General features: G+C 28.9%; 56 protein-coding genes (2 of these 56 running past the window's edge). 53 read left to right on the forward strand and 3 right to left on the reverse strand.

Annotated features, from left to right (window positions below):
• The 51 genes from OIU83_RS07165 to OIU83_RS07415 all read left to right on the forward strand — a co-directional run.
• Positions 1–435, forward strand: partial view of a polysaccharide biosynthesis protein gene (locus tag OIU83_RS07165; RefSeq protein ID WP_264205563.1) — the 3' end only. 801 nt of this gene lie to the left of the window's left edge; only the last 435 of its 1236 coding nucleotides appear in the window; its start codon lies off the left edge, out of view; its stop codon occupies positions 433–435.
• Positions 425–1336, forward strand: a complete 912-nt coding sequence (locus tag OIU83_RS07170) for a glycosyltransferase family 2 protein (RefSeq protein WP_264205564.1) — start codon at positions 425–427, stop codon at positions 1334–1336. The genes OIU83_RS07165 and OIU83_RS07170 overlap by 11 nt, the downstream gene beginning before the upstream one ends.
• Before the next feature lie 14 nt (positions 1337–1350).
• Complete coding sequence (locus OIU83_RS07175) at positions 1351–2460, forward strand: glycoside hydrolase family 99-like domain-containing protein (protein WP_264205565.1); 1110 nt, start codon at positions 1351–1353, stop codon at positions 2458–2460.
• Positions 2457–3182 (forward strand): NAD-dependent epimerase/dehydratase family protein, encoded by a 726-nt coding sequence (locus OIU83_RS07180; protein WP_264205566.1) that lies wholly within the window; start codon positions 2457–2459, stop codon positions 3180–3182. The genes OIU83_RS07175 and OIU83_RS07180 overlap by 4 nt, the downstream gene beginning before the upstream one ends.
• Positions 3179–4192, forward strand: a complete 1014-nt coding sequence (locus OIU83_RS07185; RefSeq protein WP_264205567.1) for a polysaccharide biosynthesis protein — start codon at positions 3179–3181, stop codon at positions 4190–4192. The genes OIU83_RS07180 and OIU83_RS07185 overlap by 4 nt, the downstream gene beginning before the upstream one ends.
• Positions 4193–4298: 106 nt before the next feature.
• A complete protein-coding gene (locus tag OIU83_RS07190; RefSeq protein WP_264205568.1) occupies positions 4299–5306 on the forward strand; it encodes a glycosyltransferase family protein in 1008 nt (335 codons plus the stop codon).
• Between the two features lie 106 nt (positions 5307–5412).
• The gene (locus OIU83_RS07195) at positions 5413–6516 is read left to right on the forward strand and encodes an EpsG family protein (RefSeq protein ID WP_264205569.1); all 1104 of its coding nucleotides are present in this window, start codon (positions 5413–5415) and stop codon (positions 6514–6516) included.
• A 55-nt stretch (positions 6517–6571) separates the two neighbouring features.
• The gene (locus OIU83_RS07200) at positions 6572–7693 is read left to right on the forward strand and encodes a glycosyltransferase family 4 protein (protein ID WP_264205570.1); all 1122 of its coding nucleotides are present in this window, start codon (positions 6572–6574) and stop codon (positions 7691–7693) included.
• Positions 7690–8469, forward strand: coding sequence for a glycosyltransferase family 2 protein (locus tag OIU83_RS07205; RefSeq protein WP_264205571.1), 780 nt, complete (start codon positions 7690–7692; stop codon positions 8467–8469). The genes OIU83_RS07200 and OIU83_RS07205 overlap by 4 nt, the downstream gene beginning before the upstream one ends.
• A gap of 98 nt (positions 8470–8567) precedes the next feature.
• Positions 8568–9668, forward strand: a complete 1101-nt coding sequence (locus tag OIU83_RS07210; RefSeq protein ID WP_264205572.1) for a glycosyltransferase family 4 protein — start codon at positions 8568–8570, stop codon at positions 9666–9668.
• On the forward strand, positions 9665–10558 hold the full coding sequence (locus OIU83_RS07215; RefSeq protein ID WP_264205573.1) for an NAD-dependent epimerase/dehydratase family protein: 894 nt from the start codon (positions 9665–9667) through the stop codon (positions 10556–10558). Before OIU83_RS07210 ends, OIU83_RS07215 begins: the two co-directional genes overlap by 4 nt.
• Before the next feature lie 42 nt (positions 10559–10600).
• Positions 10601–11566 carry an MraY family glycosyltransferase gene (locus OIU83_RS07220; RefSeq protein WP_264205574.1) on the forward strand — a complete coding sequence of 322 codons (966 nt, stop codon included), beginning with the start codon at positions 10601–10603 and terminating at the stop codon, positions 11564–11566.
• Between the two features lie 81 nt (positions 11567–11647).
• Positions 11648–12073 (forward strand): WxcM-like domain-containing protein, encoded by a 426-nt coding sequence (locus OIU83_RS07225; RefSeq protein WP_264205575.1) that lies wholly within the window; start codon positions 11648–11650, stop codon positions 12071–12073.
• Positions 12066–13205 carry a DegT/DnrJ/EryC1/StrS family aminotransferase gene (locus OIU83_RS07230; RefSeq protein ID WP_264205576.1) on the forward strand — a complete coding sequence of 380 codons (1140 nt, stop codon included), beginning with the start codon at positions 12066–12068 and terminating at the stop codon, positions 13203–13205. Before OIU83_RS07225 ends, OIU83_RS07230 begins: the two co-directional genes overlap by 8 nt.
• Positions 13206–13235: 30 nt before the next feature.
• Positions 13236–13784 (forward strand): dTDP-4-dehydrorhamnose 3,5-epimerase, encoded by a 549-nt coding sequence (rfbC, locus tag OIU83_RS07235; RefSeq protein WP_264205577.1) that lies wholly within the window; start codon positions 13236–13238, stop codon positions 13782–13784.
• Positions 13784–14629 carry a dTDP-4-dehydrorhamnose reductase gene (rfbD, locus tag OIU83_RS07240; RefSeq protein WP_264205578.1) on the forward strand — a complete coding sequence of 282 codons (846 nt, stop codon included), beginning with the start codon at positions 13784–13786 and terminating at the stop codon, positions 14627–14629. Before rfbC ends, rfbD begins: the two co-directional genes overlap by 1 nt.
• 84 nt (positions 14630–14713) lie before the next feature.
• Positions 14714–15598, forward strand: coding sequence for a glucose-1-phosphate thymidylyltransferase RfbA (rfbA, locus tag OIU83_RS07245; RefSeq protein ID WP_264205579.1), 885 nt, complete (start codon positions 14714–14716; stop codon positions 15596–15598).
• A gap of 128 nt (positions 15599–15726) precedes the next feature.
• The gene (locus tag OIU83_RS07250; protein WP_404827664.1) at positions 15727–17631 is read left to right on the forward strand and encodes a polysaccharide biosynthesis protein; all 1905 of its coding nucleotides are present in this window, start codon (positions 15727–15729) and stop codon (positions 17629–17631) included.
• Between the two features lie 222 nt (positions 17632–17853).
• Positions 17854–18723, forward strand: coding sequence for an ABC transporter permease (locus tag OIU83_RS07255; RefSeq protein WP_264205581.1), 870 nt, complete (start codon positions 17854–17856; stop codon positions 18721–18723).
• 41 nt (positions 18724–18764) lie between these two features.
• Entirely contained in the window at positions 18765–20045 is a 1281-nt protein-coding gene (locus OIU83_RS07260) for an ABC transporter ATP-binding protein (RefSeq protein ID WP_264205582.1), read from the forward strand.
• Positions 20045–20731, forward strand: coding sequence for a WbqC family protein (locus OIU83_RS07265; protein ID WP_264205583.1), 687 nt, complete (start codon positions 20045–20047; stop codon positions 20729–20731). Before OIU83_RS07260 ends, OIU83_RS07265 begins: the two co-directional genes overlap by 1 nt.
• 2 nt (positions 20732–20733) lie before the next feature.
• The gene (locus tag OIU83_RS07270) at positions 20734–21363 is read left to right on the forward strand and encodes an acetyltransferase (protein WP_264205584.1); all 630 of its coding nucleotides are present in this window, start codon (positions 20734–20736) and stop codon (positions 21361–21363) included.
• Positions 21363–22496 (forward strand): dTDP-4-amino-4,6-dideoxygalactose transaminase, encoded by a 1134-nt coding sequence (gene rffA, locus OIU83_RS07275; protein WP_264205585.1) that lies wholly within the window; start codon positions 21363–21365, stop codon positions 22494–22496. Before OIU83_RS07270 ends, rffA begins: the two co-directional genes overlap by 1 nt.
• Positions 22489–23649: a glycosyltransferase gene (locus OIU83_RS07280; RefSeq protein ID WP_264205586.1), complete on the forward strand. Its 1161-nt coding sequence runs from the start codon at positions 22489–22491 to the stop codon at positions 23647–23649. Before rffA ends, OIU83_RS07280 begins: the two co-directional genes overlap by 8 nt.
• A complete protein-coding gene (locus tag OIU83_RS07285) occupies positions 23649–24680 on the forward strand; it encodes a glycosyltransferase family 2 protein (RefSeq protein ID WP_264205587.1) in 1032 nt (343 codons plus the stop codon). The genes OIU83_RS07280 and OIU83_RS07285 overlap by 1 nt, the downstream gene beginning before the upstream one ends.
• Positions 24677–25666 carry a glycosyltransferase family 2 protein gene (locus OIU83_RS07290; RefSeq protein WP_264205588.1) on the forward strand — a complete coding sequence of 330 codons (990 nt, stop codon included), beginning with the start codon at positions 24677–24679 and terminating at the stop codon, positions 25664–25666. The genes OIU83_RS07285 and OIU83_RS07290 overlap by 4 nt, the downstream gene beginning before the upstream one ends.
• Positions 25667–26608 carry a glycosyltransferase family 2 protein gene (locus OIU83_RS07295; RefSeq protein WP_264205589.1) on the forward strand — a complete coding sequence of 314 codons (942 nt, stop codon included), beginning with the start codon at positions 25667–25669 and terminating at the stop codon, positions 26606–26608.
• A gap of 20 nt (positions 26609–26628) precedes the next feature.
• Positions 26629–27333: a class I SAM-dependent methyltransferase gene (locus OIU83_RS07300; RefSeq protein ID WP_264205590.1), complete on the forward strand. Its 705-nt coding sequence runs from the start codon at positions 26629–26631 to the stop codon at positions 27331–27333.
• A 1-nt stretch (position 27334) separates the two neighbouring features.
• Positions 27335–28492, forward strand: coding sequence for a glycosyltransferase (locus OIU83_RS07305; RefSeq protein WP_264205591.1), 1158 nt, complete (start codon positions 27335–27337; stop codon positions 28490–28492).
• The gene (locus tag OIU83_RS07310; protein WP_264205592.1) at positions 28467–29480 is read left to right on the forward strand and encodes a glycosyltransferase family A protein; all 1014 of its coding nucleotides are present in this window, start codon (positions 28467–28469) and stop codon (positions 29478–29480) included. Before OIU83_RS07305 ends, OIU83_RS07310 begins: the two co-directional genes overlap by 26 nt.
• Positions 29481–30368: a glycosyltransferase family 2 protein gene (locus OIU83_RS07315; RefSeq protein ID WP_264205593.1), complete on the forward strand. Its 888-nt coding sequence runs from the start codon at positions 29481–29483 to the stop codon at positions 30366–30368. It begins immediately after the preceding gene.
• A complete protein-coding gene (locus tag OIU83_RS07320; protein ID WP_264205594.1) occupies positions 30365–31033 on the forward strand; it encodes an acylneuraminate cytidylyltransferase family protein in 669 nt (222 codons plus the stop codon). The genes OIU83_RS07315 and OIU83_RS07320 overlap by 4 nt, the downstream gene beginning before the upstream one ends.
• A 16-nt stretch (positions 31034–31049) precedes the next feature.
• The gene (gene neuB / locus OIU83_RS07325) at positions 31050–32090 is read left to right on the forward strand and encodes an N-acetylneuraminate synthase (RefSeq protein WP_264205595.1); all 1041 of its coding nucleotides are present in this window, start codon (positions 31050–31052) and stop codon (positions 32088–32090) included.
• On the forward strand, positions 32083–32868 hold the full coding sequence (locus tag OIU83_RS07330) for a glycosyltransferase (RefSeq protein WP_264205596.1): 786 nt from the start codon (positions 32083–32085) through the stop codon (positions 32866–32868). Before neuB ends, OIU83_RS07330 begins: the two co-directional genes overlap by 8 nt.
• Before the next feature lie 7 nt (positions 32869–32875).
• Positions 32876–33997 (forward strand): UDP-N-acetylglucosamine 2-epimerase, encoded by a 1122-nt coding sequence (gene neuC / locus OIU83_RS07335; protein ID WP_264205597.1) that lies wholly within the window; start codon positions 32876–32878, stop codon positions 33995–33997.
• Between the two features lies 1 nt (position 33998).
• Positions 33999–34916, forward strand: a complete 918-nt coding sequence (locus tag OIU83_RS07340; RefSeq protein WP_264205598.1) for an alpha-1,2-fucosyltransferase — start codon at positions 33999–34001, stop codon at positions 34914–34916.
• Positions 34913–36304, forward strand: coding sequence for a hypothetical protein (locus OIU83_RS07345; RefSeq protein ID WP_264205599.1), 1392 nt, complete (start codon positions 34913–34915; stop codon positions 36302–36304). Before OIU83_RS07340 ends, OIU83_RS07345 begins: the two co-directional genes overlap by 4 nt.
• On the forward strand, positions 36295–37383 hold the full coding sequence (locus OIU83_RS07350; protein ID WP_264205600.1) for a glycosyltransferase family 4 protein: 1089 nt from the start codon (positions 36295–36297) through the stop codon (positions 37381–37383). The genes OIU83_RS07345 and OIU83_RS07350 overlap by 10 nt, the downstream gene beginning before the upstream one ends.
• 30 nt (positions 37384–37413) lie before the next feature.
• On the forward strand, positions 37414–38847 hold the full coding sequence (locus OIU83_RS07355; RefSeq protein ID WP_264205601.1) for an MBOAT family O-acyltransferase: 1434 nt from the start codon (positions 37414–37416) through the stop codon (positions 38845–38847).
• Entirely contained in the window at positions 38848–39729 is an 882-nt protein-coding gene (locus OIU83_RS07360; RefSeq protein ID WP_264205602.1) for a hypothetical protein, read from the forward strand. It abuts the gene before it with no gap.
• 37 nt (positions 39730–39766) lie between these two features.
• Positions 39767–41110, forward strand: a complete 1344-nt coding sequence (locus OIU83_RS07365; protein ID WP_264205603.1) for an alpha-1,2-fucosyltransferase — start codon at positions 39767–39769, stop codon at positions 41108–41110.
• Positions 41111–41117: 7 nt separating this feature from the next.
• Positions 41118–42287 (forward strand): glycosyltransferase family 4 protein, encoded by a 1170-nt coding sequence (locus OIU83_RS07370; RefSeq protein WP_264205604.1) that lies wholly within the window; start codon positions 41118–41120, stop codon positions 42285–42287.
• Positions 42262–43821: a glycosyltransferase family 2 protein gene (locus tag OIU83_RS07375; protein ID WP_264205605.1), complete on the forward strand. Its 1560-nt coding sequence runs from the start codon at positions 42262–42264 to the stop codon at positions 43819–43821. The genes OIU83_RS07370 and OIU83_RS07375 overlap by 26 nt, the downstream gene beginning before the upstream one ends.
• A 45-nt stretch (positions 43822–43866) precedes the next feature.
• Positions 43867–45483 (forward strand): hypothetical protein, encoded by a 1617-nt coding sequence (locus tag OIU83_RS07380; protein ID WP_264205606.1) that lies wholly within the window; start codon positions 43867–43869, stop codon positions 45481–45483.
• The gene (locus OIU83_RS07385) at positions 45483–46565 is read left to right on the forward strand and encodes a peptidoglycan bridge formation glycyltransferase FemA/FemB family protein (RefSeq protein ID WP_264205607.1); all 1083 of its coding nucleotides are present in this window, start codon (positions 45483–45485) and stop codon (positions 46563–46565) included. Before OIU83_RS07380 ends, OIU83_RS07385 begins: the two co-directional genes overlap by 1 nt.
• Positions 46562–47302 carry a class I SAM-dependent methyltransferase gene (locus OIU83_RS07390; RefSeq protein ID WP_264205608.1) on the forward strand — a complete coding sequence of 247 codons (741 nt, stop codon included), beginning with the start codon at positions 46562–46564 and terminating at the stop codon, positions 47300–47302. The genes OIU83_RS07385 and OIU83_RS07390 overlap by 4 nt, the downstream gene beginning before the upstream one ends.
• Before the next feature lie 6 nt (positions 47303–47308).
• Positions 47309–48307, forward strand: a complete 999-nt coding sequence (locus OIU83_RS07395; RefSeq protein ID WP_264205609.1) for a glycosyltransferase family 2 protein — start codon at positions 47309–47311, stop codon at positions 48305–48307.
• Positions 48308–49426: a glycosyltransferase gene (locus OIU83_RS07400; protein ID WP_264205610.1), complete on the forward strand. Its 1119-nt coding sequence runs from the start codon at positions 48308–48310 to the stop codon at positions 49424–49426.
• Positions 49423–50511 (forward strand): glycosyltransferase, encoded by a 1089-nt coding sequence (locus OIU83_RS07405; protein WP_264205611.1) that lies wholly within the window; start codon positions 49423–49425, stop codon positions 50509–50511. The genes OIU83_RS07400 and OIU83_RS07405 overlap by 4 nt, the downstream gene beginning before the upstream one ends.
• A 15-nt stretch (positions 50512–50526) precedes the next feature.
• Complete coding sequence (locus OIU83_RS07410; protein WP_264205612.1) at positions 50527–51885, forward strand: O-antigen ligase family protein; 1359 nt, start codon at positions 50527–50529, stop codon at positions 51883–51885.
• Positions 51886–51976: 91 nt separating this feature from the next.
• The gene (locus OIU83_RS07415) at positions 51977–53371 is read left to right on the forward strand and encodes an exopolysaccharide biosynthesis polyprenyl glycosylphosphotransferase (protein WP_264205613.1); all 1395 of its coding nucleotides are present in this window, start codon (positions 51977–51979) and stop codon (positions 53369–53371) included.
• A 2-nt stretch (positions 53372–53373) separates the two neighbouring features.
• On the opposite strand, the gene OIU83_RS07420 is transcribed toward OIU83_RS07415, so the two are convergent.
• The gene (locus tag OIU83_RS07420) at positions 53374–54513 is read right to left on the reverse strand and encodes a DUF4105 domain-containing protein (protein ID WP_264205614.1); all 1140 of its coding nucleotides are present in this window, start codon (positions 54511–54513) and stop codon (positions 53374–53376) included.
• A 45-nt stretch (positions 54514–54558) separates the two neighbouring features.
• The gene (locus tag OIU83_RS07425; protein WP_449757787.1) at positions 54559–55629 is read right to left on the reverse strand and encodes a putative type IX sorting system protein PorV2; all 1071 of its coding nucleotides are present in this window, start codon (positions 55627–55629) and stop codon (positions 54559–54561) included.
• Positions 55630–55818: 189 nt separating this feature from the next.
• Here OIU83_RS07425 and OIU83_RS07430 point away from each other — a divergent pair, with 189 nt between their 5' ends.
• Together OIU83_RS07430 and OIU83_RS07435 are read left to right on the forward strand one after the other, a co-directional pair.
• Entirely contained in the window at positions 55819–56523 is a 705-nt protein-coding gene (locus OIU83_RS07430) for a CDP-alcohol phosphatidyltransferase family protein (RefSeq protein ID WP_264205615.1), read from the forward strand.
• Between the two features lie 11 nt (positions 56524–56534).
• Complete coding sequence (locus OIU83_RS07435) at positions 56535–57392, forward strand: glycoside hydrolase family 25 protein (RefSeq protein ID WP_264205616.1); 858 nt, start codon at positions 56535–56537, stop codon at positions 57390–57392.
• A 73-nt stretch (positions 57393–57465) separates the two neighbouring features.
• Here the strand turns inward: OIU83_RS07435 and lptB are convergent, their stop codons facing one another.
• On the reverse strand, positions 57466–57671 hold the end of the coding sequence (lptB, locus tag OIU83_RS07440; RefSeq protein WP_264205617.1) for an LPS export ABC transporter ATP-binding protein. Its footprint extends 535 nt past the window's final position; only the last 206 of its 741 coding nucleotides appear in the window; its start codon lies off the right edge, out of view; its stop codon occupies positions 57466–57468.

The following is a 57671-nucleotide window of genomic DNA, read 5'->3' on the forward strand; positions in this document are numbered from 1 at the left end:
GCAAAGAAACAATATAAAGAGTTGGATAGTTTGTTCAATAAAACTTTAATACAATCAGCTGTTCTTAATGCTGTGGTACTTAGCTCCTTTTTTATATTAATATACTTTTTGCGTTATTTTGATATAAAAATTGGAAATAAAAATCTAGGAGATCGTTTTTTACCATTTACTTCAATGATGTTTATGATTATCCCTGTATTTTTAAATCATATAATAGCTTCATGGGCAACTTATCTCCGGTGTCATAAAAAAGAACCAATGTTGTTGCAAAGTGTTGCTATGGGAATACTTTGTTGTGTTTCTACTATTTTATTAGGAAATAATTTTGGTGTATTTGGTATGACATTAGGTTACATGATCTTGACTATTATTGGTTTTGTCTGGACATATTTTATATTTAAAAATAAGAAACAAGAATGGCATAATGAAGAATAAATTATTATCTATTTGTATTCCAACTTACAATAGAGCCGAAGTTTTAGATGATACATTAAATAAATTATTTTCGAATCCTGATTTTAATGGGGATTTAATTGAAGTATTAGTTTCAGATAATTGTTCCACAGATAATACAGCCGAAGTTGTAGCTAAATATCCTTTAGTGCAATATTATAGGAATGAAGAAAATGTAAAAGATATAAATTTTACTATAGCTTTAGGTTATGCAACCGGTCACTATATTAGATTGTTTAATGATACACTCTCTTTTAAACCTAAGGCTTTGGGAAAGATGCTGGGAATTCTAAAAAAACACTTGGAAGATAAGAAAAATGTTTTTTTTTATGCAAACATACAATTTCTTAATATTAACTGCTACAAAGAATTTAATGGTATAGAATCTTATTTTAAAGAGGTTAGTTATTTTAGTACGTGGATTGCTAATTTTGGAGCTTGGAGGGAAGATTTTAAAAATATTGAAAATAAAGAGAAATATGCCGATTTACAATTCACTCAAGTGGATTGGAGTTATCAAATAGTAAAAAATAAAAGAGATACAATTATATATTTTGATGATTTATTTGATGTTTTATTTCCCAATAAAAAAGGAGGATATCATTTAATAAAAACGTTTGTTAATAATTATCTTGTAATAGTGAAAGGCGAAAAATTATCCTTAATCAGTTATGAAATAGAAAAGTATTTTTTATGTAGATATTTTATTTTTCCGTGGTTAACAGAAGTCTTAATAATAAGAAAATCTGAATATAGTTTTGAAACTAAAAATGTGTTTGGAATTATTTTTAGAAAATATTGGTATGAACCATATTTTTATGCATTGTTGTGTGTTTTTATAATAAGGAAAATTATATTTAAAATAGAAGGATATAGTTTATAATTAATAAAGTAATATTGAAAACAAAAATAAGTACAAAAGCAAGAGTATTAGCATTTTATTTGCCACAATTTCATCCAATACCTGAAAATGATAAGTGGTGGGGTAAAGGATTTACAGAGTGGACAAACGTAGGAAAAGCAAAAAAACTTTTTAAAGAACACTATCAACCAAGAGTACCTGCCGATTTAGGATATTATGATTTGCGTGTTTCTGAAGCCCGCAAGGCACAGGCAGATATGGCAAAAGAATACGGAATAGAAGGTTTTTGTTATTGGCATTATTGGTTTGGTAATGGAAAAAGATTAATAGAGAGGCCTTTTAATGAAGTTTTAGCGTCTGGGGAGCCTGATTTTCCGTTTTGTTTAGCTTGGGCTAATGAAACATGGAAAGGGTTTGCGCATGGTTTAACAAATAGAAATGTTTTAATTGAACAATTGTACCCAGGTGAGGATGACTATGTAGCTCATTTTAATGAAGTTCTACCTGCTCTTAAAGATAAAAGATATATAACAGTAGAAGGTAAACCATTATTTTATATTTATCAGCCATTTAAATTACCTAATGCAAAATTGTTTATGGAATTATGGAAAAAATTGGCAAAAGAGAATGGACTTGAAGGTATATATTTTGTTGCTAATCACGATGAGCCTGTTAGTTATCAATCTGTAATAGATTTAGGTTTTGATGCTGTACATTTAAATAGAATGTTCGCTTTTGGTAAAAAAAAGAAATCCTTTCTAACTAAGCTTTATTTTTATTTGAGGAGAAAAATTCTAAACACTTCCAATGTATTTAATTATAAATCTGTGTATAATTCTTTTATAGGTGAAGAAGATGCAAAAGAGAATGTCTTTCCTACTATAATCCCAGGTTGGGATCACACCCCGAGAAGTGGAATTAAAGGCTTAGTTTACCATAATTCAACACCGGATTTATTTGGTAAACACATTAAAGAAGCTCTTGAAATCACGAAAAGTAAAGATGATGAAAAAAATATAATTTTTTTAAAATCCTGGAATGAGTGGGCCGAAGGGAATTATATGGAGCCTGATTTACGGTGGGGAAAAAAATATTTAGAGGAATTAAAAAAACATATAATGATATGTCATATTAATATATTATGAAAATTCTAATATTTGGAGCAACTGGTTTTATTGGGGAAAATTTAGCTTTGTTTTTTTCTACTGATAATAAAGTAGATGTTGCTAAAATCAGTGATGATAATGCAATTTTAATTAATAAGATTGAAAAGGCAGATGTGATCATAAATGCCTCGGGTGTTTCAAGATCTGATTCTGAAAATGATTTTTTCTTTTATAATATTTATCATTCACAACGAATTTTTTCTCTGATAAATAAGTTTGAGGATAAAATGTACATTTATTTTTCTTCAATTCATTATTCTGTAGATAGTATATATGGGTTCAGTAAAAGATATAACGAATTCCTATTGACTGAATTAGATTTTAAAGAAAAAAATAACTTCTTGTGTTTAAGAATACCAAGCATTTTTGGCCCAGGGGTCAAACCTAATTATGTTTCAGTAGTAGCAACTTTCTGTAATAATATTGTTAATAAAATAGATAGTAATATTATTAATGGTAGTAAAATGCTTAAATTACTGTTTATTGATGATTTAATTCATTGTGTTAATAGTAGAATAAGAAATAAGAAAAATAATGGTTTCGAATTAATTGAACTTTTTCCAGAAACTGTAGAAATATCAGTTAACGATTTATTCCAAACCATAAAAAATATAGGATTTAACGGAGTAGATATTAATAATAAAGATAAATTTTTATATAATTTATTCGTCACATATAACTTTTATTTAAATAAATTATGAATACAGATTTTTTAAAAGATAAAACAATTACGATTACAGGTGGAACAGGTTCGTTTGGGGCTACCTTGCTGGATTTTTTAAGTAATAGTGATATTAAAAAAATAAAGATAGTTTCAAGAGATGAAACAAAACAAGATATTTTAAGAAAAAAGTTCCCGAGTGATAAAGTAGAGTTTTTTATTGGGGATATTAAAGATCGGGATTCACTTTTTGGTTCATTTGAAAATTCAGATTATGTCTTTCATGCTGCTGCTTTAAAGTATGTACCATCATGTGAGTTTTTTCCTTTTGAAGCAGTAAAAACAAACATTATAGGATCTAATAATGTATTAGAGGTCGCCAGATTAGTAGATGTGAAAAAGGTTGTAATGTTAAGTACAGATAAAGCAGTACAACCCATAAATGCAATGGGTATGTCAAAGGCAATGATGGAAAAACTTACTTTTACATATGGTTTGAATCATAAAAGCACAGTTAAAACAATATACAATGTTACTCGATATGGTAATGTTATGGGGTCAAGAGGATCAGTTATTCCACTATTTATCAAATTGCTTTTAAATGACGAGGAATTAACTGTAACTGATATGAATATGACAAGATTCATGATGTCTTTACAAGAATCAGTTAATTTAGTTCTTTACGCTTTAGAAAATGGTACTCAGGGGGAGTTATTTGTTCAAAAAGCTCCTAGTGCCACTATTGAATGTTTGATTGGCGCACTGGAATTACTGTTTAATAAAAAAGCTAAAATAAAAAAAATAGGTTTCAGGCATAGTGAGAAACTTCATGAAACTTTATTATCTTCAGAAGAGTCAACAAGATCATCAAGTCATGATAACTATTTTAGAGTAAAACCAGATTTGAGAGATTTAAATTATTCAAATAATAGCGCTATAGAAAATTCATCTTCATTACCATTTGATTCCAGTAATACAAAAATTCTAAACGTTGAAGAACTTGCTCAGTTACTACTAAAACAAGATTTTATCAAAAAATATTTAAAATAACATGCAATTTTTGTTAGTATAGATGTATAAAATCAATATCAGAAATCTTGGAGAGCTTAAAATACCTCATCGTATTGATGTTGATAATGTACTATAATTTTTAATTATGAAGAAAATATTTATTATAGGGTCCAATAGTCAATTTGGAATGGAAAGGAGCTATAAATCGGCATTAGAAAAATTTGATTTTGAAGTTGAAATACTTGATTTTAACAACCTTTGTAATTCATATATACCAATAAAATTTTTAAAAAGATTGGGCTTATATATTGATATAATACCATCAATAACAAGAGGAAATCATTTTGTTTCAAAAAAAATATTTGCAGAAAGACCTCATGCTATTATTGTTTTTACCAACGTTAGGATTTTTCCTGGAGCAATAGAGTATTTTAAAATTTTTTGTAATAATGTTTCTTTTTATTGGCCTGATTCGATTGTTAACATGTCAAATTCTGTCTTTTCTAATTTAAAGTACTATCACAATATTTATACTCATTCTGAGAAAAATGTTGAAATTTTTGCCAGTAATGGTATAATTTCTAAATGGCTACCTTTTGCAGGTGATATTTTATTGTCTGAAAGTTATAATCCAGACGAAAAACGCCAAACCTCTTTTGATTTTTCATTTGTTGGGGCGTATAGACCAGAACGATTCGAAGCCATTAATGAATTAATGAAAAGTTTTGAAAATAGTAGATTTTTAATAGTGGGACTTGGTTGGAAAAAACTAAAATTCTGCAATGAGAATAATCTTGAGATTGTCAATAAGATGGTTGATTTAAATACGTTTTTGGAACATACTACAAAAAGTAAGATTGCATTAAATGCAATAGATCATATGAATTATCCATCTTCAAATTTAAGATTTTTTGAAATTGCTCTTTCTTCAGTGCCTCAACTGTCAACATTTGTACCTGAATTTAAAGATAAATTTATTGATAAGGAGCATGTATTTTATTATAGAAATTTAACTGAATTAGTAGAAGCTGCTAAATTTATACTTGAGAATTATGATGAAGCATTACTGAGTGCAGCTAAATTTAGAAAATTAATTGACTTAGAGAATAATTATTATACACGATCTCAATTTTTAGTAAATGATTTTGTTTAGTATTTACAATAATCAAGATATACAAATGATATGTTTTATAAAAAATATTTACAGCTTAAATAAATTGTTTCTCTAAAACCTATAACAATCTCTTTAATAATTCGTTTTGGCTATTTATATATTTATATTCATTTTATTTTTCCTTTTTTCTTATCTCGAAATACGTACAAGCATAGAAGCTTCTCAAAAAAACGTTTTATATATTATTTTATATAGTTTTTTAGTTTTGTTGGTTGGTTTTCGTTGGGAAACGGGTACTGATTGGAATCAATATTTAAAAAACTTTACTAATTCAACCTCAATAGATACTATTATAGTAAATATTTTATTAGGTTTTGAAATTGGGTATGGTTTATTTACTTTTTTTATTCGTTCATTGACTGATAATTACACTGTTTTTTTAGTCATTCATGCTATATTATATTATTTTCTGATTTTCAGAGCTAATAAACAATTAAGCCCATTTCCCTTTGTGTCGTTATTAGTATTCTACGTCTCAACAATGGGAATTTTAGGCTCCAATCGACAATTAATAGCTTTAGCTATATGCTTATTTTCTTTAAAATTTGTTTTAGAAAAAAAAGCATTTAAGTTTTTTTTATGTGTTTTAATAGCTTTTCTTTTTCATACCTCAGCACTTCTCTTCATAGTATATTATTTTTTAAATAGACATTTCTCAAAAGTTTTTATAATTCTCGTTCTATTGGGAGCCATAATAATTGGGAAATCTAGTTTGCCAGGGATGTTATTTTCAAATATTGCAAGCTTATTAGGGGGGGCATCTGCAAGTAAAGTAGATATATACAGTGAGAATGTAGTTTCAGAAACAAGTTTAAGTCTTGTGGGATTGATAAGACGAATTTTGTTTTTTATATTGTTTTTTGTAAATTATAAAATTCTGTCAATAAAATTTCTACCCTATAAATTATTATTTAACGGTTTCTTTTTAGGGTTAGTTATTTATTTTTTATTTTCAAGTTCTTTCATTGCTTTGGCCGGAAGAGGAAGCTTTTATTTTAATGTAATGGAATGTTTTTTACTTTCAAGTCAATTACTTTTATTCAAGTCAAAAAGAGATAGAGCATATCTTCTATTAATTTTCTTTGTCTATTCATATTTAATCTTTTTTCAGTCTATTTCAGAATATCCAGAATTATTTATTCCATACAAAGGAGTATTTATCAATACAGATTATTTTAGAGAATATTAAAATAATAGATTTGTCTCATATAATTTAATATCTATAAAAAACAATAAATTGTTTTATGCTCACAAATAGAAAGTTAATCATATTTTCATATGATTTTCCTCCTTCAAATGGAGGTATAGCTAGACTCTGTCAAGAAATAGCCGTTGGTATGAGATTATATTACACATCGGTTACAGTTTTAACAAGGAAAAAAACAGGTCCGAATATACCATACAATTTAAATGCTGTTCAGGTTGTGGAACTGCCAACTAAAAGAATAGTATGCGAACTTGCGGCAATATCATATTTATCGAAATTAAAAGATAAAAATCAATACGATATACTTTGTGGCAATTGGCATCCTGAATCTTTTCTATCTTTCATTTCTGGTTTTAAAAATGTATTTGCATTAGGGCATGGTACAGAGTTTTTAAGTGGGGATTCTTCTTTTAGAAAGTTTATATGGTTACCATATTATGGTAAATTAACATTAAATAAATTAAAATTAATTATTGCTAATAGTAATTATACTGAAAAATTAATCCGACAAATATCAGATTCAGGAAATGCTGTGGCACTTCCTTTGGCAGTTAATCATTATTTTTTTATGCCTTTAGATAAAGTTTCTTTAAAAGTTGATAAATTGAGATTGTGTACGGTCTCTAGAATAGAACACTTTAAAGGACATGATTTTATAGCAAATGTAATAGCAAAATTGCCTAAAGAATTTAGAAATAAAATGGAATGGAATATTGCCGGTACAGGTCCGTATTTGGTTGATTTAATTAGACTTATAAAAGAATTAGGGCTTGAAAATGAAGTGAAATTTCATGGTTTTGTAAAAGACGAAGATTTGCCAGCATTTTATAGTAATAATGATTTATTTATTTTGTGTTCAAGAGAAAATTCTAAAAATACAAGCGTAGAGGGGTTTGGCTTGGTTTTTTTAGAGGCACAATCGTGTGGGTTACCCGTAATAGGAACTAATACAGGGGGTATATCTGACGCAATTGATAATAATAATGGCGGCTGGTTGATAAAACAAGATGATGAATTTGAATTAAAAAATTTACTAGTAAATTTTTTACATGATAGATCCGTTCTTACCAATATGGGATTAAAAGCAAGAGAAAGAATAGTGAAATATTGTACATGGGAAATTTATTGTGCGAAACTGTCTGAACTACTTAATTTATGATTTCAGTAATAATACCAACCTATAATTCTGCAAATACGGCATTAATTGCTATTAAATCAGTTATTTATCAAACTTATCAAAATTGGAATATTATAATTATAGATGATGGATCTGAAGATAATACTTTTGTTGTTATAAATGATTTTTTAAAAACATTACCCCACAATATATCAGATAAAATCAAATTAGTTCAACAATCTAACCAAGGACCGTCATCAGCTAGAAATTTGGGACTTACGTTTTCGGAAGGAGAGTATATTGCTTTTTTAGATTCGGATGATGAATGGAGTAAAGATAAGTTGGAAGTTCAGATGAAATATATGGAAAATGACAAGTCTTTATATTTATGTTCAACTGCTTTTGGAAAAAAAAGAATTAAACATAACTTAGAATGTCAATATATTTCTTTTAATAAATTATTGTTTAGTAATTATTTTTCTACACCGTCTGTATTGTTAAGAGCTAAAGTTCTTGATAATTATAATTTTGATATTAGTCAAAAATTTGCTGAGGACTACAGATTATGGTTACTAATTGCGTACAACCATAAATGTCTTTATGTTAATCGGGTTTTAGTAAATAATCAGTCAAATAAAAGAGATTATGGAGAGTCTGGATTATCATCTAATCTATGGGAAATGGAAAAAGGAGAGTTATCTAATTTTATTTTTTTATATAAAAATTCAATGATAAATATTGTAACCTTTCTTGCTTGTAGTTTTTTTTCAATTTTTAAATTTAATATTAGATTAATTAAATCTAAATTACTTTTTTAACAAGATTATTAAGAAAATAATTTTTAGATTTTGATATTATAAAGTGTTTTTTGATTGTCAATTTAAATGACTTATTAAAAAAAAATAATTAGAATTTTATGAGGGTATTAGTTGTTATTACAAGGGGAGATACAATTGGTGGAGCTCAAACACACGTAGCTTCTATAAGTAAAAAATTAATAGAAGATGGTCACGAAGTTAAGGTAGTTTTTGGTGGAGAAATTGGTCCTTTTGCAGAATTATTAAAATTTAATAATATATCTTATTTGAATGTTTTGTCTTTTTTGAATAAATTTTCAGCAAAAAATGATTTAAAGGCATATAGAGAGATTAAGGAGATTATTACTAATTTTCAGCCTGAGTTAATTTCTCTGCATTCTACTAAAGCAGGAGTTTTAGGAAGGATTATAGCAAAAAGAGTTGGTTTACCTGTTGTTTTAACAGTTCATGGATGGTCTTTTAGTAATGGAATACCCTTCTATAAACGAGCAGTATCTGCTGTTATCGAGAGAAGTCTTTCGTTTATGGTTGATAAATATATTCTGGTTTCTTTTTATGATTCAAATATTGCAAAAAAAATCAAATTTAAAGTATCTAAATTAGTTGTTGTTCACAATGGTGTTGAAGATTTTTTTGTTAAGTCTAATGAAGAAAAAAAACAAGATTCTACACTTTCGATTGTAATGGTTGCAAGATTCGATAATCAGAAAAATCAAAAATTATTAATTGATGTTTGTAAAGATATTTCAGGAATAGAAATAAGTTTTATAGGTGATGGTCCGCTTTTAGAAGATATAAAATTATATTCCAATAATTTGAATACTTTATGTCAAATTAATTTTTTAGGATTACGTCTAGATGTGAAAAAATTAATAAAAGACTTTGATGTTTTTGCTTTAATTTCAAATTGGGAAGGCTTTCCAATTTCCACAATCGAAGCGATGTGTATTGGAATGCCAATTATTGTATCCGATGTTGGAGGAGCTGCAGAATGTGTTGAAGAAAATGTAAATGGTTATATTGTAAGAAATGATGACAAAGAATATTTACGAAATGCTATAATTGAATTAAGAGATAATAAATCTTTATTGCAAACATATGGAATAAATTCAAGAGAAATATTTTTAAAAAAATTTACTGATCAAGTAATGTATGATAAAACAAAATTAATTTTTAAGTCTGTATTAAATAATAAATGAAAATATTATTGACCGGTTCAAGTGGCTTCTTGGGAAAAATTCTTAAAAATAATTTCGTAAACGATGAGGTTTTAGAATTGAATAGAAAGAATGGCAATTTCCAGTATGCATTAGAAAAAGAAATTCCTTGTTTTAATCATTTTTTTGACTTAATAATTCACTGTGCAGGGAAAGCACATAGTGTTCCAAAAACTGAAATTGATAAACAAGAATTCTATAATGTTAATGTAATTGGAACAGTAAATTTATTAAAAGGTTTGGAGAATTCAGGTTTACCGAATCGATTTGTTTTTATTAGCTCGGTTAGTGTTTATGGATTATCCTCAGGGAATAATATTAATGAAGATTATCCGCTTTTGGCTAAAGATCCTTATGGTTCAAGCAAAATTGAAGCAGAAGAGTTAGTACAAAAATGGTGTAATGATAATAAAGTAATTTGTACTATTCTGAGATTACCTTTATTAGTTGGTAAAAAGCCTCCTGGAAATTTAGGTTCGATGGTTAAAGCAATCAATAAAGGGTACTATTTTAATATCGGAGGTGGTGCTGCTAGAAAAAGTATGGTTTTAGCTAAAGATGTTGCCTCTTTCATCTCAATAGTTGCACCTCTGGGAGGGATCTATAATCTTACAGATGGGGTTCATCCTAGTTTTAATACATTAAGTTTGGCAATTTCTAAAAATCAAAAAGAACAATTCAATTTACCGCTTCCCATTGCTAAATTGATTGGGAAAATTGGGGATTTTTTAGGGAATAAAACTCCCGTCAATACGCAAAAAATAAAAAAAATAACTTTAGATTTAACATTTGACGATTCTAAGGCTAGAACATTATTGAATTGGAAACCTCAATCAGTTTTGGACTATCTTGAAAATGAAAGCTTAGATTAATTATATATTAGAAAAAACAATAAAAAGCTTTATAAATAAATAATGCAATACACAATATTAGGAATCATCTTGATGATTATAATGTTACTTTATTTTAAAGTAGCTAATCAATTTAATATTATAGACAAGCCCAATGAAAGAAGTTCACATACTGAAATTACTTTAAGAGGTGGTGGGATTATTTTTTGGTTCTCTGCCTTATTGTATTTTATTCAACATATTCAAGATAACTATTTTTTTTTTACGGGAATTACTTTAGTTAGCTTAGTTAGTTTTTGGGATGATATTCAAAGTTTATCAAATAAAATAAGAATCTCGGTTCATTTTCTAGCAATTACATTAATTTTTTATAACCTAAACGTTTTTAATTTGATGCCATTATATGGAGTCGTTATTACATATATTCTATCCATAGGATTAATTAATGCTTATAACTTCATGGATGGGATAAATGGTATAACTGGTTTGTATACTTTGGTCGTAATGGGTTCGTTGTTATATGTAAACACAAGGATTCAATTATTTATCGATGCAACTTTTATAAAATATGCGATGATTGCTAGTTTAGTTTTCTTATTTTTTAATTATAGAAAAAGAGCAAAATGCTTTGCAGGAGATATTGGTAGTATTGCTATCGCTTTTTGGGTAATTTATTTGATTTTGAAACTTATTCTAGTGACAAGTTCTGTAATTTGGCTTTTGTTTATGGCAGTTTATGGCGTTGATGCAATATTTACCATTATACATCGACTGTATTTAAAGCAAAATATTTTTCAAGCACATCGTTTGCACTTTTATCAAATTTTAAGTAACGAATACAAAATTCAGCACAGATTGGTTGCTTTATATTATGCAATTGCTCAGATAGTGGTTTCTATTTTAGTTATATTTCTATACCAAAAAGTTCAAGATACATTATTATTTATAATGATTATTGTGCCATTACTTTTAATTTATACTTTGAAGTTTTATTTGATTAACAAAAGTAATTTAAAATTAAATACATGAAATCGACATGATTTAAAAAAATCAGAAAACAATAAAGAATGACGATTACATATTCAAATAAAAAACAAATATTATCTTCGTATGAATCCAAAAATAATTCAAGGAGGGAGCTTTTCAGACCATCGTGGAACTATTTCATATGTAAATGACTTTAGTTTTGCAGCTATTGAAAGGTTTTATGTTATTAGTAATTCCGATGAAAATCCTATACGTGCTTGGCAAGGGCATAAATTAGATACTAAAAATTTTTATTGTTTAAGTGGATCTTTTAAAATTCATTTTGTTAAAATAGATGATTGGGAAAATCCTTCGAAAGACTTAACTATTGAAACTATAATTGTTTCTGATAACGATAGTAAAATAGTTCATATACCTTCAGGTTATGCGAATGCTATAGAATCTTTAGAAACAGATTCAAAACTAATTTCGTTTTCTACTTTGCCATTATCAAACGTTAGTGATGACGACGTTCGATTTGCGGCAGATTATTGGAAAATTAATGGATAAAAAAAGGATTTATTTATCTCTTTCTCAACAAAGTGGTTTTGAACAGGCTTATGTTGAGAAAGCTTTAGAAACAAATTGGATAACTTCTGGTGGGCCAAATGTTGATCAATTTGAAAAGGAATTAGAGGACTATCTTAAAGATGAATCTTTTATCACCGCTTTAAATTCAGGAACATCAGCGATTCATCTGGCTTTAATTTTATTAGGGGTTAATACTGGAGATGAAGTTATTTGTCAAAGTATGACTTTTTCAGCTTCAGCTAACCCAATTTTATATCAAGGCGGAATCCCTGTTTTTGTTGATAGTGAATTGGAAACATGGAATATCTGTCCGGAAAATCTTGAAATTGCGATCAAAGACAGAATTAAAAAAGGCAAAAAACCTAAAGCAATAATTACAGTCCATTTGTACGGTAGTCCTTATAAGATTGATGAAATACATGCGGTTGCAGATAGATATGAAATTCCAATTATTGAAGATAGTGCCGAAGCTCTTGGAAGTTCTTATAAAGAGAAAAAATGTGGTACTTTTGGCGCATTTGGAATTCTTTCATTCAATGGAAATAAGATAATCACTACTTCTAGTGGAGGCGCATTGATTTCGAATTCTTTTGCTATCAAAGAAAAAGCGATTTTTTATGCGAATCAGTCTAAAGATTATGCCGCTCATTATCAGCATAGTGAAATTGGATACAATTATAGAATGAGTAATATTTGTGCAGGAATAGGGCTAGGTCAATTTGAAATTTTAAATAAAAATGTAATTACAAGAAGAGAAAATCATTCTTTTTACAAAAAGGTGTTTCAAGAAATAGAAGATGTAAAGCTTTTTGAAGTTATTAGTGATGATTATTATTCAAATTACTGGCTAAATACTATTTTAATAGAACCTGATAAAGAAAAAGGTATAAACACAGAAAGTTTAAGAATAGCTTTTGAAAATCAAAATATTGAAACGCGTCCGTTATGGAAACCGATGCACATGCAGCCAATTTTTGAAAAATATCCTTATTATGGAAATAAAATTGCTGAAAATTTATTTGAAAAAGGATTATGTTTGCCATCAGGTTCAAATCTAACAATTGAAGATAAAAATAGAATTAAAGAGGTAATAGAAGCCTTTTTTGATTAAATAAAAAATAAAGAAGAATTATATTTTAATATGAAAATCGAAGAAACGTTTATAAAAGATTTAGTAGTTGTAGAGCCAACTGTTTTTGGCGATGAAAGAGGCTATTTTTTTGAATCATATAGTAAAACTAAATTTGAAGATTTGGGAATTACTATCGATTTTGTACAGGATAATCAGTCTTTCTCAAAAAAAGGAACTTTACGTGGCTTACATTACCAAAATCCTCCTTTTGCACAAACTAAATTGGTTAGGGTTTTAGAAGGTGAAATTATTGATGTTGCTGTAGATTTAAGAAAAGATTCTCCTACTTATGGAAAATCGTTTAGTGTTTTATTATCAGCAGAAAATAAAAAACAATTATTAGTTCCACAAGGGTTTGCTCATGGTTTTTCAGTTATTAGCGAAACGGCTTCTGTAATGTATAAATGTGATCAGTTTTATAATAAAGCATCTGAAGGTGGAATTAAATTTGACGATCCATCTTTAAATATTGATTGGGGAATGGATTTGAAAGATGCTATTGTTTCTGAAAAAGATCAAATACTTCCTTTTATAGACAAATGTAATAGTTTATTCTAATGGAAAAAATTCTTGTAACTGGCGCAAATGGACAATTAGGATCTGAATTAGCTGTTTTATCATTGAATTATCCTCAATATGAATGGATATTTGCTGATAGAACTAAAATCACTTTAAATGATTTAGAAGCTCTTCAAATTCAATTAGAAGAAATTAAACCGAATATAATATTTAATTGTGGTGCTTATACGGCGGTCGATAAAGCTGAGACAGAAAAAGAAATTGCTTTTAAAATAAACCATTTAGCCGTTGAATTAATCGCAAAATATACTTTCGAGAATAATGCAAAATTAATACATATTTCGACTGATTACGTTTTTGATGGATCCTCTTCAATTGCATTAAATGAAGAGGAAGAAACGAATCCTATAAATGTTTATGGAGCTAGTAAAAGAGATGGCGAAATTGCTTGTTTGAAAGTAAATCCAAAATCAATTATCATAAGAACTTCTTGGGTATATAGTAAATTTGGAAATAATTTTGTTAAGACTATGCAACGTTTGATGCAGGAAAGAGAAGCTATAAATGTGGTTAACGATCAAATAGGTTCACCTACATATGCTGCCGATCTTGCTCAGACAATGATTGATATTTTAGAATTTCCGGAGTGGATTGCTGGAATTTACAATTATTCAAACGAAGGCGAAATAAGTTGGTATGAATTTGCTTTGGCGATAAAAGAACTTGGCGGATATAATTGTAATGTAGGAGGAATACCGTCAGTATCTTATCCAACTCCTGCAAAACGTCCAGAATTTTCATTGTTAGATAAGAAAAAGATTAAGAATACTTATAATCTGGATATACCACATTATAAAGAGAGTTTGGAAAAAATGTTTGTATAAATAAAGCTGGATCTCAGATTTTAAATTTTTGGATTCAATTTAAATAATCTAAAATTTAAAATCTGAGATCTAAAATAAAAATTTATGAAAGGAATTATTTTAGCAGGAGGTTCAGGTACAAGATTACACCCATTAACACTTGCGATGAGCAAGCAAATGATGCCAGTGTACGATAAACCAATGATTTATTATCCACTATCAACTTTGATGATGGCAGGGATAAATGAGATTTTAATTATTTCAACTCCACATGATCTACCAAATTTTAAAAAATTACTTGGTGACGGTGAAAACTTAGGCTGCAAATTTAGTTATGCAGAACAGGCTATTCCAAACGGATTAGCACAAGCTTTTGTAATTGGTGAAGAATTCATCGGAGATGATGATGTCGCTTTAATTTTAGGAGACAATATATTTTTTGGAGCTAATATGCAAGAACTATTGCGTTCTAATACAAAACCTAATGGAGGAGTGGTTTTTGCTTACCATGTTTCGGATCCGGAACGTTATGGAGTAGTAGAATTTGATCAGGATTTAAAAGCTATTTCTATTGAAGAAAAACCAGAGAATCCTAAATCTAATTATGCAGTTCCAGGATTATATTTTTATGATAATTCGGTTGTTGAAATAGCCAAAAATATCAAACCTAGTGCACGTGGTGAATATGAAATTACCGATGTAAATAAAGTGTATCTTTTAAAAGAAGCTTTAAAAGTTGGAATCTTAAGTAGAGGTACGGCTTGGCTTGATACAGGAACTTTTAATAGTTTGATGCAAGCAGGTCAGTTTGTACAGGTGTTAGAAGAACGACAAGGCCTAAAAGTGGGTTGTATTGAAGAAATTGCTTGGCGACAAGGTTTTATTAATGATACTCAACTTGAAGAATTAGCATTACCACTTGTTAAATCAGGTTATGGCACTTATTTGATGGATTTTTTGAAGCAAAAGAAAACAGGTCCGAAATTTTAATCTTTTGAATTCATTATTTCGTATTTTTGTAATTATTATCGCACTCAGTAATTTTAAGACTAATTAATTTGAATAATAAACCAACTACTCTGGCAATTTTATTTGCTAAATACTTTTCTATAGCAAACATGAGGCTTAATATTCATAATCTTAGCTATCTGCCTAGATGGATTATAGTTTTAATGGATGTAATGGTCTTGATCTTCTCTTTTACATTTACTTATTTATTGTTTAAGGGGACTGGACTAGGTTATATCGTTACACATCATGAGTTCTATTTCGTTGGATCACTTTTATTTGTTAATATTTTTTTCTTTTGGTTATTTAGAACTTATTCAGGTATAATAAGACATTCATCCTACATTGACGCAATCAAATTACTGTTTTCGCAAATGTCAGTATTGGTTGTTTTTTTGTTTTTCAATTTTGTATTTGAATTATATCATGGTGATAAAGCATTTTTAAATACAGCACTTTTTATCAATATTGTACTTTCATTTTGTGGTTTATTTTTATATCGAGTAGTTGTTAAACAGACATTTGAACTTTATTTTGCAGAAAAAAATAATAGTAAATTAATCAGAACTATTATTTATGGAACTGATGCCAATGCTATATCAGTAGCTAATGCATTAAAGTTTGAAACTCCATCTCGTTTTAAAATCGTAGGATTTGTAGATAAAAATAATCAGAATGCATCTAAAAGGATGTTGGATTTACCAATCTTGATTCAAAAGAAAAGGTTGCCTGCATTAATGCGTTCAGTTGCCGCAGAAGGTTTGATCATTGCGGATAAAAGTTTATCTAAAGAAGAACAGCTAATTATCGTAGATCAGTGCTTAGAGTTTAATTATAGAGTATATACAGTACCGTTAATTTCTGATTGGGAAAATCAAAAAGAAATTTCTCAAAAAGTAAAAAATATTCAGATTGAAGATTTGCTAGAAAGAAAACCAATTGTATTGGATAGCAAGTCGATATCTAAACAGTTAAAGGATAAAACTATTTTAATTACTGGAGCTGCAGGATCAATTGGTAGTGAAATAGTAAGACAAGTATTAGGGTTTAATCCTAGAAATATAATTTTGTTAGATCAGGCAGAAACACCACTACATAGTCTTTGTTTGGAAACACAAAGTATGATTTCAGATTCACAAATCCATGCAGTAATCGCCGATGTGAAGAGTAAAGAAGCTATGGAAAGGGTTTTTAAAGTTTACGGGCCACAAGTTGTTTTCCATGCTGCAGCCTATAAACATGTGCCATTGATGGAAGGAAATCCATCTCAGGCAATTTTAACGAATATAGAAGGTACTAAAAACTTAGCCGATTTAGCTTGTAAATATAAAGTAAAGAAATTCGTAATGGTTTCTACAGACAAAGCTGTAAATCCAAGTAATGTCATGGGAGCCAGTAAACGTATTGCCGAAAAATACGTACAATCATTACACTTAAAAAATCAGAAGGAACGGGGTAATGATACTACAAAATTTATTACTACTCGTTTTGGAAATGTATTGGGGTCTAACGGATCAGTAGTTCCTTTGTTTACCAAGCAAATTGCTGAAGGGGGACCACTTACTATAACGCATCCGGATATTATTAGATATTTTATGACAATTCCAGAAGCGTGCCAGTTGGTTCTTGAAGCTGGTGCAATGGGTAATGGAGGTGAAATTTATATTTTTGACATGGGTAAACCTGTTCGAATTATTGATTTGGCTAGGAAGATGATAAAATTAGCAGGATTTATACCCGAAAAGGAAATTAAGATTCAGATAGTTGGACTAAGACCAGGAGAAAAACTTTTTGAAGAATTACTAAATGATACCTCAAAAACACTTCCTACATATCATAATAAAATCATGATTGCCGAAGAAATTCAGGATGAATATGAGACGTTACATATTGAAATTGATGAACTAATTGGTATATCTAAATTTTTTGATAATGACGATATCGTTGCTAAAATGAAGAAAATTGTACCAGAATTTAAAAGTATGAATTCTAGTTTCGAGATTTTGGATAAATAAATTTATAGGCGTAAAGATATACTTGTGCTTTAAATTCTTATAATAAGGTGTTTTTTGTATAAAAGACACCTTTTCTGTTTTTTACTATTTAAAATACAAATACAGTAGATAATAATGATCATTTAATGAAATCATTATATTTGCAATTAATAATACCACTGTTTTTAGTCTTAAAAATTGAGTAACAGTTACTTGTTTTTAAAATAGAATCTTAAAATACTGATGAATAAACCAGAAAACACTTCGAGTACTTGGTTGTTTGAAATAACTCCCAAGAACAAATTCTTCTCACTAAACTTAAAGGAAGTTTGGCAGTATAGGGATTTACTTTTTCTCTTCGTTAAACGAGATGTTATTACCGTATACAAACAAACTGTTTTGGGACCACTATGGTATTTAATTCAACCCTTATTTACTTCTGTAACTTTTACTATAATATTTAATAATGTTGCTGGTATTGATACAGGCATAGTTCCTCCATTTTTATTTAACTTGGCAGGAATAACAGTTTGGAATTATTTTACAGCATGTTTAACAGGTACATCAGATACGTTTAAAGCTAATGCAGCTATATTTGGAAAAGTTTATTTTCCCAGAATTATTACTCCTCTATCTGTTGTTATTTCTAATCTGGTAAAATTTGGAATTCAATTTTTAATTTTCATAGGGTTCTATATTTTCTATTATTTTCAAGGTGCTGATTTGAGTCTAAATGGTCTTGTTTTATTCTTTCCTCTCTTGATCGTTATAATGGGAATACTTGGATTAGGATTAGGAATGCTTATATCCGCAATGGTAACAAAATATCGTGATTTTAGTCATTTGATAGGTTTTGGAATACAACTGTTGATGTATTTGTCTGCAGTAATGTATCCAATGGAATTAATTAAAGACAAATTACCTAGTTATGGATGGCTTGTCGAATTTAACCCATTGGCATATATAATAGAAACAGCCCGTTTTATGCTTTTAAATGTGGGGGAAGTCTCGTTTTTAGGATTGTCATATACTTTAGTCGTAACTATTGCTGTATTTTTTATAGGACTTTTGGTTTTTAATAAAACCGAAAAGAGTTTTATAGACACTGTTTAAATTTCTACACATTACCTAATTTACATTACTACTATTTACAATTGAAAAAAGATATAATATTAAAGGCAGAGAATATTTCTAAACAATATCGTTTAGGACAAGTAGGCACCGGAACTCTGAGTCATGACATTAATCGTTGGTGGTGTAAAATAAGAGGAAAAGAAAATCCGTATTTAAAAATTGGAGACACAAACGATCGCTCTACTAAAGGGACTTCAGATTATGTTTGGGCTTTGCAGGATATTAACTTCGAAGTTGAACGAGGAGAAGTTCTTGGGATTATTGGTAAAAATGGAGCTGGAAAATCTACGCTTTTGAAAATACTTTCAAAAGTAACTGCTCCAACAACAGGAAGTATAAAGTCCCGCGGTCGTATTGCATCTCTTCTTGAAGTAGGAACGGGGTTTAATGGAGAGATGACAGGCAGAGAAAATATTTTTTTAAATGGAGCCATTCTCGGAATGACTAAAAAAGAGATTACATCAAAACTAGATGAAATTATTGAATTCTCAGGTTGCGAACGTTATATTGATACTCCCGTAAAAAGATATAGTAGCGGAATGACCGTGCGATTAGCTTTTGCAGTAGCGGCATTTTTAGAACCGGAAATCTTGGTTATTGATGAGGTTTTGGCTGTTGGAGATGCTGAATTTCAGAAAAAAGCTATTGGAAAAATGCAGGATATCTCTCGTGAAGGAGGTAGAACTGTTTTATTTGTGAGCCATAATATGGCTGCAATAGAAACACTTTGTACACGTGTTGTATCTATGGAACATGGAAAAATTTGTAGCAGTGGAGACCCTACTAAAGTAATTTCAGATTATTTGCAAAGTAATTCTTTTTCAGAACGAATTATTAATTTTGATTCTATTAGTAAAGCTAAAGGCAACGATAAAATTCGAATTATGTATGCTGGAATTGAAAATGCCTCTTCAAATAATAAAAATGATATAATCGATGTGACTTCGTTGATTAATTTTAAAATGAATATAATTAATCAAACAAATAAAGAATTAATTTCTGTAGGGTTTGATTTAAAAACTATAAAAGGGGATATTGTTTTTGGTTCAGGAGGTAAGTTTAATTGTAAATTAAACAAAGCTAGTGAGATTTGTTGCGAAATTCCATCTAATTTTTTAAATGATGATGTATATCAAATACATGTTTATTTTCATACAAATGAAATGAACCCTTTGTTTAGTGATTATGAATTATTGACTTTTGAAGTAAAAGATATTATAAGAGAATCTGGTTATTTAGGGAAAGTTAATGGAATGATTCGACCTTCATTATCGTGGAGTACTAAAGATATTATATCTTAATGAGAAAAATTATAATCACTCAATCAAATTATATTCCTTGGAAGGGATATTTCGATTCAATTGCTTTGGCGGATGATTTTGTAATCTATGATGATATGCAATTTACTAAAAGAGATTGGAGAAATAGAAATTTAATTAAAACTCAATCGGGCATTAAATGGTTGACAATTCCAGTTGAAGTTAAAGGTAAGTATTTACAAAAAATAAGCGAAACTAAAATATCTGACAAAAATTGGAATAATGACCATTGGAATGTTATAAAACAAGCTTATGGCAAGTCAGCTAATTTTAATTATTATAAAGATTTTTTTGAAGACTTATATTTAAACACAACATCTAAGTATTTAACAGAGATAAATTTTCGATTTATAAGTGCAATTTGTGAAATATTAAACATAAAAACTAATTTTCATTTTTCTTCTGATTTTTCTTTAAAAGAGGAACGTTCAGAGCGGTTACTTGATTTATGTTTAAAGTTAAATGGAACGGATTATTTTTCAGGTCCAGCAGCTAAAGTATATATGAATGAAAAAATTTTTGAAGAAGCGGGTGTGAAAATCAATTATTTTGATTATTCGGCATATCCGGAGTATGAACAATTGTATCCTCCATTTGTTCATGGTGTTTCAATATTAGATTTGTTATTTAATGAGGGAATTGAAGCTCGTAAGTACCTTATATTTTGAATATGAAAACATTAGCCATTATTGGGGCAGGAGACTTAGGGCAACAAATTGCTCATTTTGCATTGTCTGACCAACAGTATAAAAAAGTAGTTTTTTTTGATGATTTCTCTATTAAAAAAAGTGTGAATTCAATTCCAGTAATTGGAAAAACGGCTGATATTGAAAAGGCTTTTGTATTAAAACAATTTGATGAATTATTAATAGGAATTGGATATAAGCATTTAGATGTGAAAAAACATTTGTTCGAAAGACTTGAAAATAAAATTCCTTTTGGAAAACTAATACACTCGACGGCTTGGGTTGATTCTACTGCAATTATAGAAAGTGGTTCTGTAATTTATCCCGGCTGCGTAATTGATGCAAGAGTTATTATAAAAAAAAACAGTGTTTTAAATATAAGTTGTTCTATTGCTCATGATACTACTATCGGAAAGCATACTTTTTTATCGCCAAGGGTTGCTGTTGCAGGATTTGTAACAATTGAAGAACTGTGTTTCTTGGGAATCAATTCGACAGTTATTGATAATATAAATATTATTAATAATACTCAAATTGGAGCCGGTTCGCTAGTGGTCAAATCAATTGTAAAATGTGGGCTGTATATTGGTAACCCATTAAGATTTATAAGATAATGATACATTTCAACAAGCCCTATCTTACGGGGAAAGAAACACAATATATTACCGATGCTGTCGTTTCTGGAAAAATATCAGGTAATGGAAAGTATACACAACTATGTCAATATTTTTTTGAACAAAAGTATAGTTTTGGAAAATGTTTGCTGACAACATCTTGTACGGATGCATTAGAAATGGCTGCAATTTTAATTAATATCAAACCTGAAGATGAAGTGATAATGCCGTCTTATACTTTTGTTTCTACTGCAAATGCTTTTGTATTGAGAGGAGCAAAAATTGTTTTTGCTGATTCTAATTCTGAAAATCCAAATATTGATAGCAATTTACTAGAATCATTAATTACATTGAAGACTAAAGTGATTGTTCCGGTTCATTATGCAGGTATCGCATGTGATATGGATTCTATTATGGAAATTGCTAAAAAATATAATTTATTTGTCGTTGAAGATGCTGCCCAAGCTATAGATAGTTTTTATACTGGAAAGGACGGAATAAAAAGAGCATTAGGTTCCATAGGGCATTTGTCAGCTTTTTCGTTTCATGAAACTAAAAATATAATCTCGGGAGAGGGAGGTATGCTTGTAATAAACGATAAACAATTTGCAAGTAGAGCAGAAATTATTTGGGAAAAAGGAACAAATAGATCTGCTTTTTTTAGAGGTGAAGTTGATAAATATGGATGGATTGATATAGGTTCTTCTTTTTTGCCATCAGAAGTTATTGCTGCTTTTCTTTGGGCACAAATTGAATATTTAGATAAAATCCAAAAAAGGAGAAAACAAATTTGGAGTCAGTATAATGAAGGTTTAAAAAAAAATGAGAAGGATGGAGATTTTAAATTGCCACAATTACCGGATTATGCTACGAATAATGCGCATATGTTTTATTTGATTTTTGAATCATTAGAAAAAAGAAATGAATGTATTGCTCGTTTAAAAAACAAAGAAATTTATCCTGTATTCCATTATTTGAGTCTGCATAAAAGTCCATTTTATTCAAATCAATATTCGGGAGAAGATTTAATTTTTAGTGATTTGTATTCGGATACATTATTGCGATTGCCATTTTATTATGAACTATCAGATGATGATATTAAATTAATTATACATACAATAAAAAATGAGTAAGAAAAAGATATTATTTATTGTTTCTGATTTTTATCATAATGGTGCGCAGCGAGAGATGTATGAATTTGATAGTGCATTGAATAAGGATAAGTTTGAATTGACTATACTTAGTTTAGTAGAGTTAAATACAAGATTAGATTTGCGGGATTATTTTTATGAAAAGCACCTTTGTTTGGGTACAAAGATTCTTTTGTTAAAAGATTTTATTAAAAAAAATAAAAAGGGATTAGTTCCTAAAATATTAAATAAAATATTAAGAAATTCATTGAATCTAAAGGTTAGAGATAACAATATTAGAAATTTAATTACTTTATTCGATAATTATGACAAAGTGATATTTATGGGAGAATATGTTTATCAATCATTATCAAATAGTATTCCAGTAGATTATTTTAAAGAAATTTTCATCTTCATTATGTGTTCAAGATTTCAATCCGAAAGCTATAGAAATTTTGAAAAGAACAAGCAATTTGTATTTATGGGAGGATTTGATAATATAAGACAAATTGAATATGAATTTGAAGGTTTTAGTAATTACAAATATGAATTTATGCCTTTGTGCTTAACAGTTACAAATGAGTATAATAAATGGCAATTTAATGAGAGATGTAAAACTAAAAAGATAGGAATATTTACAAGATTACATAAAGACAAACCTTTAGACCCTTTTTTATATGCCTATCAGGTTTTGTTAAGTCAAGATTATAATATAGAATTACATATTTTTGGAGTTGGAAATTATAAATATGCCGAATACGATCGTTATATTAATAATTTAGATTTGAATGGTAAAGTTCATTTTAGAGGACATCAGTCAGACATGAAAATAACTATTCTGGAAGAAAAATTAGATTTGGTTTGGTTTCAAGGATATAATAATTTGCCTGCAGGTTTCGCAGCATTAGAAGTTTGTTTAACAGGAACTCCACAAATTTTTTGGGATTTTTTTATTGGTGAAAACAAACAAATAAATAGATTAGATGTTGTTTACCCGCACTATAAAGATCTATTGGCATTTGTTGAGGCTAGTAAAAAAGTTCTATATGATAATAAAGTTGCTGATCTTCTTTCAGATAAACAATTTCATGATGTTTTTAATAATAGAGACATTTTTAAAAATATTGAAAATATTGAAAAAATACTTTTAGAATAATGAATATTTCTAATCACCCAAGAATTACAGTTTTAATGCCTGTTTACAATTGCGAACTCTATATAAAAGAAGCAATTGACAGTATTTTAAATCAAACTTTTTCAGATTTTGAATTTATAATAATTGATGACGCTTCTACAGATGAAACATTGTCAATTATAAGAAGCTACGATGATAATAGAATTAAATTAATTGAAAAACCATTAAATACGGGGTATACTAACAGTCTAAATTACGGATTAAGTATTGCTAAAGGAGAATATATTGCTAGAATGGATGGAGATGATATAAGTTTTCCAGAAAGGTTTGAAAAGCAAATTAATTTTTTAGATAAAAATCTAGATATAGTTGTTTGTGGAAGTTTTTTTAAAATAATTGAGACTGATAAAATATATGCCGTTTGTGAAAATCATGAAGAGATTAAACTTGCCATGCTGGAAGAATGTCCTATAGGACATCCAACGGTAATGATGAGAATAAAAATTTTCCAAAAATATGATTTAATATATGATGTTAGTAAAGAACCTGCAGAAGATTATGATCTTTGGACAAGGTTATCAGTATTAGGGAAATTACACAATTTACAAGAAGTTTTACTAAATTATCGGATGCACAATTCACAAGTTTCTAAAAAAAGGAGCAATGAGCAAAAAAAGGCAGCTGTAGTAATCAAAGTAAACTTGTTGAATTATTTGAATTTTGAAAAAAATAGGGAGAGCCAAAATGTTTTAGAGAAGATTATTCAACGGGACGTGCTTTTTTTTGAGGAAATGCAGCAATTTCCTGATTTAAAAAATAAATTAATTCTTGCGAATGAAATTTCTTTTTTTGAGAAAACAGGTTTTGAAAGATATCTATCAAATATTATGAATAACATATTTAAAGATTATTTTTTGAACAGAGAAAAGTATTCACCGAAAGTTTATTTTCAATATTTGAAAATTAAAAGAGAATGGAAATCCAAATTAATATTATTCCATGAAGTAAAGTTATTTATAAAGTCAATGATTTATTATAAAAAAATAAATTGAAATATCCGTTAGTCTCTATAATAATCCCAACATTTAATCGCTCTCATGTCATTGGAGAGTCATTAGATAGTGTTTTAGTACAAACTTATCAAAATTGGGAGTGCATTATAGTCGACGATGAATCTACAGATAACACAAGCGATTTAGTTGCAAGATATAGATACAAAGATTCTCGTTTCCAGTATTATAGTAGACCTCTTGATACTTTAAAAGGAGCAAATGCCTGTAGGAATTACGGTATAGAAAAGTCAAAGGGAGAGTATATTATGTTTTTAGATAGTGATGATTTGTTACTAATAGATTGTTTAGAAAAAAGGACCAATGCTTTTAGTAAATATCCTAAATACGATATACTAGTCTTTTCAATGGGACATTTTACCAATCTTAATAACTGTTTTATTGATGAAACTAGAAAAATTTTTGAGGGAAATAACAGAGATACAATTCTGGAATTTATTTTTGGAAGAAAACTTCCATGGAATATTACCCGACCAATTTATAGAAAGCATTCTGTTTTTAACGGTAATTTGAAATTTAATGAAAATATTCAAAATTTTCAAGATGATGAATTTCATATCAATTTACTCCATAAATTAAAGCCTAGCTATAAAGTAATTGATTTAACAGATTGTTTCTATAGAGTAGATCTTAAAAGTTTAAATAAATATGAAACTCCACGAGGTCAGCAAAATATAATAGATTCGCTTTTTGATTATTATAGGTCGATTTTAAATACTTTTAGTGTAGACCAAAAAAAAGATTTAAAAAAGAAAATAATTGTAAAATTATTTAATCAAATCCGATTTCATTTGTTGCCAAATTCTAATACTGAAATTTTAAATAAAACGCTAATTTTATTTAATAAAGAGTTAAAGTTAACATTTAAAGAAATGACAATTTTAAAAATTATTTCAACTTTAAACTTATATTATTTCAATAAAAAAGGGTATCATAAAATGACTAAGTTTTTATTGAAAAATATATAAATGAGTTTACCATTAATATCCATAATAATCCCAACCTATAATAGAGCTCATTTGATAAGTGAAACTCTTAATAGTATTTTGTTGCAGACTTATGAAAATTGGGAATGCATTATTATCGATGATGGTTCTACTGATGATACTGATTTTTTATTACATAACTATACTAAAAAGGATGACCGATTTAAATATCATAAGAGACCAAAAGAGAGACCAAAAGGACCAAATTCCAGTAGAAATTTTGGTTTTGAAATAAGCAAAGGTGAATATTTAAAATGGTTTGACAGTGATGATTTGATGCATATTAATTTACTTGAAAATCAAATAAAGGTAATAAATGATACTACAGAATGTGTTGTCTGTAAGGTTGTATATTATGATTTTAAAAATGATAAATTTTTAAAAGAAAATAAAATTTATTCTGATAATTTAATAGAGGATTATTTAGTAGGCAAAATTACTTTTTATATTTCCGGACCACTTTGGAAAAGAAGTATCATAAACAAACAAAAAGAATTATTTGACGAAACTATCAAAAATTTAGATGATTGGGATTTTAACCTTCGAATGTTGTATCAGGAGCCTTCTATTATTTATCTAGAAGAACCACTTATTCAATATCGCGTACATGAAGCATCATTATCAAATGAAATAGGTAAACTTAATTTTGAGGAAATACAATCAGAATTCAAAGCGATTAGAAAACACTTATTATTGATTAGAGAAAATAAGAAAGCAAACTCAAAAAAAATAAAACTGTATCTAAAAAATCGTCATAAATCTATATTGAGAGAAGCATTGGTTGAAAATGATATGCATAAATTTTACTATTTAAAAGAACTTTTAATTTTAGAACTTCAACTTTTCCAATTTTTAGAAATGACTAAAAGCATATTCGGATTTATTATTTACAGTATTTTTAAAAAAGGTTATAAACTCTTGTAATGGCCTAAATTAATCAACATATGTCTAATTCTTTTACAAATCTGCGCCTTTCAAAAAATAACCTTGAAAGTTATATTGTTCGAAGCGAAATATTTAAGGCTGTTGCAAATACAGCGTCTTTTTTTTCTGGAACACTATTAGATTCAGGATGCGGAAGCATGCCTTATAAAAAGTTAATTTTATCTAATTCAGCAGTAACTAATTATACAGGACTGGATATTGATTCCAGTTTGAATTATGAAGATATTCAACCTGATTATTTGTGGGATGGAAAAATAATGCCTTTTATTGATGCTAGTTTTGATGTTGTAATTTCTACCGAGGTTCTCGAACATGTTTCAGATCCTGACGCCTATTTGGCAGAAGTAAAAAGAGTTTTAAAACCCGGAGGAATGTTTTTTTTTACAGTTCCTTTTTTAATGTCTCTGCATGAAGTTCCGCATGATTATTACAGATATACACCTTTTGCGTTAGAAATGATTTTTAAAAGAAATGGCTTTGCTGATATAAAAATAAAAGCAATGGGTGGTTACCATGCTGCAATGGCACAAATGTTGGGGTTATGGGTAAATATGTATTTATGGGGTAAAAAAAAGAAGATTATGAGAGTAATAGCAAAACCAATTATTGCCTATCTATATAAAAATGATAAAGCTCCTGCTAATTTTAAAAAGTCTACAATGATTGTTGGATTATCGGGAACTGTAGTAAAACCTATTCTGTAAAATGAAAATTCTTTTTGTTTCAATGCCATCTGTTCATGTTATTCGCTGGATAGAGAACTTGAAAGATACAAATCATGAATTGTATTGGTTTGATATTTTAGATAGAGGAAAATTAGAAACTTTAGATTCTGTACAACAGTTTATCGGATGGAAAAAAAGGAAAATACCTTATATAAAAGGAGAGTATTTTTTAAGTAAAAAATTACCTGCCCTATATCGCAGGATTATTCCATTTTGTGAAACAACAGTAAATGAAGCTTTAGAAAATATAATTTTAGAAATTCAACCTGATGTTATTCATAGTTTTGAAATGCAAAGTTGCTCATATCCTATTTTAGCCACTATGAAAAGTCAACCTAAAATAATGTGGTTATATTCATGTTGGGGAAATGATTTATATTATTATCAACGATTTCCTTTTCATTTAGAAAAAATTAAAGAGATTTTAAAACGTATTAATTTTTTGCACACGGATTGTCAGCGAGATTATGTTTTGGCAAAACAATTCGGTTTTTTAGGAAAGCATGTAGGAGTTATTCCGGGAGGAACAGGTTACAAATTAGAAGAACTTGAGTCATATAAAATACCTATTTCAGACAGAGTTGTGATTTTGGTAAAAGGTTATGAGCATACTCTAGGAAGGGGATTAAATATTATAAAAGTACTTGATTCTTTAAAAAATGAAATACAGAATTTTGAGGTAGTAATTTTTGCTGCACATTCAAGTGTGGTAGATTATATAAAAATTAATAATCTTGATTTTAAAGTTTTTGACAGAAATGCACTTTCTCACTTAGAAATAATGAAGTTGATGGGGAAATCATTGATATATATAGGTAATAGCATTTCTGATGGTATGCCTAATACACTTTTAGAAGCGATAATAATGGGAGCGTTTCCAATACAGTCAAATCCCGGAAATGTTACTGCAGAAATTATAGTAAATGGTAAAAATGGATTATTGATTAGTGATGCTGAATCAATTATTGAAATTAAAGGACTCATTTTGAATATCATTAATAAAAAAGATATTTTAGAAGATGCTTTTTTGACAAATCAAAAAATTGCTATTGAACGGCTAAATTACCTAGTAAATAAGAAAAAAGTTAATAAAATTTATAATTTAATTGGTAATGCGAGTAGGTTACAATCCATATAAAGATCAAAAAAATGGTGAGTCTGAATATATTCATCAGATAGTTATACCAGTTTATATTCCGAATCATGAGGGGTATTTTCAAGATAGTTTAGCAATTTTAAAACTATGTTTAAAGTCTTTATTTACAACAATTCATAAAAAAACCTTTATATCTATTGTAAATAATGGAAGCGATAAGATTGTTTCGGATTATTTAGACACTCTTTTGAAACAAAATAAAATCCATGAACTAATTCATACTGAAAATATAGGTAAACTTAATGCAATACTTAAAGGTTTAGCAGGGAATAATATAGAATTGGTTACTATTTCAGATTCAGATGTAATGTTTTTGCCAAATTGGCAAAGTGAAACCGTAAAAGTTTTTAGTCATATCCCAAATGCAGGAGTAGTAGGTATTGTTCCTCAGTTTAAAATGTATGAAAGCTATTGTGGGAATGTGCTTTTTGATAATTTTTGCAGTAGAAAACTGAAATTTATTCAGGTAAAAAACAAATATGATTTAATGCGTTTTTATGATAGTATCGGTTGGGACCGAAGTTATAATCAGGATTATTTAGAATTTAATCTCGGATTAAAAATTAATTCAGATTTGAATGTTTTGATTGGTTCCGGTCATTTTGTGGCAACATATAAAAGAGATATATTTGAAGAAATTCCATCTTATTTTAATTATAAAATGGGAGGAGAAAGTGAAGGTTATCTAGATAGAATACCATTAGAAAAAGATTATTGGCGCTTGACTACAGAAGATAACTATGCTTATCACATGGGAAATGTCCTTGAGGATTGGATGTTCGGGGAAATGAATCACATGGAGATTAAAGTTGTTGGCTTTCAACATGATTTCTTGAAAAAAAATGAATTAAATAAAGTGTCATATTTTGTAAAAAATAGATTGTTTATAAAATTCATATCCATAAAATGGACTGTGAAATTATTTTTAAAGTGGAAAAAAATCCCATATAGCATGATAAAAAAATATTAAATGCGAGCTTCAATTCTGATAGTTTCCAAAAATCGTAAACAAGATTTGTTTAAAACATTATTGATTATTGAATCTTTAATTAACAAATCGGAAGTAGAGGTTTTAGTTTTTTTAGATGGTTGTACAGATGACTCATCGGATCTTCAAAATGAATTGACTTGGATAAAATGGTTTGTTTCTCCTGTGTCAATTGGTGCTTCTGCGGCCAGACATAAGATTTATCCACTTGCAAGTGCAGAAATTTTAATTGGTTTAGATGATGATGCACATCCATTGAATGAAAATTTTATAGCGCAGATTGAATTATTGTTCGCGAGTAATTCTAATGTTGCTATTATCGCTTTTGAAGAAATAAAAGGTGTTTTTGAGTCAGATATTGAGGCATTAAAGCAATCCGAAAATCAAAATAAAGAATTTCTTTTTTCTGAATTTATTGGTTGTGGTTTTGCGATTCGAAAATCAGTTTATAACGTGACAAATGGATTTCCAGTCTGGATTGATATTTATGGTGAAGAGTCTTGTGTTTCTATTGAAGTTTTAGCAAAAGGATATGATATTCTATATTCTAATAAAATTAAAGTAAATCATAGAGTTAATAAAGAACAAAGAAAATTAGATAAACAGAATTACTTTAGATTTGAAAAACAACTAAAAAATTCAGCATATTTTTTTTTGGTTTATTATCCTTTTCCTTTATTAAATGTCTTAAAATTGTATTGGCACAATTTTAAAAAGTATGCTTTGAGTGATATTAAATATTTCAAAATATATTTTAAAACAATTAGTATTGTGTTCATTCATATTCCAAAAATTTTAAAATACAGAAACCCGGTTGATAAAAGTGTAATTGAAAAAATGAGGAATCTATCTACTCAAGACCTTAAATGAAAAATATTGCTATAATACCAGCTAGGGGTGGATCTAAACGATTGCCTAAAAAAAATATAAAATTACTTGACGGAGTTCCGTTAATAGTATTTAGTATATTATTTGCGAAAGCGAATAGTAACATTATAGATGAAATATATGTTTCGACAGATGATGAGGATATTAGAAATATTGCTCTGAAATATGGGGTAAAAGTTATTGAAAGACCCAAGAACATTTCAGGAGATCTTGAACCAACAGTTTCAGCATTAAAACATGTTTTGCAAAGTATAGATTTAGTGGTAGAAAATGTCATTTTACTTCAGGCTACCAATCCTATTCGCCCGGAAAATTTGTTGAAAGATACTTTTGAAATTTATCAAAAACAAAACTGTGATAGTTTATTTACGGTTTCAAGAAATCATAAAAAATTCGGAAAAATTATAGATCAGAAATTTATTCCGTACAATTACAAAATTGGGCAGAGGAGTCAGGATATTGAACCTCTTTATTTTGAAAATGGATTGCTTTATATTACAAAAGCATCATTAATTCTTAGCGATATAATTATCTCTGAAGATGCATTTCCTTTCGAAATAGATCATATTTTTGCCAATGTTGATATTGATACACAAGAAGACTTCGATTACGCCAAATATTTATATCATACTCATATAAAACCTTAAATACCAAACCTACTTTATGAATCCATATATAGAAATAGCAGGACGAAAAATTGGACAAGATTTTGCTCCCTTAGTAATTGCCGAAATCGGAATTAATCACGAAGGTTCCCTACAAGTTGCAAAAGAAATGGTTGATGCTGCACATAGAGCAGGAGTTGAGGTTGTAAAACATCAGACCCATATTGTAGAGGATGAAATGAGTGGTGCTGCAAAGAAAGTAATTCCAGGAAATGCGGATGTTTCTATTTACGAAATTATGGAGCGCTGTTCGTTGAATGAAACAGACGAATTGGAACTTAAAAATTATGTAGAAAGTAAAGGTATGATTTTTATTTCTACACCATTTTCGCGCGCAGCAGCAGAACGTTTGAAAAAGTTCGATGTTCCGGCTTATAAAATAGGTTCTGGCGAATGTAATAATTATCCTTTACTGGAGCATATAGCTTCATTTGGAAAACCAGTAATTTTAAGTACTGGAATGAATACCATTGAAAGTGTTCAAAAAGCAGTAGCTATTTTTGATAAACATGATATTCCAGTCGCGCTTTTACATACTACGAATTTATATCCAACCCCAATTCATTTAGTTAGGTTTGGTGCAATGATAGAATTGCATAATGCTTTTCCAAACAAAGTTTTTGGTTTAAGTGATCACACTTTAAATAATAATGCCTGTTTAGGAGCTGTTGCACTTGGAGCAAGTGTTTTAGAAAGGCATTTTACAGATCATATGCAACGCACTGGTCCGGACATTGTTTGTAGTATGGACGAAAAAAGTTGTCAGGAATTAATTGTTTCTTCGTCGGAAATTGCACAGATGCGAGGCGGGACAAAAAAGCCTGCATTAGAAGAACAAGTGACGATAGATTTTGCTTTTGCTACCGTTTGTACCATTAAAGACATAAAGAAAGGAGACGTTTTTACCAAAGATAATATTTGGGTGAAACGTCCAGGCACAGGTGAAATTCTAGCAGAACTTTTTAATGATTTAATAGGCAAAATAGCTTTAAAAGATATTGCAAATGATGAACAATTAACAAAATCACATTTTGAGTAAAATATCTGTCGTAATTAGAAATAAGAACCAATCTGAAGCTTTAGAATTTTTACTTAAAAATTTAAGACAGCGTTATCAGGAAGATATAGATGAAATAATTGTCATTGATAATATGTCTGATGATGATAGTAAAAAAATTGTAAATAAGTACAATTCAAAACTAGTACAAATTCAAAATTTTAGTTATGGAGGTAGTGCTAATTTAGCTGCAGAGAGTGCTTTAAATAATATAGTAGTTATTTTTAGTGCTCATGCTTATCCTGTTAGCCACGATTTTTTTAAATTGATAAAACAGAAATTTAGCGAAAACAATAATTTAGCAGGATTACGATGTTTACACAACAAAAATGATTATAAAAACTATATTGATTCTATTTCTTCAAAAATAGATCCAAATAAGTCGGGTTTAATATTTTGTGGTTCAGCGTTCAGTAAAAAAGTCTGGGAAATGCATAAGTTCAAAGATGATATAACAACAATGGAGGATAAAGAATGGTCAGTAAGAGTTTTAAAAAATGGTTTTGATATTGAATTTTCTCCTTCTATTTTTTGTTATGATATTGTTAGAAATCATAGACAAATTTTTTTTAGATTTAAAAATGAAACTATAGGAGGATATCAATTATGGAATACGTCTTATAGTTACAATACTGCTAATAAAGGCTTGCTGGGATTAATTTTAAAATTAACAAGACGATTTGTAATCGAATTGTATTATACATTCAAAAGATTCTTTTTCTTGTTGAAATTTGTATCTAATAAACCTGAAAAATTTTAGTAATTCAGTGAAAAAAATCCTATTTCTTACAGGCACTCGTGCCGATTTCAGCAAAATAAAATCATTAATTCAGACTCTTGAAAAACAACAAGATTTTGAAGCATATGTTTTCATTACCGGAATGCATTTGCAAGAAGTGTATGGCTATACCTTAATTGAAATTGAAAGATGTAATTTTAAAAACATCCATACTTTCAAAAATCATACTCATGAAACCACAATGGATTTAACTCTTGCTAAAACCATCGAAGGACTTTCAGCTTATTGTAAAGATGTAAATCCGGATATGATTGTAGTTCATGGTGATAGGGTCGAGACTCTAGCAGGAGCTATTGTAGGATCTCTTAATAATATTTTAGTTGCGCATATTGAAGGAGGCGAAGTTTCTGGGACAGTTGATGAATTAATTCGTCATAGCGTGAGCAAATTGAGTCATATACATTTTGTGTCTAATAAGCAAGCGCAGAAAAGATTGATACAAATGGGAGAAATAAAAGAATCAATATTTACAATTGGTTCTCCGGATGTAGATATTATGTTTTCAGATCAATTGCCTGAGTTGAATATCGCAAAAGCCTATTATAAAATAGATTTTGAAAAATACGCAATTGTTATGTTTCATCCGGTTACAACTGAAATTAAAGAAATGGAACAATATGTAGAGAACTTTGTTAATTCATTACTAGATGATAACCATAATTATATCGTGATATTCCCTAATAATGATCTGGGAAGTCAATTTATACTTGAAGCTTACAAAAAATTAAAAGATAATGTAAGATTCAGGGTTTTTCCGTCACTGCGTTTTGAATATTTCTTGACTTTATTAAAGAACAGCCTATTTATTATTGGTAATAGTAGTGCAGGAATTAGAGAAGCTCCTTATTACGGAATTCCAATTATTAATATAGGAACACGTCAACAAAACAGAGCTGTTCATGCTGATATTATTAATACAGATTATTCTGAAATCGGTATTAAAAACGCCCTTTCTATAATTAATTCACATCAGGTGAAAAGTGTTGAAAATGATTTTGGTAAAGGTAATAGCAATGAATTATTTATCGAATGTCTACAAAAAATAGATATTTGGCAACTTAATCATCAAAAACAATTTAGGGATATTTAAAATGATTACATTTTTAAATCTAGGTAAAAGAGGAAATTTAGGAAATCAATTGTTTCAAATTGCTTCAACAATTGGAATAGCTAAAGCAAATAGACATACATATGGTTTTCCAAAATGGGACTATGACAATTATTTTCAATCTAATTTTGAAATTGTTAATGAAGATGATAATTGGAATAAAATCAATGAAGAGCATTACAATTTTTATGAATGGAGTATTACAGATGAAAAGTCTAATTTGAGTGGTTGGTTACAAACAGAAAAATATTTTTTAAATTCTAATATAAAAGAGGTTTTTAAATTTAAAAAGGAATTTGAAGAAAACCTTTTACAAAAGTTTAAATATCTGTTTATAAAAAAGACTATTTTGATATCAGTTAGAAGAGGTGATTTTGTTAATAATCCCCTTTTTTTTCAATTGACATATAAGTATTATCTAACAGCATTATTGTCCCACTTTGAAAATTTAGATCAGTACAATATTATTTTTACAAGTGACAATATCAACTATTGTAAAAATCATTTTTCATTTTTGCCAAATGTTTTTTTCTTAGAAAATTTAAGTGCAATTGAGCAATTGTGTTTAGGAAGTAAGTTTGATAATTACATTATTAGCAATTCTACTTTTTCATGGTGGATGGCTTGGCTAGGAGAAAAAAAGGAAGCCAAAATAATAAGACCAATTCAAGTTTTTGATAACGAGTATTTAAAAATTTATAATGAAGTTGATTTTTATCCAAGTCGTTGGACTAAACATGACGAAAAACAATTCTTCCTTTCTAATAAATTTATAAAACTAAAACTCTATGGTTCATTTAATATAATATGTACTAAAATTGATTATTTTTTTAAAAGTAATACTAGAAAAGTAACTAAAGAAATTAAAAATAGAATTAAGAAGATTATAAAGTATAAATGAAAAAACTAGGAATAGTAATTACAGATGGTGTTGGTTTTAGAAATTTTATTTTAAGTGATTTTTTGACAGAAGCTGAAAAAACATTTAATGAAGTTGTAATTCTTTCTTGTTTACCTGCTACAGTATATTCTGGATTTGTAATCAAGTCAAAAATTATTGAATTAGAGGTTTTTGAAGAAAAATTTACAACCTGGTTTTTTAGAAAAGCTAGAGAAGTGGCACATCTTAAATTACACCAAAAAAATAACTTTGGGATTCAGGATAATTTAAAAACAAATACATCAACCTCAAAAAGCAATAGAGGTTATGCAACACGTTTTATCTTTAAACTAACATCTATTTTACATTCAGAAAAATGGATTCAGAGGCTCAATTCAGCGCAACAACTTTCTTTTAAAAATGATCCAAGAACAATTGGTTATAAAACAGTTTTAGAAAAAGAAAATTTCAATATCTTATTTTTTACGCATCAGCGACCGCCTTTTGTAGCGCCTTTGGTTTATCAGGCAGAACAATTGAAAATAAAAACAGCTTCGTTTATTTTTAGTTGGGATAATTTAGCGTCAAAAGGCAGAATGGCAGCTAATTTTGATTACTATTTGGTTTGGAGTGATTTAATGAAAACCGAATTGCAACAGTTTTATGCATTAGTAAAAAGTAAAGATGTTGAGGTTGTTGGAACTCCTCAGTTTGAACCTTATGTATTAGATAGATACAAAGTTTCTCACGAAGAATTCATTTCAAAATTTCAATTGAACCCCGATTTTAAAACAATTTGTTTTAGTTGTGGAGATATTGCAACGAGTAAAAATGACGAATTGTATATTGAAACTATTGCAAATGCTATAACCGAAGGGAAAATACAAGATGTAAATCTTATTATTAGAACTTCGCCGGCAGAAGATCCTATTCGTTTTTCTAAATATGTAGAAAAATTCCCTTTTATAAAATGGAATTACCCAAAATGGAACTTATCAAGAGAAAATCATCAGGAATCCTGGTCGCAAAGAATTCCTTCAGTTGAAGATGTAAAAGATCTAAGAAGTTTGTTAGAATTTTCAGATCTTAATATAAATATGTTATCTACAATGAGTTTGGATTTTATTCAGTTTGACAAACCTGTAATAAACACAGTCTTTGGCAATTCAAAAAACGGATTATATGATGATCAAAGATTTTTAAATTACGCTCACATCGAAAATGTTGTAAACAGTAAGGCAACAAAAATTGCAAAAAATAAAGAAGAATTAATAAAAGCAATAAATTTATATTTAGAAAATTTCAAATTAGATTCAGAAAACAGAAAGCAATTATTGCAACTGCAAGTTAGCAAACCATTACATCATACAGGCAAAAGAATTGCTGAGACACTTTTAAAATGGGCTTAAATCATAATAAAATAGCAGTTCTCTGCAATTACGAATTATTGCCGGAAAGAGTGGGAGGAATGGATAACTTTTTTTGGGATTTTGATAAAAAATGCAAAGAAAATAATATTCAGGTAGATTGGTTTTTTCCAAATCAATCAGATCACGGATATTATTCTCAGTTGAATATAAATAGTAGTAAAGCTAGTAATGTAGAAAACTATTTTCTTTGTTTTTGCAGCAAAAACAAACCTAAATACACACATATAATTACTCATTTTTTAGAATTATGTACACCTTTTTTCTTTCAGGTAAAAAAAAAATCAAAAGCTAAAATAATTGCTATTGATCATAATCCTAGACCTTTAAACGGATATTCTTTTAAAAAGAAAATAAATAAAAGAGTAAAAGGGATACTTTTTTCAAGGTATATAGATGTTTTTGTAGGGGTTTCAAATTATACGGTAAATGAAATTTTAAAAGATTTTGGTTTTCATTTAAAATCCAAAAGTTTAACGATTTATAATGGAGTTATTTTAGATGCAATTCAGGTAAGGAAAACTAGAGCGATTTTAAAACCAAGTTTTTTGGTAGCGTCTCATCTTAGAGAATCAAAAGGAATTCAGGATTTAATTGAAGCTGTAAATTTACTTTCTGTCGAAATTAAAAATCAAATTCATATCTCAATATATGGTGACGGACCATATAAAGAAGAATTATTAAAAAAAATTGAAAACTATAGTTTACAAGATTGTTTTGCTTTTTTGGGAAGTAAATCTAATTTGAATGAAATCTTTTTACAGTATGATTATATGTTACAGCCCACCCATATGGAGTGTTTTAGTTTGTCAATTTTAGAAAGCCTTGCTGCAAATGTTCCTGTAATTACTACTAATGTAGGGGGCAACACTGAGGTAATTACTTCCAGTGAAAATGGATATATTTTTGATGCGAAAGATATAAAGTCTCTGGCAAAAATTATTGAAGATATTTATTCAGGAAATAAAAAGATATCGATTAATACAAGAGAATTAATTGTCAATTCCTTTTCTTTGCCTAAAATGGTAGAAAATCATTTTGAACTGCTAAAAACGATTTGAATTAAATTTTAAAAGTACCACAAATAAAATATGTTTTTTAATTCCTTAGCATTTGCTGTTTTTTTACCAGTCGTTTTTTTTCTGTATTGGTTTGTCTTTAATAAATCAAAAAGCACTCAAAATGCTTTATTAATTGTTGCGAGTTACTGTTTTTACTCTTGTTGGGATTGGAGATTTTTGTTTCTATTGGTTTTTTCAACATTCTTAGATTATTATACTGGCATTCAAATCGAAAAAGGAAAATCAGAACGAAGTCGAAAATTTTGGTTTTGGCTTAGTATTTTGGTTAATTTAGGATTCTTAGGCGTTTTTAAATACTATAATTTTTTTGCAGCATCTTTTTCAGAATTATTGAATTCTGTTGGAATTCAGGCTAGCCCTATTTTATTAAGCGTTATACTTCCAGTAGGGATTTCATTCTATACTTTTCATGGGTTATCATATGTAATTGATATCTATCTTAAACGAATAAAAGCAGAATATAATTTTGTAGATTATTCTCTTTTTGTTAGTTACTTTCCTCTTTTGGTAGCTGGGCCAATCGAAAGAGCCACACATTTATTACCTCAAGTAAAAGTAAAACGTGAGTTTAATTTTCAAACTGCTAAAGAAGGGGTTTGTCAAATTATTTGGGGCTTGGTCAAGAAGGTAGTTATTGCTGATACATGCGCTACTTATGCCAATGCTATTTTCGATAATTATACTTCAATGAATTCTTTTTCTCTTATTTTAGGAGCGATATATTTTGCATTCCAGATCTACGGAGACTTTTCAGGATACTCAGATATTGCATTAGGAGTTTCAAAATTGTTTGGATTAGACTTACTTAGAAATTTCAATTATCCGTATTTTTCAAGGGATATTGCCGAGTTTTGGCGACGTTGGCATATATCCCTTTCCTCATGGTTTCGGGACTATCTATATATTCCATTAGGAGGAAGTAAAGGTGGAATCTGGATGAAAATCAGAAATACGTTTATCATATTTGTTGTAAGTGGTTTTTGGCACGGAGCAAATTGGACTTATTTGGCATGGGGATTTATAAATGCGGTTTACTTTTTACCATTACTTTTATCAAACAGCAACCGAAATAATATAGATGAAATCCATCTCAAATTTAATTTTGATTCTGTAAAAGTGATTATTAGTATTCTTTCAACTTTTTTAATTACCTGTGTTGCATGGGTTTTTTTTAGAGCTAAAACGATAACGGATGCACTTTTATATTTAAAACAAATAATTACCAATAAGCAATTTTATTTTCAATATTTAGAAAATGACCGATATAATTATGAGCTGCTTATTATAATTGGATTATTCGTTCTAATTGAATGGAACAATAGAAATAAAGTTGAACCTCTTTCTGGAAAAGGGAACATGCTGAAAATCGTAATTGCTATAGCAGCTATAATAGCTCTTGGTACTTTTTCAGATTATAAAGAATTTATATATTTTCAATTTTAAATGAAACGTTTTTTAATTTATTTATCAAAGATTTTAGTTCTGTTAGTTTTAGTATCTGTTTTACTTGACGGATTTTATACCTATGCCTTTTTTCAAGCTAAAAATAGAGGAAAAGCAGAAGCCGTATTTAACTCAGTACAACAAAAATATGACGTGGTGTTTTTGGGTTCTTCAAGAGCAAATAACCATTTTGTAGCGCAATTATTTCAGGATAAAGGTATCAAATCATTTAATTATGGTATGAGTGGCGGACATTTATTTGAAGCGTCGTTAATGCTGAAATTAATGATTAAAAGAAAATATGTTATAAAGAACATAATTCTCGAAGCTGATTTAAACCTTTCCAGTGATGATGAGTCCGAAGCAGTTGCAGCTATGTTTTTACCATTTATTCACAATTCGGAAATCATAAAAAAACATTTTGAATATAAAGAAGACTTCAACGAATTATATTACATCCCATTTTATAGATATTTAAAGTTTGGCTCTAGTATTGGGTTTCGTGAAATGTTTTTTTCTGCAATTGATAAAAAAACAAATGCGATGGATAATTTAGGATTTTATCCTCTAGTAAAACATAAAAATGCCAATATGAAAAATAATATAGCCAACTTGAATCCTTTGCCTCACAATAAATACTATGAAGAAATAAAGAATATCTGCAAGGCCAATAATATTAATTTTATTGCAGTAATGACGCCAATGTGTGAAAATGTTGTAGGCATGAATTATTTTGATAAAGTAAAAAAAGCCTATCCAGAAATTTATAATTATGAGAACGTGGTTGCAGATGATAAGTATTTTTCTTCTTGCGGACATCTTAATGATGCCGGAGCCAAAATGCTTACTGCCAGAATTTTAAAAGATTTTTTTTCAAAGTAATTTTTTTAAGCTGATTAATAATGGATAATATTTTAGGATGATAACTTTTTCAAAGCTTGAAAAAAAAGGACATTTAGGAAATCAGTTATTCCAGATCGCATCAACGTTGGGAATTGCGATAAAAAACAATCAGGAATTTTGTTATCCTAAATGGAGTTATAATGCTTCTTTTACTAAATCTTTGCCCCTAATTCAAAATTTAGAATGGATTGCTCTTAAGGAAAAGCAGTTTCATTATGATGTAGTAGAACTTGATACTAAAAATTATGATTTAGAAGGATGGTTTCAATCTGAGAAATATTTTGATATCGATTCGGCCAAAAGTTATTTTCAGTTTAAAAGTAGTTTGCTTACTAATTTAAAGATTAAATATAAAGATGCTTTTGCTAAAAAAAATATTTTAATATCAATTCGAAGAGGAGATTTTGTAGACCACCCGGATTACTTTCAATTACCCATACAATATTATATTCATGCCTTAATTTCTAATTTTCCAGATTGGAGTAAATCAAGTTTAATCATTTTAAGTGATGATATTGAATATTGTAAATATCATTTTTCGTTTCTTGAAAATGCCTATTTTGCAAATCAATTATCAGCAATTGAACAACTGGCTTTAAGTAGTATGTGTGATGATTTTATTATCAGCAATTCGACCTTTTCATGGTGGTGTGCTTGGTTAGGAGAGAAGGTAGATAGTAAAGTTATTAGGCCATTGCATTATTTTACAGAATCTAAAAGAAAAGTAGATAATGATCAAGATTACTTTCCTGAGAGATGGCAAGTTTTTAATCACTTAAATTTGAAATTAGATTTAGAGAATACACAAATTGTCTTAACAAAGGAAAATCTAATTTTAGAAAAATATTTGCAATGCAATTTTAATTTTATAAATCAAAATGCAATTTTAAAATTAGATGCAACAAAACAGGTGGATTTTGAACGAAATGGGATTACATTAATAATCAACGATTGTGTCTTGCCACCTTTTCTTATTTATGTAACAAAAACAAGTTTAGAAAATTCTGTAGGCTATGTAAAGGGAAGTTTCTTTAATATTTCAAAATACCTAGATCAAAATCTTTTTCAAAAGCAATTTGATTATGGATTATTTGCTAAGATTTTAAATAAAAAGAATAGCGAGAAGAAAACAAAAAAAATAGGGTTTGTTTTAATCAGAAAAAATCAAGAAAAGATAAAAGCATTGAATAAAAATTTTGAAAACTTGGATTTTGAGAAATTAGGATTTAGAACTTTTTGTTCATTTGCGGGAAAAATTAAAGGATTTCTGGAATGTAAATATTATTTGAAGGTACAAATGCGTAAAACAAAGGTCTTTGTTAAAACCAAAATTAAGAATATAATCAAGCCTAAAAAATAAGAATTAGATGCATATTAGTTTTATAACATCACATTTTCCTTTTCACTATTCAAGAAGTGTTGGCGGAATTGGGACAAGTATAAAAAATTTAAGTGATGAATTAATTTCTTTAGGGCATAGTGTTACTGTTTTTGTATACGGGCAGGACTATGATGAAAAGACTATCGAAGAAGGGATTAATATAGTTAACATTAAAAATATTAAATTTAAAGGGCTTTCCTGGTTACTGACGAGAAAGAAAATTCAGAAAGTAATTATAAAAGAACATAAAATATTTAAGATAGATATAATCGAAACACCAGATTGGGAAGGAATAACATCGTTTATAAATCTACCATTTCCTGTGGTTATAAGGTTACATGGTTCTGATACTTATTTTTGCCATCTGGATCATCGAAAAGTGAAATGGATCAATAAATTTCATGAAAAAAGAGCCATAAAAAAAGCTGATGCTTATCTCTCTGTAAGTCAGTATACAGCTAATTTAACAAATACTCTTTTCGGCTTAAACAAGAAATTCACTATTATTCCCAACGGCATTAATACTGATGTTTTTAAAAAAAGTGAACAGGTTAATTTAAACGAAGAGAATAAACATACTGAAAAATCAATATTGTACTTTGGTGGGATTATTAGAAAAAAGGGATTGTTAGAAATCCCACATTATTTTAATAAAGTAAATCAAGGAATGCCGGAAGTACAATTAGTATTAATTGGTCGTGACATGGAAGATAAACTTACAGAAAGCAACTCAACTTTTCACATGATGAAGTCCATTTTTTCTACTGAAGCCAATCACAAAGTCAGCTTTTTAGGAAGCGTACCTTATCAGGAAATAAAAGCACATATAGAAAATGCAACAATTTGTGTTTTTCCCTCATATGCCGAAGCGTTACCTGTTTCGTGGATTGAAGCCATGGCTTTGGAAAAAGCTATAGTGGCTTCTGATATAGGATGGAGCAATGAAATAATAGAAGATGGGGTTGATGGATTTAAAGTGAATCCAAAAGAACATGATATTTTTGCAGATCGGATTAAGTTGCTGCTTCAAGATAATGAGGTAAGGGAAAAAATGCAAATAAATGCAAGGCAAAAAATAGTTCAAAATTTTTCAACAAAAGTTATTGCTTCAAAAGCAGTACAATTTTATAATGAAACAATTCGTAAAAATGCTTGATTTAAAATGGTTTACAAATAGTAATGGAGATGTAATTTTGTATACTGGAGTTCCTGATTTTCATAAATTAGAAACTTTATCTTGTGGTGTTGGGGATATATGGCATAGCTCTTTCGAACAGGGTTATAAAAATGCCTTCCCGGAATTGGTTTATCAAACGGCTACTTTTTTTAGCTACATTAATGATTTTGATAACTTAGACGAGTGTGTAAGCTGGAGAATTAATCCACATGCTTTTGCAATTCGCAAGTCAGTGTGGCAAATTTTAGGTGGATTTGATTTAGAATACATAAATCCTCAAATGCAGGCATTGGATTTTGGATATAATGCTTTAGGAAATTCAGCTGCAATTACTCTTTATGTAAAAGGACTTTATAATAATAGTAGCAAGGATAAAGTTATTATAACAGCAAAAGACAGATATGTTTTTTTTAAGAAAAACTTCAAAATCGATCACTCTATCTATATGTTATATAGAAAAGGATTTTGGAGATGGAGCGAATTGAATGCATTTTTTTATGCGAATAAAAATTTTAGAAAAGGAAGCAAAAAATCTTTAGTAGCTCCACGACAACTTAATAATATTGAAGGTAGTCCATCTGTTAGTTATATTATTCCTACGATGATGCGACAAGATTTTGCAGTGCAGCTTTTAAACGATTTATCGAATCAAACTTATACGGTTACACAAGTTATAATAGTAGATGCAACACCAGAAGATCAGAGAATTGAAAACATATATCATGAAAAGCAATATCCATTTGAATTAATTGTAAAATGGCAAGAAACTAAAGGTAGTTGCAGGGCAAGAAATGAAGCCATCGACTTGTGTACCAGTGATTATATTGTTTTTGGCGATGATGATATCCGAATACAACCTAATTTCATAGAAAATCATATTAGAATACTACAGACTTACAAAGCAAATGCTTCAGATGGGTTAGATATTACTGCAGATAATCAAAAACAAGGATTTGAAGATTTAGAAATTAAACTAAAAAAGATCGATCATAAAAGATGGAAAGTTGGTATTTCTGAAACTTTTAATAATGCAAATACTTGTGTAAGGGCTGAATATGTTAGAAGATTAGTGGGTAATGACATTAATTTTGATGGAGGATATGGTGAAGACAGTGATTTCGGAATGTCTTTAATCAAAATAGGAGTGGCCATTGTTTCAAATCCGTTTTCGGTTAATTTACATTTAAAACCTTCAGTTGGTGGATATCGCTTTTGGGGTAATCAGGCTAAGATTATGGGGAAAAAGAGAAAAACGCAGCCTTGGGAGTTAGATTCGCCGGTTAAGCTAATTCGTCCGGTTCCTAGCCCAACAATTATGTATGGAATTGTAAAACATTATACACCACAACAAGTATTAGAATATAAGTACAAACATTTTTTTCTGTATGTTTTAAAGGGTTCTAAAACGGGTTTAATATATCGTTTTTTAAGATTGCCATATAAAAAATTGCAATTTAAAAGATCTCTCTTTTATGCTCGAAAACTAAATGAATTAGGGACAAGACATAAATGATTAAATATAAAATTCTTTTACCACAAATTAATTAAAAGGCCAATTTTGATAAAATCAATAACAATTATTACATCTTTAGAAAATCATAACATTGCGATTGATAATCAACTGCATAAAGTTGTCGTTGATTTGTCTCAGGTTAATCTTCTAAATTGTAATTCATTTGATATAAAAATTATTTTCTCACAAAATATTACTCAAGTTCGTGATCATGATTATATATGGAAAAAAATTAAGACAGATTTTATTGCGAATGAGTTTAGTCCAAAGATTGTAAAATTAGAAAATGATCAAATTGTTCAGGCAAATATAACTGCAGGAATTTGGGAAATTAATCCAGGCAATCCATCGGTTTTATTGTGGAGATTTAACCCGCAATTTGCATCGCCTATTACAGATTACTTAGGTAATGAAAATAGAAAAAGCATTTTACAGGCCAAACAAAAATTTGATTTTATTGAAGTACCCACTTTATTGTTTCCTGAAAACAATGCAATTGAGTTAAGCAGATCAAAATATCCATTTACGGCCATAGCTTGTTTTACAGATCATTGTGATTTTGATACTTCTGAAAATTTAAAGGTTCAAAGAGAATTCTTCAATGAGCATCAAATAAAAATTACAAAAGGTTTTTTTTTAAACCATTTCTCAAAAAGACAAGATAACGCCTCATTTCAAAATCAAAAAGAGGAATTATTAAAATGGAAGAATGACGGACACGAATTGTGTTATCATTCTCTTTCACAATCTATAAAAACAAATATTGAAAGCTTCGAAGATTTCAAAGAATTCATTCCTCCAAGGGAAGATATAAAAGTTTGGATAGATCATGGATATCAGCCCTACAATTTTTCTCTATTTAAAAATAATAAAATTTCAGAAGAAGAATTTAGCTCAATTTTAAAGGATAAAAAAATTAATGTGCTATGGAATTATATTGATGCCGGAACCTCAACAAACGGAGTGATAAATCAGCTTAATACAAAACATTTTACGCTGTATAGTTTTTTAAAAGGAAGTAAGGATACTAGCTTAATAGAAAAAACACAATTCATTATAAAGAATATTATTTTTCATTACTATAATGAAGAGTATTTGATTTTGAGATATAAAAACACAGCATCGCGATTTAAAAAAATCGTTTTCCAGAAAGACATAAAATCCTTTTTACCTTTTATAAAAGATTTTTTTAAGCTTTTCTCCTCAATTTTTTCAGTTCTTTTATTTTGGAATACCAATAAAACTAAACCTTACAAGTTAGCGAAATATTCTCCAATTTTATTTAAACATAACATTGGCAAAAATGAGTTTTATGTTTTTCAGACTTTAGAAATGCTGGATTTCAAAAAAGCATTATCGGAGAAAAACATGAATTCATTAATAAATGAAAAAGGAGTTTTTATAGCACATACTTATTTTTCAGTTCCATTAGAATATCATGCTGGAAAATTATTTTCAACATCGACTTCAATAGATGATGAAGTGGCTGATAATTTTAAGTTTTTGGCAAATAAAATTAAAAGTGAAGAAATCTGGAATCCAACATTAATTGAATTAGTTGAACATTGGACCAATTTTGAAAAAGTAGTTTTTGATATTGATTCTAGCAGAAAAATATTTGTTAAAGATAATTCATGTTTAATTTTTAGAAAATTTGTTTGATGAGGATTTTTTTTACAAATGAAAAATATTGGCTTGATAAGTGGGACGAATTCGTTAGTTCAAACAATAGAGGAAGCCATTTAATACTTTCAGACTGGTTAGAATCGTATTACTCTTATGGTTTTGAATTTGAGATAGGAATATGTGTTGAGAACGAAGAAATAATAGGAGGGTTTGGAGCTGTAATCGCAAAAAAGTTTTTATTTAAATTCTATATTATTCCTCATGGACCCATTTTTTTAGATGGTTTTGAGAATAAAATCATGCTCCTTCTTAAAGAATTGCTACTACATGCAAAAAAAATAAAATGTTGTTATGTACAATATAGTTTGCCATGTTCCGAAAATAGCATTATTGAGCCCTATACATATAAAAATGAATTTAAAAGGCAAATAGAAAATTTAGGGACAAATGGAAATTTGTTTAAATATATTTACAGTTCATACGGGATAAACTGGTTAAGTTTTAATAGCACAAATTCTCCTGAAGAATTGTTACAAAAATTTACAATACAAGCAAGACGTAATATTAATTTGGGTTATCGAAATAACATAGAAATTAGGTACCCCAAAAGTGAAGAAGAATGCAAATTGGCCTATAGTCTCATTGAAGATAATGCAAATTTAGGGAATTACTCTGTTAGAAAATTTGATGATTTTAAGAAGGCAATGTTAAATTTAATCCATAAAAACAAAGGGTTTTTATTAACAGTAAGCTTGAACAATGAAATAAAAGGAGCAGCATTTATTGTAAATTGCAGCAATTGTTTGTCCTATATTTCGGGAGGTACAAAAAAAGAAAAACCAGATTTAAATATTGGCTATATTATACATTGGGAAGCAATTAAAAAATCATATGAATTGGGTTATATGGGGTATAATATATCAATGGGTGGTTCAAAAGGTGTTCAGGAATTTAAAGCGAAATTTATGGCTGAAGCAGTCCTGTTTGACGACCCTCACTATTATTTTATATTAAAACCTGCTCTTTTTAAAGTGTACTTATTTTTTAATGCATATTTTAAAAAGAATAAAGAAAGGATTGCTAATATTTTAAAAAAATCAAATAAATTTTTTGAATGAAAATTGAAAATAAGAATTTTTGGGAGAGAAAAGATATTATAGCTACACAAGAAGTCATGAAATCTATCTCAGATTTTGAACAGTTCATGTTCCTAAATAGTTTCAAACGTTATAATAAAATTGGAAAAATAGACCATATTAAAGTTTTTGGATGTGGTACAGGAAGAGAATTAGAAGGTATTGCAAAATTTTATAATTCAACAAAAATTGTAGCTTCAGATATTTCTGACAATATGATTGAGAAATGTAATAAAAACTTAAAAGAATGGAATCTCGATAGTATTACTAAAACTATTGTTGGTGATGCAAAAGATTTTAATAAAGTTAATAATGAATTTCAATTAGTAACAATATTAAATAGCATGTTAACATATGTTCCTCTTCGTAAAGATCGTTTAATGATTTTTAAAAATGCACATCAAATTCTTGTTCAGGATGGGGTTTTAATAGGTACTGTGCATAATCAGATTGGAGTCTTTATGAAAACTATGTACTTTAAATTTAGAGGTCTTTTCTCTTTTTTATTAGGAGATAGAGTAGGTAATAGAGATACTGGCTTTAAAGGCTTTAAAGTTTCAGGTTATTATTATACGAAAAAAGGATTAATTAAAGATTTGGAAGAATCTGGATTTAGAGATATTGAAGTTTATTCGATAGAAGAATTTCAGGCTTTAAATGGATGTGGTTACGACAGAAAAAAAGGATATAATAATTTAATATTTATAGTATCTAAATAATTTTTAATGAAGTTTTCTTTAATTATTTGCACTTATATGCGAGCTGAATCGCTGTTGACTTTATTGCAATCGATTCAAAAACAATTAGTATATCCAAATCAGATTCTTATAATTGACGGTTCAAGTAACGAAGAAACTAAAAGTATTTTAGAGGGAAATGAATTTCTAAATTTAGAATATTTTTTGGTTTCAACTGAAAATCGAGGATTGACAAAGCAAAGGAACTATGGAATAACCAGACTAAATATTGATTCTGAGATTGCTTGTTTCTTAGATGATGATACTGTTTTAGAACCGGATTATTTTAATCAAGTTTTAGATACGTTCAAGATGAATTCTGATGTTGTTGGTGTAGGTGGTGTAGCAATTAATGAATATAAGTGGAAACGTCAAGAACTAAATGTTTTTTATGATCCTAAAAAACATTATTTATTTGAAGGATATTTTTATAAAGAAGGTCATAGAAATGTAGTAAGGAATTATCTTGGACTTGCATCAAATTTAGGTTCAGGAAGAATGCCAAATTATTTTCATGGCAGAAATTCTGGATTTCCAATTACTGGAAAAACCTATGGAGTAGATTTATTGATAGGAATGTCAATGTCATTTAGAAAAAGTGTTGTAGATTATATTAAGTTTTCTAAATTTTTTGAAGGATATGGATTGTACGAAGATGCGGATTTTAGTTTGCGAGCTTTACAATTTGGTAAAAATGTAATAAATACCAATGCTCAATTATCTCATTTTCATGCTGCATCAGGTCGGCCAAACCAATATAAATATGGTAAGATGGTAGTTCGAAATGGATGGTATGTTTGGAGAGTCAAAAATCCAAATCCAATTTTTAAAGATCGTTTCAAGTGGAATGTGATTACTATAATTCTAATTCTAATTCGATTTTCGAATATCATTACAGAAGAAAATAAAAAAGTTGTTTTTACGGAATCCTTAGGAAGAATTGTTGGTTTTTTGAGTTTATTAATTGATAAACCAAAAATAGAATAGATGAAGTTTACAATAATAACCCATGTAAGTCATATTCAGGATGACAATGATTTTTTTGCCTATGCACCCTATGTTCGTGAAATGAATATTTGGTTGAAATATGTTGATGAAGTAATTATTGTTGCTCCATTAAAAAAAGCGAAACCAACAGCAATAGATATCGCATATAAACATAACAAGATTAACTTTAGAAAAGTGCCTAATTTTAATCTTACTAGTTTTGAGAATGGTTTAGTTTCAGTTTTTAAATTACCCATAATTTTTTGGAGAGTATTTTGGGCTATGAAAAATGCAGATCATATTCATTTGCGTTGCCCGGGAAATATGGGATTAATAGGATGTCTGGTTCAGGTATTATTTCCTGAAAAAGCTAAAACAGCTAAATATGCCGGAAATTGGGATCCAAAAAGTAAACAACCTATTACATACAAAATGCAAAAATGGATTTTAAGTAATACTTTTTTGACTCGTAATATGACTGTTTTGGTGTATGGAGATTGGAATAATCAGTCTAAAAATATTAAACCTTTTTTTACCGCTACTTATTCAGAGTTGGAAAAAGAAACCATTCAAAAAACAAATTTTGATAGTTCTATCAATTTCATTTTTGTTGGAAGTTTAGTTTCAGGTAAAAATCCAATGTATGCCATTCAATTGGTTCAGGAATTAATAGAAAAAGGATACAAAGCAAATCTGAATTTATATGGTGAAGGTTCAGAAAGAAGCTATTTAGAAAACTATATTCAAATAAATAATCTCGAAAATTATATTGTTTTACAAGGAAATCAAAATCAGGAAACCTTAAAGAAAGCCTATCAAAAAAGCCATTTTGTTATCTTGCCTTCCAAAAGTGAAGGTTGGCCAAAAGCAATTGCCGAAGGTATGTTTTGGGGATGCATTCCTGTTGCGAGTAGAGTTTCATGTGTTCCTTTTATGTTGGATTATGGTAGTAGAGGTGTTTTGTTAGAAATGAATTTGCAGAAAGATGCAGATGAAATAAGCAAATTGCTGAGTGATGAAAAAACTTTTTTAGATAAAAGCCGATTAGCTATTAAATGGTCGCAATGTTATACTACAGATGTTTTTGAAGCCGAAATTAAAAAGCTATTATCAAAATGAGAATTGTACAAATAATAGACTCGTTAGAAGCAGGCGGGGCAGAACGTATGGCGGTTAATTATGCTAATGCATTATCTAAAAAAATAGAATTTTCAGGTTTAATTGTATCCCGAAAAGAAGGATTGCTATTCAATCAAATAGCTAAGAATGTTTCGTATTTATTTTTGAAGAAAAAGAAAACAATAGATTTTCAGGCTGTTTCTAGATTGCGTAAATATTTAAAGAATAATAAAGTTGATGTAATTCATGCTCACAGTTCTTCATTTTTTATTGCCGTTTTAGTAAAACTCACTTTGCCAAAAATCAAAATTATTTGGCACGATCATTATGGTATTTCACAGGATTTATCTTCTCGGAAAAACTTAGGTTTAAAGTTGGGATCACTTTCCTTTACGGGGATTATTTCTGTAAATTCAGCTTTAAAAGATTGGGCAAAGTCTTATTTATGGTGTTCAAATCTTGTTTACTTTCCTAATTTTGTAGTTGATTCTTCTGTTTCAGCCGAAAAACAATCATTACATGGATTCGCAGGCAAGAGAATTGTTTGTGTAGCTAATTTGCGGCCGCAAAAGAATCACGAACTATTAATCGATGTTGCTAATTCGATAAAAGATAAATTTCCAGATTGGACTTTTCATTTGTTCGGAAAAGATTTTGAAGACTCCTATTCTGACAAATTGAAGAAAAAGATAGATGATTTAAAACTCCAAAAAACTGTTTTCTTTTATGGAACAACTGATAATGTTGGTTCAGCTTTAGAACAATGTCAAATAGCTGTCTTACCTTCTCTTTCCGAAGGCCTTCCGTTAGCAATTTTAGAATATGGAATTTTTAAATTGCCTGTCGTAGCAACAAATGTTGGAGAAATTTCGAAAATAATTACTTCTGAAAAAGAAGGTTTAATCGTAGAATCTGATAATCTTAACGAATTTGTTGCAGCGCTTGAAAAATTAATTGTCGATCAAAAAATGAGAGATGAAGTAGCTGTGGCTTTACATAATAACGTTCAATTAAATTTTAGCGAAACAACTATTATCAAAGAGTATCTTTTATGGTTGAAATCTTTGACTACTTTTGCCATTTAAATACAATAAATAAAAATGAAAAACACAAAATTGTCTTATAGCTTTCTGCTTCTAATTCATGCAGTAATTGCTTTAGCCGTTTTTGCAGTACCTTTTTTGTCTAAAATATACGCACTAATAATTCCAATTGTTGGTTTGTTTATTGTTTATAGAACTAAAAATGAAAACAATGAGGTTCTTTTAGTTTCTGCTTATCTAGTTGGTGTTGAGGTCTTGTTGCGAATGACAGGAGGAAACTTAAATAATGAGTATATTAAGTTAAGTGTTGCTTCTTTTATGCTTATAGGGATGATATATAGCAGTTTCTCTATGGGAGCTTTTGTATATTGGATTTTTTTATTATTACTAATTCCGGGAATTTTAGTGACAGCTACTTCGAATGATTTTTCAACAGATATAAAGAAGGCATTGGTTTTTAATTTGTCAGGTCCTTTGTGTTTGGCCCTATGCTCTATATATGCTTTCAATAGGGAAATTACTTTTGCACAATTGCAAAAAGTAGTTTTAGCAATGGGATTGCCTATTATTTCAATTACTGTTTATTTGTTTTTATATAATCCTAGTGTACAGAGTGTTGTTACTGGCACGCAGTCTAATTTTGAAACCTCAGGTGGATTCGGACCAAATCAGGTTTCTACTGCTTTAGGATTAGGGATGTTTGTGTTTTTTACTCAACTTATTCTTTTTTCAAAATCAAAAAAAATGTTAATTTTAAATGGAGTCTTACTTTTAGTTATTAGCTATAGAGCTATTGTAACTTTTTCAAGAGGTGGGGTAATTACAGCAATAGTGGCGATTGCAGCGCTATTGTTTTTACTTTATTATTATTCGAATGCGAAAGTAAGAGGGAAACTCGCTTTAGTCTTTATCCTAACTGGTATAATGGGGGTTGGAATTTGGACATATTCTTCTATGCAAACTTCTGGGTTAATAGGAAAGAGGTATGCAAATCAAGATGCTATAGGAAGGGTGAAAAAAGACAAATTGGGAGGACGAGAAGCAATTATGGATGCTGAACTTAAAATTTTTTTTGATAATCCAATATTTGGAGTTGGTGCTGGTGAGGGAAAAGAATATAGGAGAAAGGCTCTTGGTGAAAATGCAGCTTCCCATAATGAAATTACACGAATGTTAAGCGAGCATGGCTTATTTGGAATATTTGGCTTGTTGATACTTTTTATAATGCCTTTTGTATTGTATTACATCAATCGTGGACATCTGTATTTTTTATCATTTTACGCTTTTTGGCTTTTAACAATTAATCACGCAGCAATGAGAACGGCAGCTCCTGCTTTTGTTTATGCATTAGCTTTGCTTAATGTAACTAATTTGAAAACAAATAATAATACAGTTGAGGAAACTATTACTAGTTAATACTTTTCCGATTGATAAATCGATATATTTGTTTGTACGACTTTAAATTTTTCCAAGTTTAATTTTATAATTTAACCTACCAATAAAAATAATGCCACAAAAAAATAAAATGCATTTTGAAATATCAGAGCGAAAAGTCATTCTTCGATTTTTTGACTCTTTTTTTGTTTTGGCGACTTTATATTTATTAAGTAAGGTTTTTGATTATCATTATTTCAACATTTCAGATAGTAATTTTTATTGGGTTATTGTATTAGTTGTTTATCTCAATGTTTTTGGATCTATCTTTGAGATGTATAATTTACAAGTGGCCAGTAATCAATTTCAAGTACTTAAAAGTACTGTTATTACAGTATCGACTACTGTATTCGTCTATTTGCTAACTCCTGTTTTATCTCCAGAATTACCTAAGCAAAGAATTTCGATTCTTATTTTTTATCTGGCGATTTTCTTTGCAGTACTTTTTTGGCGTTTTTTTTATGTTTATTTTTTAGCTTCTCACCGGTATTTTCAAAATGTTGTTTTAATTTGTGATCAAGATCAAGTAGAAGAATTGATTACAGGATTAGAGAATGTAGATCCACATTATAAAATCATTGGGTATGTAAACCTAGATATCTCAAACAATAACCAGACTGGATATCACTACGTAAAAGAGATAAAAAAGGATGAGTTAGAGGAATTTGTTATCCATAATAGAGTTTCAGAGATTGTGATTGCTTCTCAAAAAACAGATGGAATTACGCCGGATTTATATCAACAATTATTGCATTTGCTTAAGTCGGGTAAGATAATTAGAGAATATACACAAGTATACGAAAGTAAAACACAACGTATCCCGGTACAATTTATAGCTAGGGATTTTTATCGTTTCTTTCCTTTCAGTCGTAGTAATAATAATAAATTATATTTATTAATTGTTAGATTGTTTGAATTTGTATTTTCGTTATTGGGTTTATTGATCGCTCTTTGCTTGATACCGTTTATTTTTATAGGTAATCTTATAGGCAACAAAGGAAAACTTTTTTATACCCAGGAAAGAATTGGTAAAGATGGTGTAGCTTTTATAATATACAAATTTCGTACAATGGTAAAGAATTCTGAACCCAAAGGAGTAGTTTTTGCTTCTGCAAATGATGCTAGGGTAACACCATTTGGTAAAATGATGCGTAAGTCCAGAATTGATGAACTTCCACAGTTTGTTAATGTTATTAAGGGAGATATGGCTGTTATTGGTCCACGCCCAGAGCGCCCCTTTTTTGTAAAAGAAATTGCTCAAATCATGCCATTTTATGAAACGAGACATGTTATTAAGCCAGGTCTTACTGGTTGGGCACAAGTAAATTATTCCTATGGTGAATCGATCGAAGAAAGCTTAGTGAAGCTACAATATGATTTGTATTATATTAAACACAGAAGTATCTTTCTGGATTTAAGTATTACTTTTAAAACACTAACTACTGTCTTGTTCTACAAAGGGCAATAAATTTATATAATAATTGGGATTGGTTTTTTGTTCTTGATAGCTATACGTACCAGAACAACCCCACTAGTTATAATCAATGGTAAAACTATAAATAATGAAGCTTTGTTGATCATAAACAATCCATAAACAATTAGTAAAAGGATATGTATAAGTGATAATCTATAAGTCCATTTCTTGTTTTTCATAAGATTAAGAATTAAAAGAATCAATAAAACAGGACTAAATAGCAAAATGTTATAGTTGAATTCTAATTCTTTGTGGAAGGAATAAAACCCAACAAAAACAAAAAATAATCCTAATAATCCCATTATTAAAAGATAAACTTTATCAATACTTCTTTTGTTTATCAAGATGATAAACGCAAGTATAATAACATAAGTATACCAATTATTCCACCAAGAAGTTACAGGCTCTTTATCGAAATATATAATAGTTTTACTTTGTTTTACTAAAGGATGATTTTGAAAAGTAGTTTTGTTTAAACTGTTTTTTAATTCAAAAGGCAAGAATATTTTTGTTCCAAGGTGGTCTACTTTCTTCCCAAAAATAATACTGATACCTAGTTTTTCATAAAAATGTCCATCAAAATAAGGATAAAGAATAGTTCTGTATGTTTTATCAGTGTCTCCTTTTTTAGTGATTACTATGCCGTTTAAGGATTTATTTATAATATCTACAACCATAGATGTACAATTTTTATCGATAAACTTATAAGTATAATAACGATCTTCGGAGAGTAGAGTTGTATTAAGATTGTCGAATAATTTTTGTCTTAGATTTTCTGGAATATCTAATTCTTGCTCATAAACACTACGTTTCTCATTGTTATATTCATTAACAAAGTCGGCATAAGGATGGGCAATAGCAAAATATTGTAAATCACCTTTTGTAAATTTTGCAACAAAGTTAGGGGTATTAAAGTCAAAGGCACCATAATTATATACTATGTCTATAGCATTTACAGTGTCTTTAACCCGAATAGCAGTATGTCCAAAAAGAGAGTAGGATTCATTGCCGGTTCCACAAGTTAAAACGCTAACTTTTGAGTCTTTAGATAATAATATACTTTGCCCAAAGGTGTTGTTGATAAACATGAAAAGCATTAGTAATAAGAATACTTTTTTTAATGAATATGTTTTCATAAATATTTTTTTAATGAATTATCAATATTTCTTTGGGTGCAGTTTTTATTTTCTAAAGATACCTAAATCTACCTTAAGCGAAAAAATATTAGAATATAAAGCAACACTTTGATTTCCTAAATCTGTTAAAGCATAATCTACTTGAATGCCTTTGTATTTAAAACCAAGTCCAATATTAGGTTGAAAACCTATTTTTTCGGAACTATCCAATTGTGTAACATTTTGAAAATTTCCTACTCCAGCTCTTAAAAAAACAAGGTCGGTATACCCAAATTCTAGGCCTAGTGCCGGGTCAACGCTTACAAAGTTGCTGGATACTATGTCTTTTGTTCTCTCGAAACGCATGTTCATATTTGTAGCAACCAAAATGCTATAATCATATCTTATTATGAATTTTTTTGCTATACCCAGTTGCGCTTTTGGAAGCGTAATTTCGGTGCTCTCTGGTAGATCTTGATTTTCTCCCGGAATAGCATTAGAAATCTTTTTGTATTCTTTTTCGTCAATATTCCAAACATTATAAGTGGTTGTAATATCACGCACCATTAGTCCAAAATGCCAGTCGTTTTTCTCAAATTGTAAACCAACATCAAATCCAAAACCCCAAGAATTAGCAAATTTACCGATAATTCTTCGAATAACTTTCGCATTAACTCCATATTGAAATCCAGGTACAGGTAGTTTTCTGGCATATGAAAAAGTAAATGCATAATCGGCAGTCGAAAAAAGACTAATTCTATTATAATCAATATTTCCTTGATTATCGATTAATTCAGTTGTATTTAAAATATCATCTACTCCAAAACGAATTAATGAAATTCCCCAAGCACTTCGGTCATCTATTGGACTGGCATAGCCAATATAATCATATTGTGCGATATTGGCAAAATAATTAGCGTGCATTAAAGCAATTTGATGGTCTTCAAGATTGGTTAAACCAGCTGGGTTCCAGTAAACTGAGTTTACATCGTTTGTTGATGCAACCACTGCACTCGACATGGCAAGAGCTGCGGCATCTACACCAATATTCATAAACTCATTGGAGTATTTTCGAACCGATTGGCTATAATTTGCTGTGTAAACACAAAATAGTAAAAGCAATAAAATTTTCCTCAAGAGCTAATTTTTATAAACCGAAGTTTGTTTAATTTTTACCAAAAATATAATTTTTTACCGAGCTTATTTATTCCTATCTATAAATAATACTAAAGTCTGACTTTTGTTTAAAAAACTCTAATAAAAACGAGGATTCCATTCAGTTATTATAGTAAATTTGTTGTTTACAATACTTAAATTTTATTTGCAATGAATATTAAAAAACATGTTCCTAACGCTATTACGTTAATTAATCTTTTTTGTGGTTGCATAGCCCTTGTTTTTGTTTCTAAATTAAATTACGAAATGGCTTTCTATTTTGTTTGTTTAGGGATATTTTTTGATTTTTTTGATGGTTTCTTCGCTCGATTATTTAAAGTATCCAGCCCGCTAGGTTTACAATTGGACTCTTTGGCAGATATGGTGACCAGTGGTGTTGTTCCTGGTTTTGTAATGTTTAGCTTATTACGTGAGGTTTCTCCTAATGAGTTTTTCCCATATTTAGGTTTTATCATAACATTAGGTTCATGCTATCGATTGGCAAATTTTAATATTGACACTCGCCAAACGGATTCTTTCATAGGATTGCCAACACCAGCAAATGCATTGTTTGTTTTAAGCTTACCATTGGTGTTAAGTACATATGGAGATTCATCATGGTTTTTATTAGAAGTATTAACGAATCAATGGATATTATTAGTAATCTCATTATTTAGTGCTTATATTTTAAATGCCGAAATTCCTTTGTTTGCATTAAAGGTTAAGAAATTCAGTTTGAAAGATAATGCGTTACAAATCGGCTTTTTGGCATTGTCACTTTTATTGTTGATTTTCTTTCAATACTTAGGAATTCCGTTGGTGATTATTACGTATATCCTATTGTCTGTTGTTAATAATAAGTTCTTGAAAAAGTAGTTTTTTATTGAATGAAAAGAAAAGGTATTAAAAGAAGATACACCTCAGCAAAAAAATCTAAAGCAACCAGTTCGATTGTAAAGTTCTTTAGGTTTATCATTGTTTCGATTTTAATTGTTCTGTTTCTGGGAATCGTTTATCATTATCGTAATGGTTTGGCCTATTATTTTAGCTTTAAATCAGATAAAGTTCTTGAAAAAGAATCCGAGGATAAGCGTCTTTCAGATGTTAGGAATTATCAGGTTTTGGCTAATCATAAAGGAAAAGCGATTGGTCTTGATGTCTCCGAGTTTCAAGGGACAATTCGTTGGAGTAAAGTAGACAGTTTGGAGCAAAAATTTCCAATTTCATTTGTTTTTGTTCGTGCCACGGCAGGAAATAATCGTGTCGATAGTCAGTTTTTAAATAATTGGCTAGGAGTCAAAGAACAAAAAATTATCCGTGGAGCATATCATTACTATCGACCTAATGAAAATTCAATCGAGCAAGCGAACCTTTTTATTAAAACTGTAAAATTACACAAAGGTGATTTGCCTCCAGTTTTGGATATTGAAAGATTGCCGAAAAATCAATCTCTTGATAGTTTGAAAAAAGGATTAAAACGATGGTTGAATAAAGTGGAAGCTCATTATAAAGTGCGACCAATAATATATACTGGTGAAAGATATTATGATGATTTTTTGAAAGAAGAATTTGGGGAATATCTTTTTTGGATAGCCAATTATAATTTCTATCGAGAAAAAATTGAGGATGATTGGTTGTTCTGGCAATTTACTGAGAAAGCAACCATACCAGGTATAAAACATACTGTTGATGTGAATATCTATAATGGAGATTTACAGCAGCTACAGTTTATAACAGTAGATTAAGTTTTTAGTTTTTAGTCGCAGTTTTCAGTTTCAGTAAACAACTGCAACTAAAAACTGCGACTGAATACTTTTCTTAGAATTCCAGTTTCTTTTTACGAAGTTCGAAATTCTGACCTAAATACACACGACGTACCATTTCATCTTCTACTAATTCTTCTGGTACACCAGCTTTAAGGATTCCTCCTTCAAACATTAGGTACGTTTTATCAGTGATTGCGAGAGTTTCTTGTACGTTATGGTCGGTAATTAAAATTCCGATATTTTTATTCTTTAGTTGTG

It is taken from the genome of Flavobacterium shii, assembly GCF_025847235.1.
Classification (GTDB): domain Bacteria; phylum Bacteroidota; class Bacteroidia; order Flavobacteriales; family Flavobacteriaceae; genus Flavobacterium; species Flavobacterium shii.

What these genes read in the sequence shown, in the direction of transcription:
- OIU83_RS07405 (WP_264205611.1), top strand. Translation starts at nt 49,423, where the DNA reads ATGAGAATTGTACAAATAATAGACTCGTTAGAAGCAGGCGGGGCAGAA.
- OIU83_RS07190 (WP_264205568.1), top strand. Translation starts at nt 4,299, where the DNA reads ATGAAGAAAATATTTATTATAGGGTCCAATAGTCAATTTGGAATGGAA.
- OIU83_RS07360 (WP_264205602.1), top strand. Translation starts at nt 38,848, where the DNA reads ATGAAACGTTTTTTAATTTATTTATCAAAGATTTTAGTTCTGTTAGTT.
- OIU83_RS07255 (WP_264205581.1), top strand. Translation starts at nt 17,854, where the DNA reads ATGAATAAACCAGAAAACACTTCGAGTACTTGGTTGTTTGAAATAACT.
- OIU83_RS07305 (WP_264205591.1), top strand. Translation starts at nt 27,335, where the DNA reads ATGAAAATTCTTTTTGTTTCAATGCCATCTGTTCATGTTATTCGCTGG.
- rffA (WP_264205585.1), top strand. Translation starts at nt 21,363, where the DNA reads ATGATACATTTCAACAAGCCCTATCTTACGGGGAAAGAAACACAATAT.
- OIU83_RS07265 (WP_264205583.1), top strand. Translation starts at nt 20,045, where the DNA reads ATGAGAAAAATTATAATCACTCAATCAAATTATATTCCTTGGAAGGGA.
- OIU83_RS07205 (WP_264205571.1), top strand. Translation starts at nt 7,690, where the DNA reads ATGATTTCAGTAATAATACCAACCTATAATTCTGCAAATACGGCATTA.
- neuB (WP_264205595.1), top strand. Translation starts at nt 31,050, where the DNA reads ATGAATCCATATATAGAAATAGCAGGACGAAAAATTGGACAAGATTTT.
- OIU83_RS07370 (WP_264205604.1), top strand. Translation starts at nt 41,118, where the DNA reads ATGCATATTAGTTTTATAACATCACATTTTCCTTTTCACTATTCAAGA.
- OIU83_RS07430 (WP_264205615.1), top strand. Translation starts at nt 55,819, where the DNA reads ATGAATATTAAAAAACATGTTCCTAACGCTATTACGTTAATTAATCTT.
- OIU83_RS07385 (WP_264205607.1), top strand. Translation starts at nt 45,483, where the DNA reads ATGAGGATTTTTTTTACAAATGAAAAATATTGGCTTGATAAGTGGGAC.
- OIU83_RS07170 (WP_264205564.1), top strand. Translation starts at nt 425, where the DNA reads ATGAAGAATAAATTATTATCTATTTGTATTCCAACTTACAATAGAGCC.
- OIU83_RS07390 (WP_264205608.1), top strand. Translation starts at nt 46,562, where the DNA reads ATGAAAATTGAAAATAAGAATTTTTGGGAGAGAAAAGATATTATAGCT.
- OIU83_RS07200 (WP_264205570.1), top strand. Translation starts at nt 6,572, where the DNA reads ATGCTCACAAATAGAAAGTTAATCATATTTTCATATGATTTTCCTCCT.
- OIU83_RS07220 (WP_264205574.1), top strand. Translation starts at nt 10,601, where the DNA reads ATGCAATACACAATATTAGGAATCATCTTGATGATTATAATGTTACTT.
- OIU83_RS07215 (WP_264205573.1), top strand. Translation starts at nt 9,665, where the DNA reads ATGAAAATATTATTGACCGGTTCAAGTGGCTTCTTGGGAAAAATTCTT.
- OIU83_RS07345 (WP_264205599.1), top strand. Translation starts at nt 34,913, where the DNA reads ATGAAAAAACTAGGAATAGTAATTACAGATGGTGTTGGTTTTAGAAAT.
- OIU83_RS07340 (WP_264205598.1), top strand. Translation starts at nt 33,999, where the DNA reads ATGATTACATTTTTAAATCTAGGTAAAAGAGGAAATTTAGGAAATCAA.
- OIU83_RS07365 (WP_264205603.1), top strand. Translation starts at nt 39,767, where the DNA reads ATGATAACTTTTTCAAAGCTTGAAAAAAAAGGACATTTAGGAAATCAG.
- OIU83_RS07350 (WP_264205600.1), top strand. Translation starts at nt 36,295, where the DNA reads ATGGGCTTAAATCATAATAAAATAGCAGTTCTCTGCAATTACGAATTA.
- OIU83_RS07280 (WP_264205586.1), top strand. Translation starts at nt 22,489, where the DNA reads ATGAGTAAGAAAAAGATATTATTTATTGTTTCTGATTTTTATCATAAT.
- OIU83_RS07375 (WP_264205605.1), top strand. Translation starts at nt 42,262, where the DNA reads ATGAAACAATTCGTAAAAATGCTTGATTTAAAATGGTTTACAAATAGT.
- OIU83_RS07210 (WP_264205572.1), top strand. Translation starts at nt 8,568, where the DNA reads ATGAGGGTATTAGTTGTTATTACAAGGGGAGATACAATTGGTGGAGCT.
- OIU83_RS07185 (WP_264205567.1), top strand. Translation starts at nt 3,179, where the DNA reads ATGAATACAGATTTTTTAAAAGATAAAACAATTACGATTACAGGTGGA.
- OIU83_RS07250 (WP_404827664.1), top strand. Translation starts at nt 15,727, where the DNA reads ATGAGGCTTAATATTCATAATCTTAGCTATCTGCCTAGATGGATTATA.
- OIU83_RS07225 (WP_264205575.1), top strand. Translation starts at nt 11,648, where the DNA reads ATGAATCCAAAAATAATTCAAGGAGGGAGCTTTTCAGACCATCGTGGA.
- OIU83_RS07310 (WP_264205592.1), top strand. Translation starts at nt 28,467, where the DNA reads ATGCGAGTAGGTTACAATCCATATAAAGATCAAAAAAATGGTGAGTCT.
- OIU83_RS07415 (WP_264205613.1), top strand. Translation starts at nt 51,977, where the DNA reads ATGCCACAAAAAAATAAAATGCATTTTGAAATATCAGAGCGAAAAGTC.
- OIU83_RS07355 (WP_264205601.1), top strand. Translation starts at nt 37,414, where the DNA reads ATGTTTTTTAATTCCTTAGCATTTGCTGTTTTTTTACCAGTCGTTTTT.
- OIU83_RS07320 (WP_264205594.1), top strand. Translation starts at nt 30,365, where the DNA reads ATGAAAAATATTGCTATAATACCAGCTAGGGGTGGATCTAAACGATTG.
- rfbA (WP_264205579.1), top strand. Translation starts at nt 14,714, where the DNA reads ATGAAAGGAATTATTTTAGCAGGAGGTTCAGGTACAAGATTACACCCA.
- OIU83_RS07400 (WP_264205610.1), top strand. Translation starts at nt 48,308, where the DNA reads ATGAAGTTTACAATAATAACCCATGTAAGTCATATTCAGGATGACAAT.
- OIU83_RS07270 (WP_264205584.1), top strand. Translation starts at nt 20,734, where the DNA reads ATGAAAACATTAGCCATTATTGGGGCAGGAGACTTAGGGCAACAAATT.
- OIU83_RS07315 (WP_264205593.1), top strand. Translation starts at nt 29,481, where the DNA reads ATGCGAGCTTCAATTCTGATAGTTTCCAAAAATCGTAAACAAGATTTG.
- OIU83_RS07435 (WP_264205616.1), top strand. Translation starts at nt 56,535, where the DNA reads ATGAAAAGAAAAGGTATTAAAAGAAGATACACCTCAGCAAAAAAATCT.
- OIU83_RS07410 (WP_264205612.1), top strand. Translation starts at nt 50,527, where the DNA reads ATGAAAAACACAAAATTGTCTTATAGCTTTCTGCTTCTAATTCATGCA.
- OIU83_RS07420 (WP_264205614.1), bottom strand. Translation starts at nt 54,513, where the DNA reads ATGAAAACATATTCATTAAAAAAAGTATTCTTATTACTAATGCTTTTC.
- OIU83_RS07395 (WP_264205609.1), top strand. Translation starts at nt 47,309, where the DNA reads ATGAAGTTTTCTTTAATTATTTGCACTTATATGCGAGCTGAATCGCTG.
- OIU83_RS07285 (WP_264205587.1), top strand. Translation starts at nt 23,649, where the DNA reads ATGAATATTTCTAATCACCCAAGAATTACAGTTTTAATGCCTGTTTAC.
- OIU83_RS07230 (WP_264205576.1), top strand. Translation starts at nt 12,066, where the DNA reads ATGGATAAAAAAAGGATTTATTTATCTCTTTCTCAACAAAGTGGTTTT.
- OIU83_RS07180 (WP_264205566.1), top strand. Translation starts at nt 2,457, where the DNA reads ATGAAAATTCTAATATTTGGAGCAACTGGTTTTATTGGGGAAAATTTA.
- rfbD (WP_264205578.1), top strand. Translation starts at nt 13,784, where the DNA reads ATGGAAAAAATTCTTGTAACTGGCGCAAATGGACAATTAGGATCTGAA.
- rfbC (WP_264205577.1), top strand. Translation starts at nt 13,236, where the DNA reads ATGAAAATCGAAGAAACGTTTATAAAAGATTTAGTAGTTGTAGAGCCA.
- OIU83_RS07300 (WP_264205590.1), top strand. Translation starts at nt 26,629, where the DNA reads ATGTCTAATTCTTTTACAAATCTGCGCCTTTCAAAAAATAACCTTGAA.
- OIU83_RS07295 (WP_264205589.1), top strand. Translation starts at nt 25,667, where the DNA reads ATGAGTTTACCATTAATATCCATAATAATCCCAACCTATAATAGAGCT.